The following is a 57,671-nucleotide window of genomic DNA, read 5'->3' as shown; positions in this document are numbered from 1 at the left end:
CTGTTGCCGGATTGCGGGTTGTTCCAGGTGATGGTCTGGTTGTTGGCGACCGCACGCTCCTCGGCGTCGGACGCCCGGTTCTGGTCGGCCGGGGTGAACTGGCGGGCCAGCTGCTGGCCGGCATAGGCGCCGAGCAGCGTGCCGATGGCCGTGGTCGCCAACTTGCCGGCTCCGCCGCCGAAGCGCGAACCGAGCAGGCCGCCGGCAACGGCGCCACCCAGCGTGCCGACGGTCTCCGTGGTGTTCATCCCGCCGATGCCGCCGCTGTTGCCGGTCTGGCAGGCGGCCAGGGACAAGGCCGCCGTGGCGGCGATGGCGGTTGCGCGCAGGCGGTTGGTGATGCGCCGCATGGTCGTTCCCCCATATCAACGTTGCATGGTCAAAGTCCGGTCAACGCTTGTGGGGTTAAGAGGTTCCCCCCGAAAGAGTCAGAACCAAAAGATCAGGAGGCGATGGAAGCAAAATGCCCTTCCGCGTGTTTAGACATCGAACAGTCAACACGAGGAGGGTTGCAAGATGTCCCGTTTGCGTCTGATCGGTGCGGTGTTCGCGCTTCTTTCCCTCTCCGCCTGCTCGACTGGCGGCGTGGTCGGCGGTGCGGCCGGCGCGGCCGGCGGTTACGCGGTGGACGGCACCCGCGGCGCCGTGATCGGCGGCCTGGGCGGTGCGGCGCTTGGCACGGCCATCGATCACTAAGACAGGCCGGTAGAGGCTGACCGGCTATCCGCGCACCGGCTCGCGTATCGATTTTCGCGGGCCGGTCGCGAAGGGGCGGGCGCGTCGTGCAGTTGCGGCAGGACGCGCTCCCCGCCCCATATCCCCGGATGCGGCAACCGGGCGGTTGTCGCAGAGCGGGCTCTTTCCGTTTGCAAAGCTCCAGTCCGGCCGCTTTCTGTCGCTTGGGATCTCCCTGGCGGCATGGGCATCCGCGATGCCGATAATCCGACACCCGCCACGACTGCTTTGAAGGGAGCTTGAAACCGCAGCCTGGGTTGCCGCGCCGACCGGTGGACAAAGCCGAAGCCCATGGGCTAAGCCATCCGCAACGGACAAGAGATCGGATGCGACCGTGACGAACAAGAGCGGCAAGCCCCTGCGCCTGGATGCGGCGACCGAACGGCTGGTGGCGCGGATGTGGCGCGAGTGGGTGCGGCCCTACCGCGGCAAGCTGATGCTGTCCTTCCTGCTGATGGCGGTGGTGGCGGCGACCACCGGCGCCTATCCGCTGCTGATCGACCAGTCCTATGCCATGTTCTCCGCCCAGGACCGCGGCATGCTGCTGGCGATCCCCCTGGCGATCGTCGCGGTGACGGTGATCAAGGGAACGTCGCTCTACTCCCAGACCGTGGTGACCAGCGACATCGTCCAGCGCGTCATCGCCGACGTCCGCCTGTCGATGTTCACGCATCTGCAGACCGCCGACATGGCCCAACTGCACGCCACCCCGACCGGGGCGCTGACCTCGCGCTTCATCAACGACGTCGACCTGATCCGGAATGCGCTGACCCGCACGCTGACCGGTTTGGTGCGCGACATCCTGACGGTGATCGCGCTGGTCGGATCGATGTTCTATCTCGACTGGTTCCTGTCGCTGATCGTCTTCATCATCTATCCCATCGCCGCGGTGCCGATCGTGCGCATCGGCAAGCGCCTGCGCCGCGTGTCGCGCGATACCCAGGCGCAGATGGGCGACATGACCTCGCTGCTGACCGAAAGCCTGTCGGGCGCGCGCATGGTCAAGACCTACAATCTGGAGGATTACGAACGCGCACGCGCCGGCCGCGCCTTTCACGAGAACTACCAGCTGACCATGAAGGCGGTGCGCGCCCGCTCGCGCATCGACCCGATGATGGAGGTGCTGGGCGGCGTCGCGGTGGCGGGCGTCATCGCGTTCGCCGGCTACCGCATGACGATGGGCGAGGGGTCCGTCGGCGCCTTTTCCGGCTTTGTCGGCGCGCTGCTGATGGCGGCCCAGCCGGTGCGCGCCATCGGCACGCTGAACGCCGCCCTGCAGGAGGGGCTGGCCGCCGCCCAGCGCATCTTCGAACTGCTGGACCAGCAGCCGACCATCCTGGAGCGGCCCGACGCCAAGCAGCTGGCGGTGACCGAGGGCGCGGTCGCCCTGCGCGGCGTCCGCTTCTCCTATGAGGCCGGGGCCGACACGCTGAAGGGCATCGACCTCGACGTGCCGGCCGGCAGCACGGTGGCGCTGGTCGGGCGCAGCGGCGCCGGCAAATCGACCGTCTTCAACCTGATCCCGCGCCTCTACGACGTGACGGGCGGCGAGGTGCTGGTCGACGGCCAAGACGTTCGCGGCGCCACCCTGCGCAGCCTGCGCGGTGCGGTGTCGATCGTCAGCCAGGACACCGTGCTGTTCAACGACACGGTACGGGCGAACATCGGCTTCGGCCGGCTGGATGCCGGAATGGAGGAGATCGTCGCCGCCGCCAAGGCCGCCGCCGCCCATGATTTCGTCTCGAAACTGCCGGAGGGCTACGACACGGTGATCGGCGACCGCGGCGTGAAGCTGTCGGGCGGCGAACGCCAGCGGCTGGCACTGGCCCGCGCCTTCCTGAAGGACGCGCCGATCCTGCTGCTGGACGAGGCGACCAGCGCGCTGGACAGCGAGTCCGAACGCTTGGTGCAGGCGGCGCTGGAGCGGTTGACGGAGGGGCGTACGACGCTGGTGATCGCCCACCGGCTGGCGACCGTGCGCAATGCCGACCGAATCGTGGTGATGGAAGGCGGTCGCATCATCGAACAGGGCACCCACGAGGCGCTGCTGGCCGCCGACGGCGCCTATGCGCGGCTGTGCCGGCTGCAGTTCGGCGAGGATGAGGTGCGTGCGGGGGCTTGAGGAGGGGCTTGCACCGATTGCCCCCACCCTAATCCTCCCCCGCTGGGCGGGGGAGGGGATCAAGTGCGTGTTTGATAAAGCAGCGGCAGTCCCCCCCCCGCCCAGCGGGGGAGGTTAGGTGGGGGTCTACCCTCGCCACCTCACTCCGCCGGAAACACCATCACCCGCTCGGCCGCCATCGCAGCCGACAACTCCTCGCCGGCCCGCACGTCCACATGCCCAGGCAGGCGGGCGTGGATTTCCGACACACCGCCCGGCAAATCCAGGCACACCCGCGTCGCCGGACCAAGGAAGCTGGAATGGCGGACGCGGACCGGCACCGCGTCCGGGCGGGCGCCCAACGGCACCAATTCCAGATCCTCGACGCGGCAGGCGACCTCCACCCTGGTCCCACCGGGCAGGTGCGGCGCCTGGATGCGGCCGAGCGGCGTGACGATCTGGCCGTCGCGCACCGTCGATTCGAAGCGGTTGACCTCGCCGAACAGGCGGGCGACGAAGCTGTTGGCCGGGCGCTGGTAGAGGTTCACCGGCGTGTCGGCCTGGACGATCCGCCCGGCTTCCATCACCACCACGCGGTTGCCCATCTCCATCGCCTCTTCCGGGTCGTGGGTGACGACGATGGTGGCGATGCCGCTGGCGCGGATGATCCGCACCACCTCTTCCCGAACCGAACGGCGAAGCTGCTCGTCGAGGGCGGAGAAGGGTTCGTCAAGCAGAAGCACCTTGGGGTCGCGCGCCATGGCACGGGCCAGCGCCACCCGCTGCTGCTGCCCGCCCGACAGGGTGTGCGGGTAGGCGTCGGCGTAGCGGGTCAGCGCCATGGTTTCGAGCAGTTCGGCCACCCGGCGCTTGCGCTCTGCGCGCGGGCGGTCGGTCTGGCCGAAGGCGATGTTGCCCGCGACGGTCAGGTGCGGGAACAGCGCGAAATCCTGGAACATCATGCCGACCGGCCGCTTTTCCGGCGGCAGGGAGCGGTCGGCGGTCGCGAGCGGCACCCCGTCCACCGTGATCGTGCCGGCCTGGACCGTCTCCAATCCGCTGATCAGGCGCAGCAGGGTCGATTTGCCGCAGCCCGACGGACCGACGATGCAGACCACCTCCCGCGGGGCGACCGACAGCGACACGTCGTCGACGGCGGTCAGCGGCCCGTAGCGGTGGGTGATGCCCGTCAGGACGACAGACGAAGGAGAGGGGGCGGACGAATTCGCGGTGAACGGGGCGTCGGTCATCTTACTTCCAGCCGGCACGGTCCATGATGCGCAGCGCCTGCGGGGTGTAGGCGGCGAACGCGGCGGCGTTGACGTCGGCGGCCTTGAAGCTGCCGAGCTTCACCAGTTCCGGATGCGGCTGGACCGCCGGGTTCACCGGATATTCCATGTTGCCGTCGGCAAACAGCCGCTGCGCCTCAGGGCTCAGCAGATATTCCAGCAGCTTGCGGGCGTTCTCCTGGTTCTTGGAGGTCTTCACCACGCCGGCGCCGCTGAGGTTCACATGGGTGCCGCGGTTGTCCTGGTTGGGGAAGATCACGCCGATTTTGGAGGCGACCTCGCGGTCCTCCTGCTTGGCCGAGGTGATCAGCTTGCCGACGTAATAGGTGTTGGCGATGGCGACGTCGCCCTCGCCCACGGCAACCGCCCGGATCTGGTCGGTATCGCCGCCCTGCGGCGGACGGGCGAGATTGGCGACCAGCCCTTTCACCCACTCCTCGGTCTTCTCCTCGCCCTGTGCTTCGATGATCGAGGCGGTCAGGGCCAGGCTGTAGGGATGGGTGCCGCTGCGGGTCAGGACGCGGCCCTTCCACTCCGGCTTGGCGAGGTCTTCGTAGTTCTTGACCTGCTCCGGCTTCACCCGGTCGCGGGCGTAGACGACGATGCGGGCGCGGCTGGACAGGCCCCACCAGGCGCCGTTCGGATCGCGCAGGTTGGCCGGGACCTTGATGGCGTCGAGCGTGGGCGAGGCGACCGGAGCCAGCAGCCCTTCCTTCGCCGCGGCGGCCAGACGGCCGGCGTCCACGGTGATGAACAGGTCGGCCGGGCTGCTGGCGCCCTCCGACTTCATCCGTTGGATCAATTCGTCGTGGTTGCCTTCGATGATATTGACCTTGATGCCGGTCGACTTCGTGAAGGTCTCATAGATGACGCGGTCGGTATTATAATGTCGCGAGTTGTAGATATTCACTTCCTGGGCCTGGACGGAGACGGCGGTCAAGGCACCGACGGCGAAAGCGATCCCGGCGAACTTATCGATGAACATTCCTCACTCCCGGACTGCGAATGACTCTCAAGGTCGTGAGAATGGATATCAGTTGCAGCTGATGCTGTCGAGGCGGGATTTACCCGAAGGAGGGGGCGGCCTGCATCGCCTGTGACCGCAGCATGTCGGCCAGCGCGTCCGGCGCCATCGGCCGACCGAAGAAATAGCCCTGCATCATGTCGCAGCCGACCGACACCAGGAAATCGCGCTGCTCCGCCGTCTCCACCCCCTCGGCGACGGTGGTCAGGCCCAGGCCGTGCGCCATGCCGACTGCGGCGCGGACCAGCGCGTTGTTCTTCGGGTTGTCCGGAACGTCGATGATGAAGGCGCGGTCGATCTTCAGCTTCGCCACCGGCAACTGCTGCACGTAGCTGAGCGAGGAATAGCCTGAGCCGAAATCGTCGATGGCCGCCTGGATGCCGAGGTCGGCAAGCTCCCCCAGCGTGCGCACCGCGACCTTCAGATCGCGCACCGCCGCCTGTTCGGTGATCTCCAGCCCCAGATGGCTGCGCAGCGACGGATGGCGGCCCAACAGTTCCTCCAGCCGTAGCGTCAGATTGCCGCGCAGGAACTGCTGACCGGAGATGTTGAGGAACACGCGGTCGGGCAGCACCCCCTCCTCCTCCCACCGCGACATCTGGGCGATGGCGGTGGACAGCACCCAGTCGGTGATGGGGACGATCAGCCCGCTTTCCTCCGCCACCGGGATGAACTCCGCCGGCGAGACCGGTCCCAGCGCATGGTGGGTCCAGCGCAGCAGCGCCTCCGCCGACCGGACGCCGCCATGGCAGTCCACGATGGGCTGATAGACCAGATGCAACTCGTTGCGTTCGATGGCGTGGGTCAGATGCATGGTCAGCATCATCCGCCGCGTCGCCGCCGCCGCCATTTCCGGCGTGTAGAAGCAGACCGCGTTGCCGCCATTGTGCTGCACCGCCTGCAGGGCCAGCTTCGCCTTGGCGTTCAGATCCTCCAATGTGCTGACCGAATCGTCCTGTACCGCCGCCCCAACCGACAGGCGCAGCCGCACCCAATGGCGGTCGGCATAGATGGAGGCGGTCAGCCGGTCGTGCAGAACCCCGGCCAGCGTCCGCGCATGCTCGCCGTCGGTCACCCGTGACAGCGCTGCAAATTCATCGGCGGCGATGCGGCAGACGATGGTGTTGGGCGGCAGAACCTCCATCACCCGGCTGACCATGGCCTTCAGCGCGGCGTCGCCGACATGGAAGCCGAAGGCCTCGTTCACGTCGCTGAACTGATCGACATCGAGGGAGAAGAGCGCGAACAGCCCCTCGCCCGCCGCTCCGCCGTCCGCGGTGCCGTGGCCGGCGAACAGCGCCTCGCAGTCCTCCAGGAAGGCGGTTCGGGTGAGGACGCCGGTCAGCGGGTCGTGCCGCGCCAGATATGTCGCGCGCTGTTCGGCGGCCAGACGTTCGGAGATGTCGCGGATGATGCCGACGAAGGTCGCCTCCTCCCCCAGCCGCGCCTGACCGACGCTGAGATGAATAGGGAAGACGGTGCCGTCCTTGCGCTGGCCCAGCGTGTCGCGGCCGATGCCGATGATCTTGGCCCGGTCCGTCTTCATATAGGTGTCGATGTAGCGGTTGTGGTCGCGCGAGAAGGGCGGCGGCATCAGGATGGTCATGTTCCGCCCGAGCAGCTCGCCCTCCTCGTACCCGAACAGCTGGCAGCAGGCGCGATTGATGGAGCGGATGATGCCGCTACGGTCGGACACGATGATGCCGTCCACCGCGGCGTCCAGCAGGGTCGCGATGAAGGTGTCGCGGCAGGTCACGAACTCCGCGATGCGGTCGGGATCGCCGGTCTGGTGGAAGGTGCCGAGATACCCCACCGTCTCGCCCGCGGCGTCGCGGTGGGCCAGCACGCTGCCGCTGAGAATCGAACGGCGGCCGTCGCAGCCGGCCGTCAGGCAATCGAGCGGCGCCGAAGACCGCGACGGCGACTGGCCGACCGTCGCAATGGCCGTCGTCAGCGCTGCGATCGTCGGATGATCGAAGTCGGCAAGCGGGTGGCCGACGAGATCCGCCGGATCGGCATCCAGCACGGCGGCGAACCGCGGATCGGCATGGCGGAGCACGCAGTCACGGTCGACATAAACCAGCACCGCCCCGCCACGGTCGAGCGGATTGGAGGCCAGCAGGCTCTCGGCCAACGAAGCCAGGAAGGCCGGATCGCGCGGCAGGGCGGTGGCACCGCCTTCCCGGGCGGAAGCATCGCCGCCGGGACCGCTGATTTCGGAGCCGTTCATCTGATCCGCCGGTTGTAGGTTCACGAAACGATCCGTCTTCTCTGCAGGTCTCTGACTGCCGGCCTGCCGAAACAGGATTGGGCAACCCATATTATCATTCGAATGCCCGACGGAGGTATTATGACCCCGATCGGCGACTTTTCCAACGTTCGGCCAAGCTGCGGCATACCGATCATTCGCGTGACCGCCGGACCGTGATGCATTCGCACTCTAACGGTTGAAGTCGGATGCGCGATTGACATGGTTCAATGCGCGGTACGGTTCCCGGGAATAATCGACCGCCGCGCGACGCACCACTACAGCTTTTGCGCGTGTGGTCTGCGACAATTCGGTGGCATTGCCCACTTGCACCTGGACCTGCGGCAGTGTTCCCCGCAGGATATTCGCGGATGGGAGCGTGTCGGCCGGAAAGGCTGCAAGGCGCCTCTCCCCAATGGCTTTCGACCCGCGTGCATTCGATGCCCGCGTTCATTCGATGGAGGAATAAACCGGACCTTCCAGGCGTTCGTGCGATATCGGCATCGGCAATGGCTGCCGCCGTGACGCATCGGGAAAGCCGGCGGTCCGCCGCTCAAGAATATGGATTGGGAGCACCGTGACATGACCAACGCATTCAGCCAGATCCGCCATGCCGACGGCCGTGCATACTACCAGGGCACCCCGCTGTCCCTGGCCGAAGCGCAGATCATGCTCAACGACGACATCCTGCGCGGCAGGGTGCGCGTCGGGGCGTATCTGCAGGTGGATGGGGGTCGTCTGGTCCTGGTGAACGGCCCTGCCCTGCGGCGGTCGGTCAACCGGCCGGTCCCGCCCGCCCTCAGCCCGCGCGGGGACCAGCGAGGATAATCGCCGCCCCGACCAGACAGAGCAGAGCGCCGCCCGCGTCCCAGCGGTCCGGCCGCGCTCCCTCGACCAGCCAGAGCCACAGCAGCGACGCGGCGATGTAGACGCCACCGTAGGCCGCATAGGCGCGGCCGGCGAAATCCGCATCCGCCCACGTCAGCAGCCAGGCGAACAGGCACAGGCTGGCCACGCCCGGCAGCGTCCACCACGGGCTGCGATCCAGACGCGCCCAGGCCCAGAAGGCGAAACAGCCGGCGATTTCCGCCAGCGCCGCCGCTCCGTACAAGGCCAGCGTCGGCCACACCGCCCGCTCCATCCATCCTCCGCATCGCCGCCGTCAATCGATCGATCGGTCGCGGCGATGCTGCGGCGCGCCCGGACCCTCGTCAATGGCTTGTGCCGATCCCGAAACACCGAATCGTTGCGTCGCGGCGAAATGCGCCACAGCTCGTTTCAATTTGCACCGCTAATATTACAGGCTGTTCATGGACTTGTCCGTGGGCGCGGCATAGATTTTTCGGGAGTGGAGGCATAGCGAAATGTTCATAGACGCATCCAATCCCATGCAGGACGCTTTGGAGACCATCCGGGCCACCGATGTGATCTCGGACGCGAAGAAGCATGCGTTGCGCCAGGGATTGGAGGCGCTGCGCCGCAAGCACTGCCCGCAGCATCTCCAGGCGACCGGCTGCTGTGACGACTGCGTAACCCGTCGCCGGTGCTTGGCGGCGGTTCTCGACCTGCTCGGTTCCTGAGCATCGTGACGAAGGCATGCCGATGAGCCTCCCGCCCGGCAATCGCCCGCCCGACGCCAACATGCTTGATGACGAAGCCGCGCTCTGCTCCATCGAAATACTGGCGGAAGCGGTGGAAATGGCCTTCGTACCGGGTATCCTGGAACTGCGCACCCTGCGTGACTCATTGCAGGATGCGCGACGGACCCGGTCCGCGGCAGCCGGGCAACTGGCCTACAGCGCCTTCAGCCGTGTGGACCCGGAGTTCCGCAACCGCATCAGCCATCACGCGCTGACACTGGCCACGCTGCGGCGCCGCAACGGCGGCCCGATGCCTGTCGCAGCCCCGGCGCCGGACCGGTCGGCCGGCCGCGGTATCGACGGGCCGCGCCGGGCCTGAGGGACGGCCACGCCCGGGCTCGCCTTTCGTGTACTAATTTTAATGGAGCCTTTCTCCTTCCGGTCTGTTGTCCAGGCATAACCAATTCACAGGAGGTTGCCACCATGGACAAGGATCGCATCGAGGGCGCCGCCCGCTCCGCCAAAGGCTCGATCAAGGAAGCCGCCGGCAAGCTGACCGGCGACAAGAAGACCGAGACCGAGGGCCAAGCCGACAAGGCCGCCGGCAAGGTTCAGAACACGATCGGCGGCGCCAAGGATGCCGCCCGCGACGCTCTGAAGTAAGCTTCGGGCCTGAACGGCCGAAAGCCCCGGCGCCGCATCCGATGCGGCGCCGGGGCTTTGCCGTGCGAAAAGGCCGCCCGCAAGTCCACTTCGCGGAAATCGACCGCGCGGAAAAGGGCTGTTGCCGCCCCACCCTACCCTATCTATGATGCGCCGCCCCGGCCGGATGGCCGAACGACGCGCTTAGATTCGGGTCCCATGCTCCAGTTCATCCGCAATTTCGCCGGCTCCTGGGTCGTCAAGATCCTGTTCGTGCTGTTGATCCTCAGCTTCGGCGTTTGGGGCATCGGCGACGTGTTCCGTGCCTCCACGCCCACCACCGTCGCCGAAGTCGGCAAGGTGGAGATCGGGCAGCAGACGCTGGACCAGGAATTCCGCCGGCAGATGGAACGGCTGCGCCCGATGCTGGGCGGCACCCTGACCACCGAGCAGGCCAAGCGCTTCGGCCTTCTGGACCAGTCGCTGCAGTCGCTGATCCAGCGCACGCTGTTCGACCTCGCCGCGACCGATATGGGAATTTCCGTCGGTCCGGAGGTGGTCCGGCTGCGCATCGCCGACGAGCCGGCCTTCCGCAACCAGCAGGGCCAGTTCGATCCCAACATCTTCCGTTCAGCGCTGCGCAACGCCCAACTGACCGAGGATGCCTATGTCGCGATGATCCAGCGCGAGACGGCGCGGCAGCTGGTCGCCGGCGCCGTCGCCGCCGGCCTGACGCCGCCGCAGCCGCTGGTGCAGGATCTCTACCGCTTCCGCGGCGAAAAGCGCGTGGCGGAGGTCGTGACTCTGCCCAACGCCGCAATCGGCGATGTCGGGGTGCCCGACGACGCGGCGATCAAGCAGGCCTATGAAGACCATCAGGTCCGCTTCACCGCCCCGGAATACCGGTCGCTGACCGTCGCCCGCCTGTCGCCCGACGTGCTGGCCAAGGACATCAAGATCGACGATGCCCAGCTGCGCAAGGCGTATGAGGAGCGGGCGAGCGAGTTCGGCGCGCCGGAAAAGCGCACCGTCCAGATGCTGGTCGTCGATGACGAGGCGAAGGCGAAGCAGATCGCCGAAGCCGCCAAGGCCAAGGGGTTGGCCGAAGCCGCCAAGGACGCCGGCCAGGAGCCGGTGACGCTCGACAACATCGCCAGCGCCGACCTGCCGGAAATCGGCGACGCCGCTTTCGCGCTGGAACCCGGCAAGACCTCCGACGCGGTGAAAAGCTCGCTCGGCTGGCACATCATGGCCGTCACCGGCGTGACCCCGGCGACCACCCGCAGCTTCGAGGATGTGCGCGACCAGCTGGCGAGCGATCTGAAGAAGGAGCAGGCGCTCGATTCCGTCTTCTCCATCGCCAACCGCGTCGAAGACCAGCTGGCCAGCGGCGCGTCGCTGGACGAGGTGGCGCAGGCTCAGGGGCTGGCTCTGACCAAGGTCGCCGCCATCGACAGCACGGGCAAGGCGCCGGACGGCAGGGACGCCGCCCCGGACCTGCCCAGCCTGAAGGCACTGCTGCCCGGCGCCTTCCAACTGAAGACCGGCGCCACCTCCAACCTGACCGAGGGTGAGGGCAGCGTCTTCACCGCCGTCCGCGTCGACAGCGTGATCCCCGCTGCGGTCCGTCCGCTGGCCGACGTGCGCGATCAGGTCATCGCCGACTGGCAGCAGGAACAACGCGCCGAGCGCGCCGCCAAGAAGGCGGAGGAGATCGCCGCCCGCCTGAAGCAGGGTGCTGAGGCGGCGGCGCAGGACGTCGCCACCCAGGCCGGCGCCAGCTTCGCCATGACGGCGCCCTTCACCCGCGATGCCCAGTCGGTCCAGGGCCTGCCGGGCGACATGGTCGCCAAGCTGTTCGCCGCCAAGCCGAACGAGGTGATCAGCGGCAACACCGCCGACGCCCAGGTCGTCGCCCGCCTGAAAGAGGTGATTCCCGCCGATCCCAAGGCTGCCGACGCCGATCTGGCACCGGTCCGCGCCTCGGTCGAACAGGGGCTGGAAAGCGATCTGGTGGCCGAGTTCACCAACGCGCTGCGCGACAAGTACCCAGTGAAGATCTACCGCCAGCGCATCGACCAGTTCTTCGCCAGCAACTGAGGCTCCGGCTTAGCCGACAGCCAAGCAAGAGGTCTCGTGCCGTGAAGGTCCAGCCCGATATCGCCAGCTTCGACGCCGCATACGCCGCCGGTCGGCCGCAGGTGGTGTGGACCACGCTGGTCAGCGACTTGGAGACGCCGGTCTCCGCCTATATGAAGCTGGCCGACGGGCGTCCCTTCGGCTTCCTGCTGGAATCGGCGGAGCGCGGGGCCGGCTCGCGGCGCGACCGCTATTCGGTGATCGGCTTCAAGCCGGACGTGGTGTGGCGGTCGCGGGGCAACAGGGCGGAGATCAATCGCGACGCCCTGCATGACCGCGACGCCTTCCAGCCGCTAGGCGCCGCACCGCTCGACGCCCTGCGCGCGCTGATCAACGAGAGCCGGATTCCACTGCCGGAGGAACTGCCGCCGATGGCCGCAGGGCTGTTCGGCTACATGACCTACGACATGGTGCGGCTGATGGAACGGCTGCCGGACAACAATCCGGACGAGCTGAACATCCCCGACGCCATCCTGACGCGGCCCAGCATCGTCGCCATCTTCGACAGCCACACCGATTCGATCACGCTGGTGACGCCGGTCTGGCCGAAGGCCGGCAAGGACGCCGCCACGGCCTATGCCGACGCGCGGGAACGGCTGACCGATGCGCTGGCCGACCTGGAACGCCCCCTGCCCTACCGGCGCGAACCGCGGACCGAGAACGGCCTGCCGCTGGCCTGGACCTCCAACACGACGCGCGAGGAGTATCACGCCATCGTGGAGAGGGCGAAGGAGTACATCCGCGCCGGCGACATCTTCCAGGTCGTGCCGTCGCAGCGCATCCGCTTCCCCTTCAAGCCGTCGCCGCTGTCGCTGTACCGCACGCTGCGCCGCCTGAACCCGTCGCCCTTCCTGTTCCACTGCGACTTCGGCGACCTCACCATCGTCGGCTCCAGCCCGGAAATCCTGGTGCGCGTGCGCGACGGCAAGGTCACCGTCCGCCCCATCGCCGGCACCCGCAAGCGCGGCGCCACCACGGCGGAGGACGAGGCGCTGGCCGCCGATCTGCTGAGCGATCCCAAGGAACTGGCCGAGCATCTGATGCTGCTCGACCTCGGCCGCAACGATGTCGGCCGGGTGGCGAAGGTCGGCACCGTCAAGGTGACGGCCAAGATGATCGTGGAACTCTACAGCCACGTGATGCACATCGTCTCCAACGTCGAGGGCGAACTGGATCCGAAGTTCGACGCGCTCGACGCGCTGGTCGCCGGCTTCCCGGCCGGCACGGTGTCCGGCGCGCCGAAGGTACGCGCCATGGAGATCATCGACGAGTTGGAGAAGGCGCGCCGCGGCGTCTATGCCGGCTGCATCGGCTATTTCGGCGCGTCCGGAGCCATGGACACCTGCATCGCGCTGCGCACCGCCGTGCTGAAGGACGGCATGATGTATGTCCAGGCCGGAGGCGGTGTGGTCGCCGACAGCGATCCCGAGGCCGAATATCAGGAGACCGTCAACAAGTCGATGGCCCTGATCCGCGCCGCGGAAGAGACGCTGCGCATGACCGCGCGCGGGTAAGCGTTTCTCACATGACAATCAAAAAGGCCGCTTCGTCAGCGGCCTTTTTCATGCGCGGATGGCGGCATACGGCACGCCCTCGTCCCAGCACGCGATTATCCACAGGATTTTGCGCGCCGAAAACGCAAGCCAGCGCACACATCTGCAACCATGTGGTTATAGTGGCCGGGTGCGGACGGGGTGGCGGATGGGCCGCCACCGCCGCACACCAAGGGAGAGAAGAGGATGGAGAAAATCCTCACACTCCTGATCCTGCTGTTGCAGATCATCAAGGCGTGCCTTGATCTTCTGAACCGCTGATCGGATGGGCGTATCGGGGTCTGGACACCCCGGTACGCCTGTCCCTAAAGATAAGCCATTTCCCGCGTCCCGCAAGATGCTTCTGCACGTGGGACGATCATGACGTGGGACGATCATGCGCTCAGTCGTCGCCGCCGGCCGGCATCGGGCCGTGCGGCAGTTCGGCCCTGCCGCCGCGGTGGAACAGGTTGCCGACGAAGCGGCCGAAATCTTCCATGTAGAGGTAGAGCGAGGGCGTGATGTAGAGCGTCAGCACCTGGGACACGCACAGCCCGCCGACGACGGCGAGGCCCAGCGGCTGGCGCAATTCGGCTGCGGCACCATGGGCGATGGCGATGGGCAGCGTGCCCATGATGGCAGCCATGGTGGTCATCATGATCGGGCGGAAGCGCAGGATGCAGGCCTGCTCGATGGCGTCATGCGCGGACATGCCGTTGCGGCGCGCCTCCACCGCGAAGTCGATCATCATGATCGCATTCTTCTTCACGATGCCGATCAGCATCAGGATGCCGATGATGGCGATCATGCTCAGTTCGGTATCAAACAGCATGAGCGTGCCCAGCGCGCCGATCACCGCCGACGGCAGGCCGGACAGGATGGTCAACGGGTGGACGAAGCTCTCGTAGAGCACGCCCAGCACGATGTAGATCACCAGCACCGCCGCCGACAGCAGCAGCGCCTGACCGGCCTGGGCATCCTGGAACACCTGGGCGGTTCCGGCGAAGCCGGTGGTGATGGTGGGCGGCAGGCCCAACTCGCGCTCCGACGCGCGGATCATGTCCACCGCCTGTCCCAACGAGGCGCCGGGCGCAAGGTTGAAGGAGAGGGTCACCGCCGGAAGCTGGCCCTGATGCGCCACCGCCAGCGGGCCGGCCGTACGCTCCACCCGCGCGAAGGCGTCGAGCGGCACCAGCTTGCCCGATGTGGTGGAGCGGACATAGATGCGTGACAGCGAACTGTCGTCGCCCTGGTATTTCGGCTCCAGCTCGATCAACACCTGATAGTCGTTGCTGGGGGTGTAGATGGTCGAGACCTGCCGCTGGCCGAAGGCGCTGTAGAGAGTCGAGCGCACCTGATCGACACCGATGCCCAGAGTCGCGGCCTTCTCGCGGTCGATGTGGACATAGGCCTGCGGATTGTTCAGCTGAAGGTCACTGGTGACATCCTGCAGGATGGGAATGCCGTGCAGGGTCTGCTCCAGCCGGCCCGACCACTGGTACAGCTCGTCCAGGTCGAGGCCCTGGATGGTGTACTGATACAGGCTCTTGGACGCCCGGCCGCCGATGCGCAGGTTCTGCACCGGCTGCATGTAGACGGCCATACCGGGAATGCCGTTGACCTGCCGGCGCAGCTGCTGGATCACCTCGGTCGCCGAAGGCCGTTCCTCGCGCGGCTTCAGCGTGAGGAACATGCGGCCCTGGTTGCCGGTGCTGCCGCCGACGCCGACGGAGGAAATCACGTCCACCACCGCCGGATTGGCCTTCATGATGGCGGCGACCTGCTGCTGCCGCTCGGCCATCGACGGGAAGGCGATGTCGGCCCGCGCCTCGGTCGTCACCTGGATCTGGCCGATGTCCTCGGTCGGGAAGAAGCCCTTGGGGATCGCCTGATAGAGAACCGCCGTGCCAACGACGGTGGCGATCATCACCAACCCCATCAGCGGCCGATGACGCAGCGTCCAGCGCAGCGTGCGGGCATAGCCGTTGAGCAGGGCCGAGAACCCACCCTCCAGCACGCGTCCGAACCAACCCTCCTTCTCGCCATGGGCATTGTGGACGAGAAAGCGGGAGCACATCATCGGCGTCAGCGTCAGCGACACGAAGGCGGACGCGGCGATGGCCATGGTGACGACCAGCGCGAATTCATGGAACAGCCGACCGACCACGCCGCCCATCAGCAGGATCGGGATGAACACCGCGACCAGCGACAGGGTTATCGACAGAATTGTGAAGCCGATCTCGCGCGAGCCCTTGATGGCGGCCTCGAACGGCTTCATCCCTTCCTCGACGTAGCGGACGATGTTCTCCATCATCACGATGGCGTCGTCCACCACGAGGCCGACGGCCAAGGTCAGCGCCATCAGCGAGATGTTGTCGACCGAAAACCCCATCAGGTGCATGCCGCCCGCCGTCGCGATCAGCGAAATCGGCACGGCTAGCGCCGGGATCAAGGTGGCGGACAGCCGGCGCAGGAACAGGAAGATCACCAGCACGACCAGCACGATGGTCAGGGCAAGGGTGAACTGCACGTCCTCCACCGCCTGACGGATCGATTGCGAGCGGTCGTTGACGATCTGGATCGCGGCGGAGGCCGGAAGCTGGGCCTGGAAGACCGGCACCAGTTCGCGCACCCGGTCCACCACGTCGACCGTGTTGGCGTCGGGCTGGCGCTGGACCGCCAGCATGATGCTGCGCGTGCCGTTCAGCCAGCTGGCGGTGCGGTTGTTCTCCACGCTGTCCAGCACCTGCGCCACGTCGCCCAGCCGCACCGGCGCGTTGTTGCGGTAGGCGACGATCAGCTCGCGGAAGGCGGCGGCGTCGGGAAGCTGCGGGTTGGCCGCGATCACCAGCTGCTGCTGTTGACCGGTCAGGGTGCCGACGGGGGTGTTGGCGTTGGCGGCGGCCAGCGCCTTCTGCAATTCGTCGATGCCGATGCCGCGGAGCGACAGCGCGTTGGGGTCGACCTGCACCCGCACGGCGTATTTCTGCGAGCCGTAGATCTGCACCTGGGCCACACCCGGCAGGGTCGCGACCTTCGGCTGGATCAGCGTTTCGGCGATGTCGTTCAGCCTCGCCAGCGGCAGGGTCGGTGAGTTCAGCGACAGGAACAGGATCGGCTGGTCGGCCGGGTTCACCTTGCGGTAGCTGGGCGGCGTGGTCATCTCCGACGGCAGCCGGCGCTGGGTGCGGGCGATCGCCGCCTGCACGTCGGCCGCCGCCGCGTCGATGTCGCGCTCCAGCACGAACTGGATGGTGATGTTGGTGTTGCCGAGCGTGCTGTTGGAGGTCAGCGTGTCGATGCCGGCGATGGTGGAGAATTCCCGCTCCAGCGGGCTGGCGACGGAGGCCGCCATCGTCTCCGGCGAGGCGCCGGGCAAAGTGGCAGTGACGCTGACCACCGGGAAATCCACCCGCGGCAGCGCCGCGGTGGGCAGCTGGCGATAGGCGGCCAGACCGCCCAGAACCAGCGCCGCCGTCAGGAGAATGGTCATCACCGGACGGCGGATGCAGAGTTCGGAGAGGTTCATGTCGCACCCCCGCCTGACTTGTCCTGGGTCAGGACGCTGCGGCCGGCCGCATCCTGTGCGGCGGAACCCTGCTGGCGGTCACCTTCGGCGGTTTCGCCGGAAGTTGCGCCGGCGGGCTTGCCGCCAGGACGCTCGGTCACCTTGGCGCCGGGGGAGAGGCGCGATTGGCCATCGACCACCACCCGCTCGCCGGCCTGCAGACCGGACGCGATGATGCTGAGGCCGCCATGGGTGCGCTCGACCGTGACCGGGCGGACCTCCACCGTCTCGTCGGCCTTGACGACATAGACGTAGCGGCCTCGCTGGCCGGTCTGCACCGCAAGATCGGGGATGGTAAGGGCATTCGGCTCCACCCGTAGGGTCAGCACGGTGTCGACGAACTGGCCCGGCCACAGTCGGGTGTCGGCGTTCGGGAATTCGCCCTTCACCAGGATGGTGCCGGTCTGCTGGTCGACCTGGCTGTCGACGAAGGACAGCCTGCCCTCCGCCGTTTCGCCGCGGCTGCCGGCGATGGAGGCGGTGACCGGCAGCGTACCCGTCGCGATCGCGCCGCGGATTGCCGGCAGGTGCCTTTCCGGAACGTTGAAGGCGACGTTGATCGGCCGCAGCTGGGTCAGGGTGACCAGCGGATTGGTATCGGCGGCGCGGACCATGGTGCCGACCTTGGCATTCACCGTGCCGGTGCGTCCATCCATCGGCGCGGTGATGCGGGTGAAGCTCAGCGACACCTTCGCCGCCTCGATTGCCGCGAGATCGGCCTTCACCGTGCCTTCCAGCGCATCGGCGGTGGCGACGGCGGCGTCATAGGTGGTGCGGGAGATGGCGCTGGTGCGCACCAGCTCCGCATAGCGCTTCACGTCCCCCTTGGCTTTTTCCAGATTGGCGCGGTCGCGTTCGAGATTGGCCTGGGCCTGACGCAACTGGGCCTCCAGCGCCCGGCTGTCGAGGGTAAACAGCGTGTCGCCCGTCTTCACCTCCTGCCCTTCGGTGAAGTTCACCGTCTCGACGACGCTGTCGACGCGGGCCTTGATGGCGATGGCGGCAATGGGCTGGACGCTACCGATGGTGACGATCTGCTCCGGCACGGCCTGGACCGCCACCTTCTGGGTCACCACCGGAACCGCACGAGTTCCCGCCGGCGCCGCGTCGGCCTTGGCGGTCTGGGACTGGCCCCCGGCATGGCGGGTCTCATACCAGTAGTACCCGCCGCCGCCGAGCAGTGCCGCGAACAGCAGGGCCAGGAAAAGCCGTCTCATCCGTTGGGACTCCAAACGCCGGTGGCCGGCTTGCGCTTATATGAAAGGAGGAAGATTGGTCAGGCCGGACATCAGGAAGTCGATGACGGAGCGCTCCAGCGCCTCGCGCGGGCGTTCATCCATCTGCATGATTCCGCCGCGCACCATGCCGATCACCAGAAGAGGGACGATTTCCAGATCGATCTTGCGGAACTCGCCCGACGCCATGCCGTCGGCCATGACCTGCTGCAGGGCGGTCGCGGTGCGCTCGCTTCGGCGGCCGATGATCCGACGCGTGCGGTCGGCAAGGTCCGACTGGTCGCCCCCCAGTCGCTTCAGCGTTTGCAATTGTTCGCTCAGCGTGCCGACCAGAGCGGAGACCATCGCCGTCAGGCGGACGGAGGCCGGGACCGGCTGAGGGGCGATTTCGGCGTTCAGCTTCTGCTCAAGCCCGCCGAGCGCCCGTTCAAGAGATTCCAGATAAAGCTCTTCCTTGGAGGGGAAGTAGCGATACAGCGTGGCCTTGCCGACGCCGGCCCGCTTCGCCACCTCCTCCACCTGGACGGAGGCATAATCGCGGCCGGCAAAAAGCTCCGCCGCAGCGTTGAGGATCACCTCGCGCCGCCGAGCCCGCCAGTCAGGTATCTCTTCCGCATCGAGAGGCATGAATGGAACCCACGGGTTTCAAAAAATGACGATAGTGGAGTTCCTTAGAGTGTCAAGGAACCGCTCTCTAGTAAAAATGAAATCGGCGTCATCGTTGGAAGTCTATCCCGGCCAAGGGTTTGACCTCTCCGCGGGTCCACAACCATTCATTGTACCAATGACGAAACCGGAGCATTCAAGCGCGAAGGGCGCGGGCTCCGGAGTCCCGAGGCGGCGCTGCCTGGGAAGCCGGAACCCGCGCCCATATAGGAGCTTTGCCGCTGAAGGATACGCACCCTTGCGGCCGTGGCAGATCAGCTCCGCGTGGTGGAGGATCGGCTGGAGCCGGTGACGCCGGTGGTGGAGCCGGTCATCGACCCGGTTCCGGCGGAGGCGCCGGCAGGGCCGCCGCTGGCCCCGGCCCCGGTGCCGGTGGAGGACGGCGCCGCGGACCCGGTGCCGCTGCCGGTGGAGGCGCCGATGCCGACATTGGTGCCGACCGTGGTGTCGGCCCCCTGCAGTCCGCCCGTCGTCCCGCCCATGGCGGAGGCCGTGGTGCCGGAACTGATGCCGGTGGAAGCACCGGAAGCCGAACCGGTCCCGGTGTCGCTCCCCGCATTCGCCATTGCGGATGCGCCGGCCCCGGTGGAACTGCCCCAGCCGGAGCTGCCCTGGTTGCCGGTCTGGCTGCGGACGCGCAGGTTGTTCTGCACATGGGTCACGCCGGACACGGCCTCGGCGACATCCTCGGCACGGCGCTTGGTCTGGCGGTCGGGGACCATTCCGGTCAGCGTCACCTCACCGCCGCTGACCGCCACCTCGATGTCGGACGCGTCGACATAGGCGTCGTCGGTCAGTCGGTCGCTGACGTCCTCGCGCACCCGCTCGTCGGAGCGGCTGTAGCCGCGCGGACCACGGCCTCGATGCTGGGAAGCGCGGCGTTCATCCTCATGCCGGCGGCGCTCGGCATCGTCGTCGCCGAACCAGGACGCGATCTCGTCGCCGGCCTGCTCCCAGAAGCCGCGCTGCTGCGTGCGGCCACGGTCTTCACCCCAGCGCTCGGCCCGGCCCCCGCCGTAGCCACCCCGAGCCTCCTGCGCGCGGTACATCCCGCCGCGGTCCTCGCCCCAGGAGCGGTCGCGCCCCTCGTCGCGCTGATAGCTGCCGCCGTAACTGGTGGATGAACTGCCGCCGAAGTCACGCCGGCTCGAACCGCCGCGTTCCCACTCGCCGCGGTCGCGGCCGGATTCGTAACCGCCGCCATAGCCGCTCCCGTAACCACCCTGCGACCCGTAATCGCGGTTGCGGTAGTCGCGGCTGGCATAGTTGCGGTCGCCGGTCTCGCGCTCGCCATACTCGCGGCCACCATAGCCGAGGGAGCCGCGGCCGCGGACGACCTGCTCGCCTTCGCCATAGGGGCGGACGCCGTAATCGCGGTCGCGATACTCGCTGCTGCCGACATCGCGGCTGGTGTAGTTGCCTTCGGTTCCGGCATTGCCGGCGCCGGCATATCCGCCATAGCCGCTCGACCCGGACCGTCCGCCATAGCCGGCGCCATAGCCGCCGCGGCTCATGTCGCGCCCGCCGCCGAAGCTGCGATCATAGACCCGCTCCATCTCGCGGGCATTGTCGCGTCGGCTGTCGCCACGGTCCATATTGGGATCGCGGCCGTAGCCACCTGATTCGTTGCCGACCTGCCCTCTGTATCCGGGATCGCGGTAGAGATGTCCGCGCTCGTCCTGGTGAAGATGCGCCTGCGGTCGATACATGTTTTCACGGTCGTTGGACCGGTAATCGTCCGGATCGTAGACGCCGGCATGGCGGGCCTCGCCCCAATCCCGGTGACGGTTCGGTTCGCGGTCGTCGTCGCGCCAGTCGCGGCCCTCACCGCGCCACCGATTCTCGTTCTGCGCCATCGTGGTCGGCTCCCTCTTGCTGGATTCTTGGAACCGCGGTCGGCACGGCGCGATTGGCATCGGCCACCGGCGCCTATGCGCCCGCGTTTCCCGAACAACAGAGGGGACCAAATCGCGTTCCGGATTTTTCCCGGCCGCTGCCGGTGTATCCAGAGATTTCTGGCACAGAGTTTGCGAGGTGGAGAGCGGTTGGTTCCACGCATCACTTGCGGCTTCGGCGCTTCATGCACCGAAGCCGCTTTCTTTTGCGCCCTATTATTGGGCAAAGACTTTAAACTGCTTAATTTGCGAGCGGCCGGTCGAGCAGACGGGCAACCGCGGCCCCCAACTCTTCGTTGAGAAAGGGTTTGTAGATGATCTCATCCGCATTGAACATGCGCGTCATCTTCAGCAGATAGCCTGCCGGCATGTTGGGAGCGCCGCCGGACATGGCGAGGATCTTCACGTCGGGCTGGGCGGTGCGCGCCGCCTTGATCAGTTCGATCCCGTCCACCTCCGGCATCAGCACGTCGGTGACGATCAGGTCGAAACTGCGGCGGTCCAGCGCGCGGATTGCAGCACGGCCGTTCTCCGCCTCGGTAACGTCGAAACCGCGACCCTCCAGATAGCCGGCCACGGACAACCGCACGGCCGGCGAGTCTTCAACAACCAGAATGTTTGGCCGAATGGCACTTCCCATCACACACCCGGCTCCCCTTCGGGAACCGCCTTATCGCAAGGCCGGCCGAAGCCGGCGGAATACGCCCCCGACGCCTTACCCCCGCCGTCATCCGCCCAACGCCGCGACGGCGGCAGCCGCGTCGGCATGGATTTCGAACAGCGACGAGAAGCCGCTGACGTCGAACACCTCGCGAATATGCGGCGCCATGGCCGACAGGGCGATGGCTCCGCGCTTCGCCCGGGCCGCCTTGGCGGCGACCAGCAGACAGCGAAGCCCGGCGGAACTGATGTAGGAAAGCTGCTCCATGTCGACAACAAGCCGTGTGCCCTCGGCGCCGATGACCGACAGCAGCGCCGCTTCGAACTGGGCGGCATTGCCGCTGTCGATGCGGCCGTCCGCGCGCAGCACGGTGACGCCGTTGACCGACTGTTCGGTAATATTCATCCCCTGCCCTCGCCTTGCCTTAGCTGGATCTTTCCTACCCTGTGCTTATAGCACGCCCTCGCCGGTCAGACGATGCATTCGCAGTACGACGGGGCGGTTACCGCCATCGATTTTCCAGTGTCAGGCGACGGGATCGGACAGCTGCGCCACGGTGGCGACCGGCGCATCCGCCGCTCCACGCCAGCGTAGGACCAGACAGGTGATGTCGTCGGACTGCGGCGCACCGGCGGTGAAATGGGCGACATCGGCCAGCACCCCATCCAGCCCGTCGCGCGCCGAGGCGTTGGTCTGCCCGGCGACTGCGGCAACAAGCCGCGGGTCGCCATACATCACGTCTTCACCGTTGAAGGCCTCCGTCACGCCGTCGGTGAACAAAACGACCATGTCGCCGGTGTTCAGCGTCATAGTCTTCTCGCCGAAGGGCATGTCGGGCATGGCGGCCAGTGCGATGCCGGGGGTGCGCTCCAATTCCTTCACCGCGCCCGACGCGGTCATGCGCAGCGGCGGGTTGTGGCCGCCGTTGGAGAAGGCCAGCACACCGGTGCGCAGGTCCAGCTCGCCATAAAAGACGGTGACGAACATCATCTGTTCGTTTTCCGCGGCAAGTAGGTTGTTGACCCGGCGCATGGTCTCCGCCGGGCCGACGCCGGATTCGGCGATGGCGCGCAGCATGGTGCGGGTGATCAGCATGAAGAAGGCGGCGGGGATGCCCTTGCCCGACACGTCGGCGATGACAAGTGCCACCTTGTGTTCGGAAATCGGGAAGAAATCGTAGAAATCGCCGCCGACCTCCTTCGCCGGAATCATCCGCGCGGCGATGTCCAGCTCCGGCAGGTCGGGGAAGACCTGCGGCAAGATGGTCAGCTGCATGGTGCGGGCGATCTCCAGCTCCTGTTGCAGGCTGATCAGGCGCCGCTTGTCGTCCAGCGCCTCGCGCAGGTCGCGCACCATCTGGGTCAGCTGCACCTGTTGGGTGCTGACCCGCGTCGCCAGCCGCGAGAAGCCCAGCGCCAGCAGCCCCAGCTCGTCGCCGACGCCCTTGGACTGGGCGGACTGGGCGTCGTGGGTCTCCGCCTCGATCTGGCGCAGTTCCTCCAGCAGGTTCTGGCGGGCATCCTCCTCCAGGGTGACCGCCAGCGCCTCCATCTGGCGGCGGATGAAGCGCTGCTGGCGGCGCAGGCGGCGCTCGCGCTGGCCGGCGCTGCGCTCTATCTCGCGCATTACGCCGCGGAAGACCTCCACCGCACCGGCGATGCGGCCGATCTCGTCATTGCCGGCCGGCAGCTCGACATAGCCCATGGCGCGCCCGCGGGAAAGATCCTGCAACGCCTTCACCGCCCCGTCGAGCGTGGAGAAGTTCCGCCGCAGAAAACCGTAGAGCAGTCCCAGCGCGCCCAGCAGCACCAGCCCGACCGCCGCGACATAGGCGACCGACCACAGTGCCTGCTCCTCCACCGCCTGGGTGACGTCGGTGGCGATCAGAACGGTGGCGACACGCCCGCCGGCAAGGTCGGCGACCGGCAGACTGGCCAGGGCGTAACGACGCCCGCCGCCGGCGATGGTGGTGATGCTGCGCTCCGCCGGGCGGATCAGCGGCTTGACCGCCGGCCACAGTGGATCGCTCTGCCCGTCGAAGGCGGTGCCGTTGCGGGTCACGGCGAAGACGCGCCCGCCGGTGGTCCGCCGCAGCACGTCCAGCGCGGCGACGAAATCCAGCCCGGCGACGGCGGCACCGGTGACGCCGGCCCCGCTGCCCGCCCCGCCGCCGGCCCCGGTCCCGGCATAGATCGGCACACCGGCCACCACGACCAGCCGTTCGCCGTCGACCAGACGGACGCCGCGCGCCAGCTTCTGGCCCGACAGGATGGCATCCAGCGCGCCGCGGTTCAGCAGCGGCTCCGGCTCCAGCGCCGGGTCGGTGCTGTAGAGCAGTTCCCCCGATTTCGACAGCAGGTTGACGTCGGTGATCCCGCCGGTGGCGGGCGCGGCGATGATGCCGAGCGCCGCGACGCGCCGGTCCAGGGCGCCGCGGTCCTCCGCCTCCACCGCGCGGGCGATCTCGGCATCGCCTGCCAGCCGGCCCAGCCCCTGGTCGATGCGTCCGACGGCACCCGACACGGCAAGCTGCCAGGAGGTTTCGAGACGGGCCAGTTCCAACTCGCGCGCACGACGGTCGAGGGCATCCTCGCGCAGCGCGGCAAAGCCGAGGAGAAGGCCGGCCACAACGGTGACGGTGGCGAGAACGAACAGGATGATGCGGGTCTGAAGCAGCATAGGGGCCTCTCAGCTCCGCAGAACGACGATGGGACGGGCCAGCAGCGCTGCCAGGGCGGCCGGCAAAAGCGACGATGCCGCGAGCATCCCGCCGTCCCAGCCGACCGCCGCCGCCCACAGCAGGGCCGCGACGATCCCGGAGGCCAGCGCCCGCAGCAGCGAGAACTGCCCGCCGTCCGCGGCCTGACGGCGCACATAGGACAGCGCCAGCCCGGCCGCGAAACCGCCGGCCAACCCACCGGCCAATCCGGCCGGCAACGCGGTACCGCCGAGCAGCAGCACGGCCGCCGCCGACAACAGCGCCAGTGCGCTCAGCACCGCCGCGACACGGCGCCAGCCGGGCGGGACGACATAGCCGGCAATGGCACCGACCAATGCAGCGACAAGCGCCGGACCGGCCAGGGAAAAGCTGCCGGCGAGAACCAGCAGGGGCGCCGCGGCGGCCGACAGCAGGGCGAAGGCAAGGACATCGTCGGATCGTGAATCGATCTCGCGCCGCGGTGCCGCCTCCAGTCCGGGGCCGAGAGCGGTCAGCGCCGACAGCCGGGTATTCTCGACGGCGGAGGCCACCTCCGGATCGAAGACGGCGGCGCGCACCTCGTCGGCATGGGCGGCGAAGCGCTGGCGGCGATCGTGCAGGCCGAAGACGACGGCGTTGAAGGCGAAGAGCAGCCGGCCGACCTGATCGCGCGGACGGCGGCCCAGCAGGGTGGCGAAACGCCCGTCCACCGCCTCCGCCATCGCCCGGGCAAGGCGGCGCAACGGCGCGCGGAAGCTGGCGCGGGCCAGAACCCCCGCCAGTTCGGCCAGCAGCAGCAGAACCGCCAGCCCCCCCAGCGTCACCGTCGCCAACTCCCCGGCGATCTGGCCGCGCACTTGCAGCGGCTGGACCCCGACCAGCACATGTCCGGCCGGCGGCTGAGCCGCACCGCCCCCGCCGCCTTCCGACGACAGGCGCCCGATCCGCACCGGCACCCGCAGGATCAGCAGGCCGTCGCGCTCGATCGGCTGGAGGGTGGCGGCACGGGTCTCCGGCGTCGGCAGGCCGCGCAGTCCGGCGGTCAACGCCTGCAGTCCGGCAGCGTCGATGCCGCCGCCGGCATTGACCGCGCCTTGCAGCAGCACCCCGTCGCCACCGGTCAGCGCCAGGAAGCCCAGGTCGGGGTTGCGTCCGGCAACACCCTGGAGATAGGCCCCCACCCCTTCGATGCGCGGCAGGGGAATGCCGTAGGCGATGGCGCGTTCCAGGTCGTGCTGAACCGCCTCCGCCACCGCGGCGGCCTTGGCGGCGCGTGCCTCCCCCAGCTGGTCCTGCGCCAGCCAGGTGCCGAGCAGCCCGACGCCGGCCATCGCCAGGGCGGCGGCCAGCAGGATGACGGCGGGGATGCCGGCCATGAACAGGCGATGGCTCCGGGTATGGCTGCGGGTCGTCATGCGAGTTCATCCAGGCGTGCGACTTCGCGCTCCGCCTCGTCCAGGATGGTCAGGCGCCGCCGCACCGCCTCGGTGAACGCCGCGGCCGGCAGCCCCAACGTCTGCTGCGACGATTGCGCGGAGAGTTCGGCACGGATGCGCCCGCCTTCCCCCAGCCCTTCGAGCGTCGTCGCGATGTCGGCCAGTGAACGGCGCGGTCCGGCGGCAAGCCGCAGACCGGCCAGCCAGCCCAGCAGGGCCAGCGGAAGCGCGATCAGCACCGCGCCGATGGAGAGGGTCAGGGCGTAATGGCGCATCGGCTCGGCCATCGCGCCGGCCGGCATGCGGACCAGCAGGCTGCCGGCCGCCGTATCGAAACTGGTGGCGAGCCCGACGCCGTAGACCCGCTCGTCCCCGCGCTCCTCCGACCAGAAGCCGCTGACGCCACCATTTTGCTCGGCTGAAGTCCGGATGGGCAGCAGCTCGCCCACCTCCACCGCGTTGGTGGAGAACAGGACGGTGCCGGTCTCGTCCAGGACGGTGACCGACTGGATGCCGGGAAGGGCGACGCGGGCGCGGGCCAGCAGCCCGTCGACCTGCGGCAGGTCACCCAGCGCAAGGCCGAGGTTCAGCTGGGTTTCGAGCGACGCCTTGGCCTCGCTCAGCACGAAGCCGACCTGGGAGGTCACCGCCTCGTCCAGGCGGCGCGCCTGTTCGCGCGTCCACAGCACGACGGCGGACAGCGCGGAGACGAACACCGCCACCGCCACGAACGCCGCCAGCCGTGCCCCGAAACTGCCCGATCCCATTCCGGTCATCCCCCTTCAGCCGGTCATGCGCGTCAGCGCCCGCCCGGCCCCGTCCCGTCATGCTCCAGCGAAGTCTTTTCCCGTCCGCACAACGCGTACCAGCGCCGCGCCGCGCCGTCGCCCGCGGCGACGCGACCCCAGACATGGCCGCGCTCGAACACGTCCCAGCGGCCGGCCAGCTCCTCCACCGCCACCAGTTCGGCGCTGGCGGTGTCGAAGATCGGATCGGCGGTGAAGTCGCGGTGGACCAGCAGCCGGACCAGATCGCCGCCGACGCGGACCAGCCGCTTCGGATAGATGCCGTGGCCGGCCAGATGGCCCCAGCTGCGGTGGTTGCGGGTGCTGACGGTGGTGATCAGGTGCCGGCGGCCCAGCGCCTCCGCCACCTCGATCCGCCAGTCGATCAGCCGGTGATGCAGGCCGCGCCCGCGCTCGGACGGATCGACCATCGCCGACGACATGTGTGCGACCCAGGGCAGTTCCGCTTCCGGCAGGTCGAGGTCGCGGCCCCGGTTGGGATCGTCGCCGGACGGCAGGCCCAGCGCGCCGTAGGCGACCAGACGGCCGCCGGATTTCTCGTTCCCACGCCCGTCGTGACGGAAGATGCCGGCGGTCAGCCCCTTCTCGCCCAGATGGTCGGCGACGAAGTTCCCGACCTCGCCGGCCATGCGGTAATGGTCGGGATCCTCCAGTGTCGCCACCACGCGGACGCGGAAGTCGGCCAGCAGGTTGGAATCGTCCAGGTCCATCATGCGGGCGGTCAGCCCGTCCGGCAGGTCGGCGGCCAGTGCCCGCAGTCGGACCGCGGCCACCGCGCGGGCAGCCTCGCCGCGCAGAGGGGCTGCATCGAATGGCAGCGTCATCGGGATATGGGCGCTCATGATTCGATGATTTCCGCGAAATTCAGGAGGCCGATGGGCGGGTAGTACTCCAGCGCCCGGACCGTGGCCATGTTGATGATGACGGAAAAGCGCTTCAGCGTTTCCACGGGAATTTCAGCCGGACTGACGCCGTCCACCAGGATCTGCGCCGCCTTGAAGGCGGTGAAGCGGCCGATGCCGTAGGCGCTGCTCGCCAGCGCCAGCATCGCCTTGTCGGTGCGCACGATCAGCTCGGTCACCGAGAAGGTCGGCAGGCCCAGGCGCAGCGCCTCCGCTGCAACGACGGTGCGGTTGTGGAAGGCGATGAAGGTGTCGGGGCCGATATAGAGAACCTCGCCCCCGCGCCTCGCCACCCGGGCCAGCGCGTCGGGCACCGCGGCGGAGATCGGCTCGCCGCGGTCGTTCAGGGGGACCGGCTCTTCGATCAGCTCCAGCCCGCGCAGCGCCGTCTCGGCCCGCAGCCCTTCGATGGTGAGGACGGAGTTGCGTTCCTGCGGGTTGTAGACCACGCCCAGCCGCTTGATCGGGCGGTAGGCCTGGATGGTGTTCAGCTGCACCGCGATCGGCGCGATGTGGATGGTGCCGGTCACGTTGCGCCCCGACCGCGCGAGGTCGGGCACGATCTTCGCGTCTACGGGCGCGGCGACGAAGGTGAAGACCACGGGGATGTCGGTGACGTGCTTGCGCGGGTCCGCCTCGTCATGGGGGCCGACCAACGCGCGGGTCTGCGGCGTGCCCCAGCTGTAGACGAGGTCGGGGCGCGTGTCCTTGATCTCCTGGATGATGCCCGGCAGCTTGGCGGTGTCGCCGCCGGTGTTGCGGATGGTATAGTCCACCTTCAGGCCGCGCCGGGCCAGATAGTCCTTGAAGCCGAACTCGTTGTCGCTCTCGCCGCGGCCCAGCACCATGGTGATGCGGAAGGTCTTGTCGGGCACCGTGGCGGCCAGCGCCGACCCTACCAGCATGTTGCCGGCCAGCGGCAGTCCGGGCAGTGCCAGCCCGCCGGCGGCGGCGAGGCGCAGCAGCGAGCGGCGGCGGATGCGGAGGAGATCGCTTTCGTCGATTCTCATCGCGGTCAAGCCTCCTGTGGCCGGGCGGCGGGGGATGCCGGGCGCCCGGTGCGGAAAAGGATCCAGAAGAGAAGCGCGCTCGCCCCGCACAGCAGGCCGATGCTCAGCATCGCCTCGCGGTAGGAGGTGGCGACCGCCACCGCCATCGCGGTGACGGGGCCGAGCGCGCCGCCCAGCCGTTCGATCAGCCGGTACCAGCCGATGGCCGCGGTCTCCGGCAGGCCACCGTCGCGGGCGATCTGTGAGACCAGGGTCAGCTGCGGGGCACCGACCAGCGCCTGCGACAGGCCGAACAGGGCTATGGCAAGCGGCGGCCCCCACAGTGACTGGGTGGCGATGATGGGCAGGCAGCTCGCCAGCGTGCCAATCCCACCGGCGGCGATGAAGCCGCGCCGCGCCTGCCAGCGGTCGGACAGGCTGGCGGCCAGCGGCGACACAAGGATGAAGGCGACGAAATACATCATCTGCACCCGCCCGATCTCCGCCTTCGACGCGCCGTCGGCGGTCAGCAGCAGCGGCACGAGGCAGAAGAGGAAGGCGGTCGACGCGATCTTCGTCGGAATGGCGCTCAGCACCATCAGGGCGGAGAAGCGGAAGTCGCGGAACAGCGGCAGGGCGCTGCCCATCGCCGGACGGGCCGCCGCGCTGGCTGCAGATTGTGCCGCACCGCGGCCGCGCAGCAGAAGCAAGCTGACCGACAGGCCGGAGCCCAGCGCCAGAAGCGCACCCAGCAGGAAGGTGGCGCGGAAGCCGATCTGGTCGGCGATGATGCCGCCGCTGACCGGACCGCAGACACCGGCGGCCAGCAGCGCGCCGATGAACATCGCCATGCCGGCCGCGCGGTTGCGCGGGCTGGTGTGGTCGATGACGATGCCCTGCGCGGTGATCAGCACCAGCCCATAGCCGAGCGCCGTCAGGCAGCGCCACAGCATCAGCTCCGCCAGCGACCCGGCGAAGGCGGTCAGCGCAAGGCTGACGGAACCAAGCAGAGCGCCGATGGTGAAGGCGCGCGACCGGCCCCAGCGTTCGGAGAAGCGGGCGCCGCCCGGCTGCGACAGCGCCCAGATCAGCATGAACAGCGTGATCGGCAGGCTGACCACCATATCCGGCGTCAACCACGGCACCTCGCCGGCGAAGGACTTGGCGTAAGCCGGCAGGAAGGGGCGCGACAGCTCTTCCGACAGGCAGAACAGAAAGACCGGCAGCCGCAGGAAGACTAGGTTCAGCGGCGTCGGCGGCGGACGCGCGGAGTCCGGATCGCGGAAGCGGAAGCGACGGACAAGCGCCGACAGCCCGGCTTCCGCCCGGCCGACCCGCGGATCGTCGGCGCCCAGCCGGCGGCGAAGCTCCGCCACCCGCCCGGCGAGGCCGGCATAGCGGGCGTTGACGCCGTCGAGCGCGGCGCGCACGCCGCCTTCGAGCGCCCGGTCGTCCTTCGCCGCCAGCGGCCCCGGGATTTCGGGCAGGGTGGCGCGGAAATCCCCCTCCTCCGACCGGTCGGCCAGCAGCCGCAGGGTCAGCACCCGCCGCATGGCGAGATTCACCACCAACTGCAGCACTTCGAAGATCAGCAAGACGGAAACGATGACCACCGACAGCACGTCCAGCGCCAGATCGGTCGAAGCCTTGGCCAGGAAGGCGCTGTCGACGCCGACATGCAGCGCACCGGCCGGACTGGTGGTGTCGCCCAGCGGGCGCTGGACGTCGACGAAGCCGCGGGCCAGCCGGCCGTCGGCGGGGCCGGTCAGCCGGTCCGGCGACAGCGCCGTGATGCCGGCCAGCGGTCCGCCGGCCGCGGCGACGATGCGCCCGTCCGGGCCGGTCACCGCGATGTAGGCGATGTCGTCGTGGCGCTCGACCTCCGCCGCCAGCAAGGCATCGAGGCCGGCCATGCGGTCCAGCGGAATGCGGACGCCAAGCCCGCGGTCGATCTGCGCGCCCATCAGGCCGCCGACCGTCTGCGCCTTGCGCGCGAGTTCCGGCTGGAACAGCGGATCGAAGCTGCGCAGCGACAGCCAAGAGGCCGCGCCAGCCGCCAGCAGCAGGACCGCCACCGTGACGATGGTCAGCCGCAGCACCAGCGCGCTGATCGGGTCGCGCCGTCTGGCCGGATTGGTAGCCGGCTTGGAGGAGGTGATGCGGGCCGGATCGCTCATGTCACCGCGCCCTTCGCTGGGAGTGGTCCGGGGGCATTCGGCGCCATGGCATCCAATTCGCGTTCCAGATCTTCCATGGCGTGATCGGCGTCGGCGATGCCGTGGTTCAGGCGGTCGCACACCAAGCCCAGCGGCGCGGTGCCGTCCGCCAATCCACCGCGTCCGCCGCGCTGCCGCACAACGGCGAAGACAGCGGCCAGTGTCATCAGTGCGGCGATACCCACCAGCGCCAGGATGTTGCCGCGCAATCCCTCCTCGACCGCCGTGACCCGCGACTTCAGCCCGGTCAGGGAGGAGCGCAGGATCACCTGCCCCACCGTCTGCCCAAAGCTGTTGCGCACGTCGGAACCGAGGATCAGGACATCGCCGGCAATCTGCTGGCGCAGGATTCCCGCCGAAGCGTCATCATTCCAGCGAACCGGCGTAGGCTGTCCGACTGCGTTGCGGTCGGCGGCGAACAGGATGATGCCGCGGTCGTCCACCACCTCCACGCCGAGGATTTCCTCGCCGGACGCGGCGCGTTCGGCCTGGGCCTGCAGATCGACCAGTTCCGACAGGTCGAGGCCCAGAGTCAGGCCGTATTCGACCCGGCGCCTCATCTCGTCCGCCACCACGGCGAGGCGGGAGCCGGTGACCTCGCGCAGTTTCTGTTCGAACTTCAGTCCGGACAGCGCGACCGACAACAGCACGGCGGTCGCAACCGTCGCCGCGATCACGGCGCCGGTGCGCAGGGCCAGCACCCCGCCCAGCCTCATGGTGTCCCTACGACAGGAATAGGTGATGCATCAGCCACGGATCGCCCAAAGCTCCATCGCCACCTGGGGGAAATCACCCGCTAGATGAACCGCGATTCCGCCCGAAGTTGCAAGCTGTTTCCAAATAGGGCTACCGCGTTCGAGTTCGAAATACACGGCACCTGCATGGTAGGGCAGTTGGCGCGGAGCGACGGGCAGCGGCCTTACTCGGATTCCAGGCAACTGTACATTGACAAGCTCGCGGATTTGCTCCACCGGGCCGATCTTGACCAGCGCGGGGAAATTGCGGCGCAGCGCCTCGCCCGGCATGTCCGCCCGCACCGCCAGCACGAAGGTCGCCGTGGTGATCAGCGAACGGTCGGCAATGGTGCCGACGCGGATGCCGTATTTGCGTTCCTGCAGATCGATCGGAATCGCGGTCTGTTCCAGCACCGCGCTCAGCGAGCGGCGGATCTCCGCCATCACCGGTTCGAGCGTGCCCTGCAAATCCTCGTGCCGGTAGGGCGGGAAGCTGGGTGGACGCTTGTTGACGGCGGTGAAGGTCGCCAGTTCGCCGGCCAGCCCCAGCATCATGCCGTGCAGCCGTTCCGGATGGATGTCGGGCATGCGGGCGATGTTGGCGAACAGCGGTTCCGACCGGTTGGCGACCTGCAGCATCAGGAAGTCGGCCATCTCGCCGGCGCCGCGCCCGTTGGAACCGCCGACGCGGGCGGCCAGCGCCTCCGACCGGCTGTTCAGTAGGCCCTGGATTTCAGTGACGAAGCCGGCCAGCGGAGCCAGCGCCTGGACGTTCAGGGCCGGCGGGATGTAGCGCTCGTCCAGCGAGGCGTGGCGGTCGGACCGCACCTCCTGGATGCGGGCGAGGCCCAGGCAGTGGTATCCGGCCCGCTCCTGCCGCTCCAGCCGATAACGCAGGCGCAGGCGCCCGGTGCGGATGCGCGACACGCTGGCCGACCCGGCGATGGCGTCGACCGTCTCCGTCTCCTCGCCGACATAGCGGGTGGCGGCGTCGGCGCTCTCGCCCACCTCGAACTCCACGCCGCCGCGCTGGCGCACCGGCAGAGCCAGATAGACGATGCTGTTCGCCAGCGTTTCCGGCAGGTCCAGCGGCGGCGGCGGATCGTCGTCGTCGGGGATGTTGATCGGCGTCCCGTCCTCCAGGATGCCCTTGCAGCGCAGGACGGCGAACTTGCCGACGGCCAGAAGCTCGCGGTTGATCGTCAGTTCGCTGATGCCCCAGGCGAAGGGACGGATGCCGGCGACGCGCCCGCGCACCAGCCTCTCGACATAGCGGTCCTGCTGCTGGAAATGCTGCGCCCGCAGGAACATGCCTTCGGACCAGATGACCTTGTCGTCCCAACTCATGGGCGCTTTCCCTCTTGCAGGCTGATGGTCGTTGCCATGGGTTCCCTCCCCCTCCCGTCAGCCGCCCAGCGCGTGGCGGTGGATCGGCAGGAGCCGGCGGTACAGCGCGGCCAGCCGGGTACCGCCGTCGGCGGTCTCACCCGTCAGTTCGCGCACCGCCGCCAGCAGGGCCGACTGGTGGGCCGCGCCGTCGGACACCGCCGCCTGCAGCAGCGCCTCCGCCTCGGCGGGAGGCAGGGCACGCAGGCGGGCGAGTGCGTCATCGGCATCCACGGCGCGGCGCAGGATCGACTCCCCCTGCGCCATCGTCTCGTCCGGGTCGAGGCCGAGCAGGGCCTCCAGCGCCGCCTGCCGCCGCACCAGCGACAGCACGACATCGACCAGCGCACGGCTGAGCGCGTCGGAGGCCAGATCGGCCGAATGGGCGGCGAAGGGCGACGGACGCGCACCGAAGGCCGGCGGGACCAGCGGCTCGTCGGCCCAATCGTCGGGGGGCATGGCGGACGGGGTGGCCGGCTGCGCCCCGAAGGGCTGGGGAGCAGGCGGGTTGGACGGTTGGGAGGCCGGCGTCAGGTCGATAGGATCATCCAGCCAATCGTCGGGGATCGACGTGCCGCTGTCACCATTGCCGGCGCCGAAGCCGGTGCTGCCGAATCCCGCCTGCTCGGTCGACACCCGGATGGTGCCGAGGCTGTCCGGCGAGAAGTCGGTCTGGGTGGAGCCCGGCCAATCGGGATCGCCACTGGACGCGTTCCCCGCCGCTGTCTGCTGCCAGCCGCCACCAGGCTTCCCGCTCCAGCGTTCGTCCGGCTGTTGAAGGTCGCCGAACAGGTCGTCGTCCTCGGGAATCGGCATCACCGACACCGGTCCGCGGCCGAAAGCCGGCAGGGCGAAGGGATCGTCCTCGGAGGCCGCCGGTGACTGCGCCGGTTCGTCGGAGCCGCGCAGCACCGCCAGGAAGGGATCGTTGGCGGGCGGCGCCTCCTCCGCGGCGAAGCCGGCGCGCATGACGAAGCCGCCCATCCGCAGCCGGTCGCCCTCGCCCACCACGGCGGAGTTGCCGCGGCCGATGGGGGTCGGCGCATCGTTCAGGAAGACGCCGTTGGTGGAACTGTCGATGACGATGTAGACGCCGCCCTTGAACTCCACCATGCAGTGGATCTTGGACAGCATCCGCTCCGGATCGTTCAGCACCCAGTCACAGTCGGGACCGCGGCCGATCACCAGCCGTCCGGTGCCGAGATCGCGGGCGATGTCGTTGCCCTGCGCGGGCGGGCATTGGATCAGGGTCAGGCGCAGCTTCATCGGATCACGCCGCCCCCACCTTGCCGCTGCCGCCGTTGGCGATGTCCAGCGCCTGGGCCAGCGCCGCCCTGTGGCGTGGCTTGATCTCCTTGGGCACCGCCGCGGTGGCGAGCAGTACCGCGGCGGCGGCGGCCGTCCCGGTCAGCCCGTCGCCCGGCGGCACAACCACCGCTGCGTCGGGCGGGGCGAGGCTTCCGCCCGACCAGAAGGCGGCCATGGCGGCATAGGCGCAGGCGGTCTCGAAATTCATCGCCTCGGCCGGCGCGAAGCAGGCGCGGCGGTTCTCCTCCGTCGGGCGGTAGACCCAGGCCTCCGCCGCCTCCAGCGCCGCGACATCGGCCGGCGCCGGTTCGGGCGGCAATGCGCCGCGGGCCGACAGGCAGCCCCACCACACGGCCTCGCGCCGCGGCAGAGCCATGCCCAGCAGCCGGATAGCGTCCGCATGTAATTCGGCGTCGATCAGCGCCTTCAGGAATACCGCCGTCGGGGCGTTCGGCGCGTACAGCGCCTTCGCTTCCGGCGACAGGTCCAGCCCCGCGACCGCTTCGGCCGCGCGGGCAAAGCGCAACTTCGGCAAAAGCCCGATGTCCACCGTCCCAACCCCGCTTGAAATTCCGTCCCAGTGTGGACGGCGGTTCGTCAATTGATGGTTACCACGCCGCCCTTGACCTGGACCATCGCATCACCGTTCACCTGGGTAATCTTGCCCGCGATCTGCACCTGCATGTCGCCGGTGACCTTGACCATGCTGCCCTTGATGGTGACGCCCATCTGGTCGATCTTGATGCTGTTGCCGCCGACCTTCAGTTCGATGCCGGTCGCAGCCTGCATGGTGATCTGCCCGGCGGAAGCCTTCACCGACACGTCGCCCAGGCCGAGCTTCAGGGCGTAGTCGCCCTGCTTGACGTCGACCGCCATGTCGCCCTGCTTGACGGTCAGGCTGTCGTTGCCCTGGCCGACCTCGACCGTGCGGTTGCCCTCGCCGACTGTGTGGGTGTCGTTGCCCTTGCTGACGGTGACGGTCCGGTTGCCCTTCCCCACCGTCAAGGTCTGGTTGCCCTCGGTCACCTCGTGGGTGTCGTTGCCTTTCGACACGGTGATGGTGCGGTTGCCCTTGGCGATGGTAACCGCCTCGTTGCCTTCCGACACCGTTTCGGTGCGGTCGTTCTTGATGGTGATGGTCTGGTCGTGATCTACGGTCAGTTTGTCGTCGTTCTCCACCATACGGGTGAAGTCTTTCTGTGCGTGGAAATAGATCTCCTCCGCGTCCTTCTTGTCCTCGAAGCGCAGCTCGTTGAAGGTCGCCGCGTCGCCACCCTTGCTGGAGCGGGTCTTGATGCCGCTCTGCGTCTTGTTGTCGGGCAGCGTGTAGGGCGGCATGTTCTCGGCGTTGTAGACGCAGCCGACGATCAGCGGCCGGTCGGGATCGCCGCCGATGTAGTCGACCAGAACCTCCATGCCAACGCGCGGGGTGAAGATGGTGCCCCAGTTCTTGCCGGCCATGGTCTGGGCGACGCGCAGCCAGACGAAGCTCTTCTCGTCGTTGGCGCCCTTGCGGTCCCAATGGAACTGCACCCGCACCCGGCCATACTTGTCGCAGTAGATCTCTTCGCCGCTGGGACCGACGACGGTCGCGGTGTCGGGACCATGGGTGCGCGGGCGCGGCACCGGCGGCGGGCGGAACACGGTGGCCTCGGGGATCGCGGCGAAGCGGCAGGAGAACTGCGGAGGCAGGCCGCTGTTGCCGATATGGCTCTCGTCCTGGGCGCTCAGCGCCAGATCGGTGACGACATAGCCCTTGCCGACCTCGGCCGACACCGCATGGCCGGCCATGGAGATCTTGCCGCCGGCCGACAGGCCGCGATAGGTCGCCGTGCCCTCCACCCGCTCGTAGCCGGTCTCCGTCTCCTCCATGCGCAGGCGGGACAGGTCGGTGCCGTCGGCCTTGACCATGTGGCCGCCGGGATAGTCGAACATCTCGTGCGACTTGAAGGCGGAAACGCCGAGCACCGTGGTGGTGCTGGCGGTCAGGTCGGTGCTGGGCGTTTCGAAATTATAGTCCTTCAACGTCCATTTGCCGGACACGTAGGACTGGGAATGCGACCAGCCGTCGATGGCGAGCGTGTTGCCCTGCGACGCGGCGGAGTGGTTGACGTCCTTGTCCAGGCAGTCGGTGTAGCCCGACGCGCTGTCGCTCAGCACCAGCGTGTGCTTGCCGGCCTCGTGCTGGAAATAGAAATAGATGCCCTCGTCCTGCAGCAGGCGGGCGATGAAGTCGTAATGGGTCTCGCGGTACTGCACGCAGACCGGGCGGGCATTGTGGGTGCCGGACAAACCCTGCTTCTTCACCTCGGTCACGCCGCAGTCGGACAGCATCGCGTCGACGATCTGGACGACGCTCTTGTCCTGGAACACCTGGCAATCGGAGCGCAGGGTCGCCAGCCACAGGGACGGCACGATCTCCGCCGTGTAGCGGCGGTAGCCGCGCAGAGCCAGCGGGCCGGCGGAAAAGCTCTTCACGATGCCGTTGATGACGCGCGGACTGCCGCCCTGGCGCGCGACGGACAGCGTCAGCGACTTTCCCAGGATGTCGGCCGGCGCGATGGTCATCCGCGGCGAGATCATCGAAATGGTGTAGCGGAACAGGCGCGACAGCCCTTCCTCTCCCTCGACGGCAACCGGGATCAGCACGTCCGCGCCGAGCGGCGAGGTCAGCGACAGAAGCCGGCCGGTCTGCGAGATGGTGGGCGCATCCGACATGCGGGCTTGGTCCTATGTGTTGGGAAGAGATTGATAATTGAGTAGGGTCTTGCCCCCACCCCGACCCTCCCCCGCTTGGCGGGGGAGGGGGACATTCCCTCCCCCGCCCAGCTCTCGCACAAAGCTCCGCTTTGTGCTGACGCGGCAGGCGGACCGTAGGTCCGCTGAGAGCGGGGGAGGGTTAGGGTGGGGGCAAGACCCGCACTGAGCTTTAGGCGCTCTTGGTCGTCGACAGGTCGTAGGAGACCGAGATCGGCGTGCCGGCCTTGTTCTTGTCGTCGTACGGAATGAACTTGTACTCCATCTTGGTGAAGCTGATGGAGATCGATTCCGACGGACGGTCACCGCCCGACGACATCGAGTAGGCCGAGACCAGGGCGTTGGTCAGGGTGTATTCGGCATAGGTGTTGCCCGGGCTGCCGGTGGTGACGAGATGGATCTGCACCTTCTTGCCGATGGCGCCGGTGCAGGATTCGACGAAGAACTTCGGCGAGGAGCTGTCCATCAGCTTGGTGATGGTCACTTCCGAAACCGACGGCTCCGACGCTTCGCGGTTGGCGGTCGAGCCCGACGGGGTGCTGATGGCGCGGCCGACGCCCCACTGCAGCGAACCGACGTCCAGCCACTTCTTGTGGGTCTCGTGCGTGGCCTCGCCGTCGATGCCGTCGTACTTGATATAGATCGCCATGGTTGTCTCCTCGCTCTCTTGAAGTCGGTCTTAACGGGTGAAGCTTGGTCTGTGCTGTATGGTTACGAAAGAATTGAGGCGGGTGCTGTGACGGTCGTCACCGCCCGTCGCTTTTCTGCGCGCCCGCCCCGGCCCTCCCGCTCCCCCGGTCTCAGGCGATGTCGTAGACGAAGCGGTCTTCGCCATCGACCGAGACGTGGACGCGGGTGATCGGTTCGCCGTCGCCCATGCGGGCGAGGATGCGGGACGAGATCTCCGGCAGCAGGGTGCGGCTCAGGATCGTCTCGATGTTGCGGGCGCCGCTGGAGACCTCCTGGCACCGGTTGACGATGCTCTGGACCAGATCGTCGGAGTAGGAGAAGGCGGCCTTGTAGTTCTGCACCACCCGCTTGGAGATGCGGTTCAACTGCAGGACCACGATCTTCGCCAGATTCTCGTCCGAAAGCTGGAAGTACGGGATGACCGTGCAGCGGCCGAGGAAGGCCGGCTTGAAGCTCTTCTGCAACTCCGGATGCAGGGCCTCCAGCAAGCCCTCGGCGTCCGGCGCAGTCTCCGGATCGGCGCACAGCTTGTGGATCAGGTCCGTGCCGGCGTTCGACGTCATGATGATGACGGTGTTCTTGAAGTCGATGTCGCGGCCTTCGCCGTCCTTGATCGTGCCCTTGTCGAACACCTGGAAGAAGATGTCCTGCACGCCGGGATGGGCCTTCTCCAGCTCGTCCAGCAGGACGACGCTGTAGGGCCGGCGGCGCACCGCCTCGGTCAGAACGCCGCCCTCGCCGAAGCCGACATAGCCCGGAGGAGAACCCAGCAGCAGGGAGACCTTATGCTCCTCCTTGTACTCGGTCATGTTGATGGTGGTGACGTTCTGCTCGCCGCCATAGATCAGGTCGGCCAGGGTCAGCGCCGTCTCGGTCTTGCCGACGCCGGACGTGCCGACCATCAGGAAGACGCCGATCGGCTTGCGCGGGTCGGTCAGCTTGGCCCGGCTGGTCCACATCGCCTGGGCGATGGCGTCCAGCGCGTGGTCCTGGCCGATGATGCGCTCCTTCATGCGATCGGCCAGCGACAGGATGGTCTTGATCTCGTTGGAGACCATGCGGCCGACCGGAACGCCGGTCCAGTTGGCGACCACCTCGGCCACCGCCTGCCCGTCCACCGCGACCTTGACCAGCGGATCCTCGCCCTGCAGCGCGGTCAGCTCGGCGGTCAGCGCCGACAGCTTGGCGTTCAGCGCTTCGGCATCCAGCGGCTCGGCAGGCGTCGCGCCTTCGGCGGCCGGAGCCTTGGACTGCTCATGCGCGGCGACCAGCTGGTCGCGGGTCTCGTTGATGGCCTTGACCAGTTCCAGTTCCTTGGTCCAGCGGGCCTCCAGCGCCTCCAGGTCGGCCTGGGTGGCGGCGATCTTGTCCTTCAGCGCGGCGAGCAGTTCGGCATGGTCGATGCCGATGGCCTCCTCGCGCTCCAGGATCGCGACCTCGGTCTCGGTCAGCTGGATGGTGCGGCGGCGGTCCTCGATGGTAGGCGGGGTCGCGGTCTGGCTCATCGCCACGCGGGCGCAGGCGGTATCCAGCAGGCTGACCGCCTTGTCGGGAAGCTGGCGCGCCGGGATGTAGCGGCTGGACAGGCGGACCGATTCGATCAGCCCCTCCGTCACGATGCGGACCTTGTGGTGCTTCTCCAGCGTGGCGGTGAGGCCGCGCATCATGTCGACGGCGACCGGCTCCGCCGGCTCCTCCACCTTCACCACCTGGAAGCGGCGGGTCAGCGCCGGGTCCTTCTCGAAATACTTCTTGTATTCGGCCCAGGTGGTGGCGGCGATGGTGCGCATCTCGCCGCGCGCCAGGGCCGGCTTCAGCAGGTTGGCGGCGTCGTTCTGCCCGGCCTGCCCACCGGCGCCGATCAGGGTGTGCGCCTCGTCGATGAACATGATGATGGGCTGGCTGGAGCCCTTCACCTCGTCGATCACGCCCTTCAGCCGGTTCTCGAACTCGCCCTTCATGCCGGCGCCGGCCTGCAGCAGGCCGAGGTCGAGCGACAGCAGGCGGACGTTGCGCAGGTCAGGCGGCACGTCGCCGGCGGCGATGCGCAGCGCGAAGCCTTCGACCACCGCCGTCTTGCCGACGCCGGCCTCGCCGGTCAGGATCGGGTTGTTCTGACGGCGGCGGGTCAGCACGTCGATGATTTGGCGGATCTCGGCGTCGCGGCCCAGCACCGGATCGATCTTGCCGTTCTTGGCGCGGTCGGTCAGGTCGATGGTGTACTGGTCGAGGTTGGGGGTCGCCCCGCCGACCTTCGGCGCGCCGCCCGCGGCGGCCCCGCCGGCAGCACCACCCGCCGCGGCGACCGGAGCGCTGGTGCGCGCCTCCGTCGTGTCGGCGACGATCTTGGGCAGATCGCGGCGCAGCACATCCGCGGTGATCTTCGCGAACTGGCCGGACATGTCGCGCGCCTGGGCCGACAGCGATTCGTCGGACAGCAGGGCCGCCAGCAGATGGCCGGAGCGCACCGCCCCCTCGCCATACTGCAGGGAGGCCAGAACCCACGCCTCGCGCATCAGCTGCACCAGATTGGGCGACAGGGCCGGCGCCCGGCTGTTGCCGGTCTTCAGCTTGTCCAGCACCCGCGTCAGGTCGGCCGACAGCCGGCCGGCGTCGATCTCGTAGACACGCAGAATGGCGGAGATGTCGCCGTCGGCGGCACCGATCAGCTGGAGAAGCCAATGCTCGATCTCGCAATTGTAATGCGTGCGCGACAGCGTCTGTCCGGCCGCAGCCTCCAGCGCCCGCCGGCACAGCGGATTCAGCCGCGAAATCATGCTCTGCAGATCGACCGCCACCATGGCTCCACCCCCTTCGTGTGACTTGCGTGTCTTCAACCCATGCGGGCAGAGCGCCTGCGGCGCTCGCACCAACTTAACCGACCGGCCGGTTCGTCCTGTGGCTGTGCCGCGGACTTTGACCAAGCCATTTCGAAAAATCCACTGCTATGCTTCGCAAACTAACTGAAACTTGTTCACTTCATTCGCGAATCATGCACGCAACATCATCAAATGCGTTTTATATTGCATGATAGCGCGGTCATGCATCCGAACCGTCCAAGGAATATCGACCGGTTCTCCCAAAAGCTGCAGGCGCTCGACCGACTGCGGGTGGGCGCCCGGCGTCAGGAGCCGCGCCAGCACGGCCTCGCAACGACCGGCATCGTCTCCACGCTGCGAATGGCCGCCCAGCCAGGCCTCGACCGGCGTCGCCTGTGTCGACCAGTCGAAGGGCGTCGCCAGCACCGCGCCGCCGCCCTCCGCCACCATGCCGTCGATGGCGCGCAGCAGGGTCGGCGGCGAGGCGACGCAGTCCAGAACATTCATCGCCGCGACGAGCGCGAAGCCTCGCGGGGCGAAGGGCGGGAACAGCGCGTCGCCGATCCAGAAATCCACCCGCTCCGCCCCGGCGAACCGCGCCTCGATCCGCTGCCGGTCATAGGCGATGCCGGACCGGCGCAGCGGAAACACCGCCTCCCCCCGCTCCATCACCCGCCGCGCCAGCATCAGCAGCGGCCAGTGCAGATCGAGGCCGAGCACCAGATCCTCCCCCCGTGCCGCCAGTTCGAAACTGGTCCGTCCGGCACCGCAGCCGAGGTCCAGCGCCGGCCCCGCCGGCAACGGCCCCAGCCGGTCCAGCCCGGCGGCGAGGCAGCGGACGACCGACCCAGCCTGCCCGTCCGGCGTGGCGGGATCGAGGTCGCCGTAATGGTCCCAGCCATAGCTGGACAGATGCTGGCGGGTGGCGTTGAAGGCGCTGTCGGGGCCGAATCCGTCGCCCAGCACCCCTTCCATCGCCGCCGGAATGTCGGCGCGCGTGATCAGCAGATGCCCGTTCGCTGCCATCCAGCCGCGCAGGTCCGGCACCAGGATCGGAGCGCCGTCGACGATGGGATATTCCATCGCGCAAGTCTGGTCGCCGCAGACCAGCGTTCCCCAATGGACGGAATCGGCGTCCGCGGCCTCCACGATGCCGAGCGCCAGCGGCACCGCCACGCCGCGGGTGGCGAGGCAGCGCGGGCAGACCGGGCGCAGACGCTCGAAATGGGAAAGGCGCATGCGCTCAGCCGCCGATGATGACGGTGGGACAGCCGGGCGGCAGCACCTTGCCCACCGGGGCGGGGATCGGCGCGACGCAGCTCACATGGGCGGTCATGTCGTTGATGCGCGCAGCTGGCAGGTTGTTGATCAGCACAGTCGTCGATCCTTGGGAGATCATGCCCGGCCCGGCCGGAATGCAGCCCGGCAGCACGCAGGGGGCGGAGATGTCGGTCAGCCGTGCCGCCGGCATTTTTCCGATCAGCACCGTCGGGCTGCCCAGCACGATCGCCAGCGGCAAGCCGGGATGCGGCGCCGGCGCCGGCACGGGGGCCGGCGGGTGGATCGGTGCGTGGCAGTGCGGCGTGTCCTGCTTGATCAGGTCGCCGAGGCGGGCGGCGGGCGGCATCTGGTGTCTCCGACCGGTCAGAACGACGATTCGACCGACGCCACCGGGGCGCCGAGCAGCGAGGACGCGGAATCATCTCCGGGCGGCGGCAGGACCTGTTTGCCGGCGCGGAACAGCGTCCGCGCGGCCACCGTCTCACCATCCTCAGCAAAGAAGAGGCAGGGCCCCTCCAGCATCCCGTCGGCGATGCCGACCCGCGCGACCAAGCGGCCGGCCGGATCGCGCCTCTCAATCACAACGGGAGAAATGCCACCAGGACTTTCCACTGGAACGGCAGCGATGCCCGAGGTTGCAGGTGGAATGGCGTCAGGAGTCATCGCAAAAGGGGTCCCGGGAAGGGTTCATTCCGACGTCAGGCGAACAGCATTCATCCGCAATTGCGTTTCGTCAAGCTCATAGGGGTAGCCCGGGCGCTGATTTGTTACGCAACTGCAATATTCTATTCGGCAGCCCCCGAAATGACGAATAGCCTTGTCGAACCGTCGGAAGTAACGCTATCAATTTCCTGACACGTACGCTTACCCCCAAATCGGCGGGTTCCGCGACCTGCGGCTCTGACCTTCTTCATATGAATGTGGAAAGGGTGCTTTCCTTCATGCCGACACCGCAGATTTTCGATGTCGAAGAGCTTTTGCAGCCGATCGAGGGCGATTCCGAATGTGGGATCGACCTGCGCGAGAATGCCTCCGCCGACTACTATACCGTAAAGGACGCCCGCAGCGCCGCCCGCGCCGCCGAACGGTCCATGGATGTGGAGGACGACGCCGGCGGCCTTCTGCCGGAATGGCGCACCATCCTGGAGGTCAGCCCGCGGATCCTGCGCACCCAGGCGAAGGACCTGGAGGTCACGGCCTGGTTCATCGAGGCGCTGCTGCGGGCGGAGGGTTACGCCGGACTGCGCGACGGCTTCGCGCTGGCCCGCGGACTGGTGGAGCGGTTCTGGGACAACCTGTACCCGGCCCCGGACGAGGACGGCATCGCCACCCGCGTCGGCCCGCTGACCGGCCTGAACGGCGAGTCAGCCGACGGCACGCTGATCCAGCCGGTCCGCAAGGTGCCACTGACCCTGGGTGACATTCCCTATTCGCTCTGGCAGTACGAGCAGGCCATCGAGCTGGCGAAGATCACCGACGAGGCGCGCCGTCAGGCGCGCATCGACAATGGCGCCGTCACCTGGGAACAGTTCGAGCAGAGCGTCCGCGAGACGCCGGCCTCCGAATTCAAGACCCTGCTGGAGGACATCCAGGGCGCCATCGACGAGTTCGAGGCACTGGGCAAGGTGCTCTACGACAAGGCCGGCTACGATTCGCCGCCTGCGGGCAACATCCGCAACGTCCTGACGGCGGCGCTCGACGCGGTGAACTACGCCGCGCGCGACCGTCTGGCGACGCTGGGCGGCGACGAGCCCGCCGCGGCGGAAGCCCCCGCCACGTCCACCGAACTGGTGGCGACCGGCGGCGCGATCGTGGCGGCCGGCGCCAAGGCGCAGGCGAGCGGGGCTGTGACAACGCGCGAGGAGGCCTTCAAGGTCCTCTTGCAGGTCGCCGATTTCTTCCGCAAGACGGAACCCCATTCCCCCATCTCCTACACGCTGGAGGAGGTGGTCCGCCGCGGCCGCATGTCGTTGCAGGAACTCCTGATGGAGCTCATCACCGACGAGGAGACGCGGCGGCAGTTCTTCATCGCGTCCGGCGCCAAGGCGCCGCCGCCGGCAGAGCAATCAGGGTATTGACGATCACCGCCTATCCTACGGCGTGAGCAGGGAGGTCCGATAACATGGCGAGTATCCACCAGAAGCTGGATCGCGTGCGCAAGCCCCGCGTCCACATCACCTACGACGTCGAGACCGAAGGCGCGACCGTCGTCAAGGAGCTGCCCTTCGTCGTGGGCGTGCTCGGCGACTTCTCGGGCGACCCGACGGAGCCGCTGAAGCCCCTGAAGGACCGCAAGTTCATTCAGATCGACCGCGACAACTTCAACGACGTCATGGCCCGCATGACGCCGGGCCTGAAGATGAAGGTCGACAACACGCTCGCCGACGACGGCACCCAGCTGTCGGTCGATCTCGCCTTCAAGTCGATGGAGGATTTCGAGCCGGGCCGCGTCGTCCAGCAGGTCGAGCCGCTGCGCAAGCTGCTGGAGACCCGCAACCAGCTGCGCGATCTGCTGAGCAAGGCCGACCGTTCGGAAGAGCTGGAAGGCCTGCTGGAGCGCGTGCTGCAGAACACCGACGAGCTGGCCGCGCTGAGCGGCGAGCTCGGCACCGAGAAGAAGGAGGGTTGATCCGATGAGCGACGCTCAGACCCAGGGCGCAGGCGCCGCCGGCGCCGTTGCCGAAGGTACCGGCCTCTCGATTCTCGACCAGGCCATTGCCGCGACCAAGCAGACCGAGCCGGACCGTGCGCAGGAGCTGCTGCGCACCCTGACTCAGGAAGCGCTGGCCGGCACGGTCACCTTCAACAAGAACCTGGGCCAGACGATCAACAAGGCGATCGCCGCGATCGACGCCAAGATCAGCAAGCAGCTCAACGCGATCATGCACCACGAGAAGTTCCAGAAGCTGGAAGGCTCGTGGCGCGGCCTGAACTATCTGGTCATGAACTCGGAGACGGGCTCCACGCTCAAGATCCGCGTCATGAACTGCCCGAAGAAGGACCTGTACAAGGACATCTCGAAGGCGGTCGAGTTCGACCAGAGCAACCTGTTCAAGAAGATCTACGAGAACGAGTTCGGCATCGCCGGCGGCGAACCCTACGGCGCCCTGATCGGCGACTACGAGTTCACCAACCACCCCGACGACATGGAGCTGCTGACCGGCGTCTCCAACGTGGCGGCGGCCGCCTTCGCGCCCTTCATCTCGGCCGCCAGCCCGAAGCTGTTCGGCTTCGAGGACATGACCGAGCTGTCGAAGCCGCGCGACCTCGAGAAGATTTTCGACAGCGTCGAGTATACCAAGTGGCGCAGCTTCCGTGAGAGCGACGACAGCCGCTTCGTCACGCTGACCATGCCGCGCGTGCTCGCCCGCATGCCCTACGGCGCGAACACCAAGCCGATCGAAGAGTTCGAGTACGAGGAGGCTCCGTACGAAGGTGGCATCGCCCGACCGATGGCCCACAACGATTACTGCTGGATGAACGCCTCCTACGCGATGGGCCAGCGCCTGACCAACGCCTTCTCGCAGTATGGCTGGTGCACGGCTATCCGCGGCGCCGAGGGCGGCGGCAAGGTCGAGAACCTGCCTTTCCACACCTTCACCTCGGACGACGGCGACAGCGACGCCAAGTGCCCGACCGAGATCGGCATCACCGATCGCCGTGAGGCCGAACTGTCGAAGCTGGGCTTCCTGCCGCTCTGCCACTACAAGAACCAGGACTACGCCGTCTTCTTCGGCGCCCAGACCACGCAGAAGCCCAAGAAGTACGATCGGCCGGAGGCGACCGCGAACGCCGCGATCTCCGCCCGCCTGCCCTACATCATGGCGACCTCGCGTTTCGCCCATTACCTGAAGATCATGGCGCGCGACAAGATCGGCTCCTTCATGGAGGCGAGCGACTGCGAGGCGTGGCTGAACCGCTGGATCCTGAACTACGTCAACGGCAACGAAGCCGCGGGCCAGGAGATGAAGGCGAAGTACCCGCTGGCCGAGGCCAAGGTGCAGGTGAAGGAGATTCCGGGCAAGCCCGGCTCCTACAACGCCGTCGCCTGGATGCGCCCGTGGCTGCAGATGGAGGAACTGACCACCTCCATGCGCATGGTCGCCCGCATCCCGCAGGCCGGCTGATAGCCGCATGACCGGGCACGCGGCCGAAATTCATGCCGACGACGCGGAGGCGACGGTCCTTGAACGGCCGTTGCGTCTGCGGGCGGTCGACATGGCGCTCGGCCGCGACGATGCCGGCCCGCTCGACGCCTTCCTGGCGGCCGGTTCGCCGGGCGAGGCGTTGCGGCTGTGGTTCGGCATCACGCTTCCCGTTCATGACAGCCTGGACAAGCTGCGCGCCGCGCTCGACCGCGACATCGCGGCCATCGACGCGCTGCTGTCCGAACAGGTCAACGCCATCCTGCACCACAAGCGCTTCCAGTCGCTGGAAGGCTCGTGGCGCGGGGTGCGCACGCTGGTGAAGCAGGGGCAGAACGCCGAGACGGTGGTGCTGCGCCTGCTCAACCTGACCTGGCCCGAACTGTGCCGCGACCAGGAACGCGCCATCGAGTTCGACCAGAGCCAGCTGTTCAACAAGGTCTACAGCGACGAATTCGGCATGCCCGGCGGCCGCCCGTTCGGCGTGCTGCTGTGCGACTATGCCGTCCAGCATCGCCCGACCAAGGAGCGGCCGACCGACGACGTGTCCGGCCTCAAGGGGCTGGCCCAGGTCGCCGCCGCCGCCTTCGCCCCGGCAATCGTCGGCGCGGCGCCCGAGCTGTTCGGTTTGGAGACCTTCCACGAGCTCGGCCTGCCGCTCGACCTCAAGTCGGTGCTGCGGCAGACGGAATACCAGCGCTGGCAGCGCTTCCAGGAGACCGAGGATTCACGCTTCGTCGGCGTGGCCCTGCCGCGCGTCCTGATGCGCGAACCCTATGGCGACGATCCGCAGGCCCGCCACGGCTTCCGCTTCCGCGAGGAATCGGTCGGCGGTGAGGGCGGCATGCGGCTGGAGGACCATTGCTGGGGCAATGCCGTCTATGCCTTCGGCACCGTGCTGATCCGCTCCTTCCTGCAGCATGGCTGGTTCGCCGATATCCGCGGCGCCCAGCGCGACGTGGTGGGCGGCGGGCTGGTGACCGAGCTGGTGGTGCCGGATTTCGCCACCGACAGCATCAAGGTGGCGCAGAAATTTTCCGTCGAGGTCTCGATCTCCGACCAGCTGGAACGCGATCTCGACGACCTCGGCTTCATTCCGGTCAGCCGCTGCAAGGACACGCCCTATCTGGTCTTCTACGGCAACCAGTCAGTTCAGCGGGTCGGCCAGTTCACCACCACGACGGCGACGGCCAACGCCCGGCTTTCGGCGATGCTGCGCTACATGTTCTGCGTCGCCCGCTTCGCCCATTTCCTGAAGGTGATGGTGCGCGACCGCGTCGGCTCCTTCGTCACGCCGGAGGAATGCGAGCGCGACTTGCAGAGCTGGCTGCACGGCTATTGCCTGGGCAACGACGACGCCAGCCTGGACCAGAAGGCCCGCTATCCCTTGCGCGAGGGCAGCATCCAGGTCCGCGCCATTCCGGGCAAGCCCGGCAACTATCAATGCGTCATCCATCTTCGGCCGCACTTCCAGCTGGATCAGGTCTTCTCGACCTTCAAGCTGGTGACCGAGCTGGCACAAACCGGCGGCGCGGCCTGACCCGACCGTCAACCGAAGTCAGGCGCTCCATCCAGGGAGAGATACAGACCATGAGCGAAACCGCAGCCCAGCTGTTCCAGGCGGGCCGCCTCGACGAGGCGATCACCACGCTGAACGGCGAGATCAAGAAGAAGCCGACCGATCTCGACCGCCGCGTCTTCCTGGCCGAGCTGCTGAGCTTCGCCGGCAATCTGGAGCGCGCCGACCTGCAACTCGACACCATCGGCACGCAGGAGCCGCAGGTCGCCGTCACCATGGCGCTGTTCCGCCAGCTGGTGCGGGCCGAACAGGCGCGGCGCCAGCTGTTCGCCGACGGCCGCGTGCCGGAATTCATCGACCAGCCCGCCGACCATCTGCGCCTGCATCTGGAGGCGCTGGTGGCGCTCCGCGCCGGCGACACCGCCGACGCGGTGACGAAGCTTGCCCAGGCGGAGGAGATGCGCCCGCCGGTGTCCGGCAGCCATGACGGCACGCCCTTCGATGATTTCCGCGACTTGGACGACCTGACCGGCGGCTTCTTCGAGGTCTACACCAGCACCGGCAAGTATTTCTGGATCGCCACCGAGACGGTGGAGCTGGTCGAGTTCCGCACGCCCGAACGGCCGCGCGATCTGCTGTGGCGTCCGGCTCACATGGTGGTGCGCGGCGGCCCGGACGGCGAGGTCTATCTGCCCACGCTGTACGGCGGCGCTCCGGCCGATGCCGAGGATGCGCTGAAGCTTGGCCGCGTGACCGACTGGTCGGAGGACGCGCCGGTGCGCGGGACCGGCCAGCGCTGCTTCCTCGTCGGCGAGGAGAGCGTTCCGATGCTGCAGCTGGGCACGCTGGAGTTTTCGGGGGCGGTGTGAGGAAGCACTTGCACATGCCCCCACCTAACCTCCCCCGCTGGGCGGGGGAGGGACTGCCGCAACTCTCCCGCTTCAGCACTGGTCCCCTCCCCCGCCCAGCGGGGGAGGGTTAGGGTGGGGGCCAAGCGACAAAGCACCTCCGAAGGCCATCATGGATCGCAACCAGTCCATCACCCTGTCCGTCCTGGACCGTCTGCTCGACGACACGCCGGAGCATGTGGCGCCACGGCCGCACACCGTGGCGGATCTGCGGGCGGCGATCCGGCGCGACCTGGAGAACCTGCTGAACACCCGGCGGCGGGTGCTGGGCTGGCCGGATGACCTGACGGAGCTGGCGGATTCGATCCTCGGCTATGGCTGCCACGACCTGCTGGTGGAGAATGTCGCCACCGACTCCCGCCGGCGCGAGGTGGTGGCGCAGATCGAGGCGGCGATCCGGCGGTGGGAGCCGCGCTTCGCCCATCTGGCGGTGACCATGGTCGACAACAGCGATCCGGCCGACCGCACGCTGCGCTTCCGGATCGAGGCGCTGATCCATGCCGACCCGGCGCCCGAGCCGATGGTCTTCGATTCGGTGGTCGATCCCACTTCCAACATGGTCACCGTGACGAGTAAGGCCCGTGGCTGACGAACTCCTCCCATACTACAACCGCGAGCTGACCTATCTGCGCCGCATGGCGGCGGAGTTCTCGGAGGCGCATCCGAAGATCGCCGGCCGGCTGCGGCTCAGCGCCGACGCGGTGGAGGATCCGCATGTCGCCCGGCTGCTGGAGGGCGTCGCCTTCCTCAACGCCCGCATCAGCCGCAAGCTGGACGACGAGTATCCGGAGCTGGTCGACACGCTGCTCGACGTGCTCTACCCGCATTATCTGGCGCCGATCCCGTCGATGGCGGTGGTGCAGATGAAAAGCAGCGCGGACCTGACCGGCTCGCACACCGTACCCAAGGGAACGGAGTTGGAGACGGAGGCGCTGCGCGGGGAAACCTGCCGCTTCCGCACCGTCTATCCCGCCACCCTGTGGCCGATCGAGCTGGATCAGGCGGTGCTCGCCGGCCGGCCGCTGGTGGCGCCGCCCAACCCGCGGGCGGGCGACGCGGTGGCCTCGCTGCGCCTGACCCTGCGCTGCCGCGTGCCGGAGATGACCTTCACGGAACTGGCGCCGGACACCCTGCGCTTCTTCCTGCGCGGCCAGCCGCAGCAGGTCTATGCCCTGCACGAGCTGATCTTCAACAACGCCGTCTCGGTGGCGCTGGCCGACGACCCGCAGGACCCGAACGCGGTGATCCTTGGCCCCGACGCCATCCGCCCGGTGGGGTTCCGCGACGAGGAGGGCATGCTGCCCTACCCCGCCCGCTCCCATGGCGGCTACCGGCTGCTGACCGAGTATTTTGCCTTCCCGGAGAAGTTCCTGTTCTTCGACCTGCATGTGTCGCCGAAGGTGCTGCGCCGCGCCGGCAACACGCTGGAGATCTTCATCTACCTGAACAACACCGACGGCGACCTGGAGCGCGCGGTGTCGAAGGACAATTTCGCGCTGGGCTGCACTCCGGTGGTCAACCTGTTCCGCCAGCGGGCGGAGCCGGTCGCCCTGACCCAGACCCAGCACGAACACCGCGTGGTTCCCGATGCCCGCCGCCCCGGCGCGCTGGAGGTCTATTCGGTCGACAGCGTGCTGGCCACCGATCCCGACGGCAAGCAGCGGCGCTTCCTGCCATTCTACGGCCTGCGCCATGGCGGTGTCGAGGCGGTCAGCCGCACCTACTACACCGCCAGCCGCCGCCCGGCCGGCGGGCGCGATCCCGGCACCGAGGTGCATCTGGCGCTGGTCGATCTCGACTTCGACCCGTCGAGCCCGGCGGAGTCGGTGCTGTCGGTGGAGACGACCTGCCTCAACCGCGACCTGCCGGGACAGCTGCCCTATGGCGGCGGCCACCCGCACCTGAAGCTGACGGAGGGGATGGCGGCGGTGGCCGGCCTGTCCTGCCTGACGCCGCCGACGCCGACCCTGCGCATCGCCGAGCGCAAGGGCCATCGCTGGCGCCTCGTCTCCCACCTGCTGCTGAACCACCTGTCGATCTCCGGCGGGGCGGAGGGGACGGAGGCGCTGCGCGAGATCCTGCGGCTCTACGATTTCCGCGATTCCGCCGAAACCCGCGGCATCGCCGACGGCATCGTCAAGGTGACGACCAAGCGCGGCACAGCGCGGGCGCCGTCCCGGCCGGGCGATGTCGCCTGGGGCGACGCCATGTGCCGCGGCATCGACGTCGGCATCGAATTCGACCCGCAGCGCTTCAGCGGCAGCGGCATGTTCCTGCTGGCGATGATCCTCGACCATTTCCTGGGGCTGTACTGCTCGATCAATTCCTTCACGCGGCTGACCGCAACGGTCAAGGGCCGCACCGGAGTGCTCCGCACATGGCCCGCCCGCGCCGGCAACCGCCCGCTTCTGTAATCGACCGGCTGTTCCGCGCACCCCACCGCTTCGACTTCTTCCAGGCGGTGCGGGTGCTGGAATGGCAGGCCCGGCGCGATCCGCGCAACACGCGCCGCCATGCCGTGGGCCACGACCATGACCCGCGCGAGGAGGTGGTGCGCCTGCGCGCCGAGACCTCGCTGACCTTCCCCGGCAACCAGGTGGCCGGGGCGGAGCCGGGGGTGGATGGCCGGCCGCCGATGGTGGTGGGCGCCTTCCTCGGGCTGGTCGGTCCGCTGGGCGTTCTGCCCCAGCATTATACCGAACTGATGATCCGGTCTTTGCGCGAGCGGAACCGAGCGCTGCGCGACTTCTTCGACGTCTTCCACCACCGCAGCTTTTCGCTGTTCTACCGCGCCTGGGCCAAATACCGGCTGCCGGTGTCCTTCGAGCGCGGCCAGGGCCAGCGCGAACCGGACCCGGTCAGCACCACGCTGTCCAGCTTCGTCGGCATCGGCCAGCCGTCGCTGACCAAGCGTCTGTTGGTGGAGGACGAGACCCTTCTGCATTATTCCGGCCTGATGTCGCGCGGCACGCGCTCGGCCAACGATCTGCAGGAGATGCTGTCGGATTTCCTCGGCCGCCCGGTGACGGTGGAGAGCTTCGTCGGCAGTTGGCTACCGATCGCGCCGGACGGGCAGACGCGCCTTCCCAGCCTGTCGGATCCCGAGGGCCAGCATTGCCGGCTGGGGATCGACGCGCTGGCCGGCGACCGCGCCTGGGATGTCCAGGGCAAGTTCCGCCTGCGCATCGGCCCGCTGAACCACGACCAGTTCCGCGACTTCATGCCGGAAGGCCGCGAGTTCCGGAAGCTGCAGGATCTGGTCCGCATGTATGTCGGGCCTGAACTGGATTTCGAGCTTCAGGTGAGCTTGCTGGCCGCCGAGGTGCCGGCCGCCCGTCTGGGCGCCGGCGAGGACGATGCCGACGGCACGCGGCTGGGCTGGAACGGCTGGGTGCTGCACGCGCCGAGCCCGGTCGAGCGCAAGGACGCGGTTTTTCCGATGCAGGATTTGTGAGTGATGCGGGCGCGGTGCCCCCTCCCCAACCCTCCCCCGCTTCGCGGGAGAGGGGGCAAGTCTTCCCTCTCCCGCAAAGCGGGGGAGGGAGGGACCCGCTCGCAAGAGCGGGAGGGAGGGGGCGCCGCGCGCTCAGCACACCGTAGAACGACGAGGACGCTATGAGCGACTGGAGCGCCGGCTATGTGTCGGACATCGAATATCTGCCGGGCTTCTACCGCGAGCAGGGCCCCGCGCATCTGACGCTGAGCTGCCTGATCAACGGCATCGCCCCGCCCTCGACGGCGAACGGCTTCGACTATTGCGAGCTCGGCTGCGGCCACGGCACGACAGTGGCGCTGTTCGCGGCGGCCAACCCGCAGGGGCGGTTCCATGCGGTGGACTTCCACCCCGCCCACATCGCCCGCGCCCGCGATGCCGCCGAGGCGGCCGGCCTGACCAACATCAGTTTCCATGAGGCGAGCTTCGCCGAGATGGCGGAGGGCGAGGGGCCGGACCTGCCGGAATTCGACTTCGTCACGCTGCATGGCGTCTACAGCTGGGTCAGCCCGATGAACCGGGGCGCCATCGCGCGCTTCCTGGCGAAGAAGCTGAAGCCCGGCGGGCTGGTCTATGTCAGCTACAACGCCATGCCCGGCTGGGCGCCGATGATGCCGCTGCAGCGGCTGCTGTACGAGTATTCAGGTCTGGTCCACCAGCGCAGCGACGTGCAGGTGAAGGCCGGTCTGGACTTCGCCGAGCAACTCTACAAGGCCGGGGCCAAGATCCTCGGCGACGAGGCGATGTTCGGCAAGCTGCGCGGCGAGACCAAGGCCAAGAACAGCACCGAGCAGTCGGTCTATCTCGCGCACGAGTACCTGAACGGCAGCTGGCAGCCGCTCTACCATGTCGATGTCGCGCGCGAATTGGGCGAGGCGAAGCTGACCTATGCCGGCTCCGCCACCCTGTTCGAGAACTATCCCGACCTGTCGCTGACGCCCGATCAGCGCGCAGCTCTGGACAGCATCGGCGTGCCCAGCCTGCGCGAGACCTTCAAGGACTATTGCGTCGGCCGTCCCTTCCGCCGCGACGTGTTCGTCCGCGGTGCCCGGCGCATCAGCGTCGCCAAGCGCGACGCGATGCTGAGGGACATGGCGATGGCGATGATCATCCCGCGCGCCGATGCCCGCACCACCATCCAGGTGCCGCTGGGCGAGGCGACGCTGGAGGCCAAGCATTACGAGCCGATCTTCGACGCGCTGGCCGAGGGGCCCCGCCGCATCGGCGACCTGATGGAGTTGCCGGAAATCCGGCGGGCAGGCGGCAACCTTTCGGCGGTGGAGATTGCCGGCATGCTGACCGGCTCCAGCCAAGCCATTCCTGTTCCGAACCCGCCGGAAACGGTGACGCCGCTGCCCGGCGTGCTGGCCCACAACCGCGCCGCCGCCAACGAACTCGCCACCAGCGAGGGACGCAAGAGCACCGCGCTGGCCGCATCGATCGGCGGCGCCGGCCTGCATGTCAGCACCATGGAGGCGCTGCTCTACGACGGCCTCGGCGAAGGCGTCCCGGAGACGCTGGACGCGCTGGTCGCCCACGCGATGCGCCGCCTGGACGCGCCGGAGAACGCCGACGATGCCAGCCGCAAGGCCATCGCCGACAGCATGGGCTGGTGCATGGCCAACAGCCTGCCGGTCTGGCGCAAGCTGGGCATGATCGGATGAGGCGTCCCGCATACGCCGGGCGTCAGCCCGGCGGCATCGCTCCGGCATGGGCGCCCTGCATGGGGCGCCGTTCCGCGTGATGCTGCCAGCCGATCGCCTCCTCCTCCCAGCCCTCGCCGTCCTCGGCGGCCGGATCGGATGCCGCGCGCAGGTCGGCGAGCGCCGCCAGCGCATCGCGGTCGCCGGCGGCTGCGGCGGCCTGCATCCACAGGGCGGCTTCGGCCGGATCGCGCCCGGTGCCGACACCCTCACGCAGGCACAGGGCAAGGCGGTACTGGGCGGCGGGATGGCCCTGCCCGGCGGCGGCGCGCAGCCAATGGACGGCCTCCGCTTCGTCCCGATCGACCCCGCGGCCATCGAGCAGCAGAAGGGCGAGGTTGACCTGGGCGGCGGCCGACTGCTGCAGGGCAGCCAGCCGGTACCACAGCGCCGCCTTGGCCGGGTTGCACGGCACGCCGGCGCCATGTTCATGCATGTAGCCGAGGTTGTTCTGCGCCCCGACATCGCCCTTCGCAGCAGCGCGGCGGTACCAGGACACCGCCCGGCCCGGATCGGGCGGCACGCCGATGCCGTTGGCGAGCAGGAAGGCCAGCATGGTCTGGGCCGCGACATGGCCCTGGCGGGCCGCGCGCCGATACCAGGGAATCGCGGCGGCGACATCGCCCGACCGCAGCGATTCGGCGAGCTGGTACTGCGCCTCGCTGTCGCCCAGTTCGGCTTTCATCCGGGTCCAGAGCGTGGGCATGGCAAGCTTGGACATGGCGCTGGCACCTTCGACAATTGTCCCCCGAGCTCTCGCCCCACGAACAGCGCGCGAACGGGTTTCATTCCATTCGCCGCACAGTTGCGGAACAGCCCCTGCGCCCGAGTCTGTCCCCCCGGCGCGCGACGTTCAACCTCCCCAGCCGGCGGTCGAGGAATTGTCACGCAGGCGCCTTTGGTTAAGGATGACCATCCATTCGTGCCCTGCTATACCCGTTCGTATAAGGGGAAAGGTGTGGTGATGCTGAGGATTGCTGGCTGGATGCGGATCCGGAAGACGATTTGGTCCGCTGCCGTCCTGGCCGCAGTGCCGGCGCTTGCCGCCTGCTCCTCCGCTCCACCGCCTCCCCCGCCGCCAACCACGATCCAATTGACGGTCGTGGGGGCAAAGGCGCTGAACCCCGATCCCAATGGACGGCCGTCGCCGGTGATGCTGCGGCTCTACCAGCTTGGCCCAAGCGACGCCTTTGCCAACGCCGATTTCTTCCAGGTCATCGACCAGGACAAGGCAACGCTCGGCCCCACCCTGCTCGACCGGCAGGAACTGGCTGTGCCGCCCGACAGCCGGCAGACCGTGACCGTCCAGCCCAAGCCGGACGTGAAGACGCTGGCCGTCGCCGCCGCCTTCCGCGCCTACGAAGAAGCGGGCTGGCGCGCCATGCAGCCGATCCAGCCGAACAAGGCGAATAATTACGTTCTGACCGCCACGGGCAGCACCATCACGCTCGTCCCCGGCGACGGCGCGGCGGACGGCAGCGACACGCCGGCCGACAAATCGGACGCTGCCAAGGAGGATAGCGCCAAACCCGATGCCGAGAAGCCGGCCGGCGACAAGCCGAGCACCGACAAGCCCGCCACCGAAAAGCCGGAACCCGCGCCGAAGCCGGCCGCCGACGGACCGCCCGCGGCGACGCACAACCTGATCCTGAAGGGGGCGTCATGAGCGTCCGGCCGCCGCCCGACAAGAACCCGTTCGACGAGCCGGACGACATCGACGCCACGGTGATGCAGCCGATGGCGTTCCAGCGTCCGTCCGCGCCGGCCGCCACTCCCGCGCCGGCCGCACCGCCGCCCTTCTCCGGCGGGTCGGCCGGGCTGGTGCCGCCGGCCTTCGGCCAGAGCGCGCAGCCCTTCTCCGCCCCGTCCGCCTTCTCGCCCGCCGCCTTCACCACCCCGAAGCCGGCCGCCCCGCAAGCCCCGGCACCCGCCCCCGCGATGTCGGCGCCGCTCTCGCCCGGCTTCCGCCCGCTCGACGATGCGGCGCTGACGGCGTTGACGGCGGTCAGCGACAACCCGCTGGTCACCGCCGCCGCCCCCATCCTGGCGATGGTGGTGCGGGTGCGCGACCTGACGCAGCACCGCGACGTGGAGTCCCTGCGCGAGCGCGTCATCGCCGAGATGCAGCGGTTCGAGGCGGCGACCGTCCGCGCCGGACTGTCCGCCACCCAGATCCGCAATGCCGGCTACGCGCTGTGCGCGACGGTGGACGACGTGGTGCTGGCGACCCCCTGGGGCAGCCAGAGCCTGTGGGCGCACAAGAGCCTCGTCTCCACCATCCAGAAGGAGACCTGGGGCGGCGAACGCTTCTTCGACCTGCTCGACCAGATGGCGGAGGTGCCGGACCGCCACCTGATGGAGCTGGAGCTGTTCTACCTCTGCCTGTCGCTGGGGTTCGAGGGCAAGTTCCGGGTCTCGCAACGCGGCTACAGCGAACTGGCGAAGCTGCGCGACCGGCTCTACCGCGTCATCCGCAAGCAGCGCGGCGAGGCCGAACGCGACCTGTCGCCCCACTGGCGCGGACAGGCCGACGGCTTCCGGCCGCTGGCGGCGACGGTGCCGCTGTGGCTGCCCGCCGTCATGATCGCGGCGCTGCTGGCCGCCCTCTATGCCTGGTTCGTCTTCGCGCTGGCCGACCAGTCCGATGCCGCCTATCGCCGGCTGGCCGCGGTGATCCCCGACCAGCCGGTTCAGATCGCCCGCATCGCGCCGCCGGTCACCCTTCCCACCCCGCCGCCCCGCCAGACCGTGGCGGAGCGCGTCGCCCTGGCGCTCGCCGCCGACATCAGGGCCGGGCTGGTCGAGGTCAGCGGCGGCACCGACGGCCGCGTGCTGGTCCGCACCCGCCTGAACGTCTTCGCTTCGGGCAGCGACCGGATCGAGCCCCGCTATGTCGAGGTGTTCCGGCGTGTCGCCGAGGCGATGCGCAAGGAGCCGGGCCGCATCTCCGTGATCGGCAACACCGACAACGTCGCCATCCGCTCGCTGCGCTACCCCTCCAACCAGGAATTGTCGGAGGCGCGGGCCTTCCGGGTGCAACAGCTGATGACGGAAATCCTGGCAGGCGACGCCGCCAACCGTTTGAGCGCCGAAGGGCGCGGCGACACCGACCCGATCGCCCCCAACACGACGGCGGAGGGCCGGCAGGCCAACCGGCGCGTCGACATCGTGCTGGCGCCCTGACCGATGCTGAAAACGATCCTGTCCGCCTTAACTTCCCGCTGGTTCCTGACGCTGGTCGCGGCGCTGTGCCTGGGCGCCATCGTCTGGTTCCTGGGGCCGCTCGTCTCCGTGTCGGGCGCCTTCCCGCTGGAGGACGCGACCATCCGGCTGGCAGTGGCGTTCGGCATCCTGCTGGTCTGGGCGCTGGCGATGCAATGGTCGCTCTACCGCCACCGCAGCGCCAACGACCGCATGGTGCAGGCTCTCGCCAAGGCGACGCCGGCCGCCAAGGGCGATCCGGATTCGGAAGCCGTCGGCCAGGAGACCGACCTGCTGCGCGGCCGCCTGCGCGAGGCGCTGGACCAGCTGCGCAAGGCGCGCTTCGGCGGCACCTGGGGGCAGCGCTACCTCTACCAGCTTCCCTGGTATCTGCTGATCGGCGCGCCTGGGGCCGGCAAGACGACGGCGCTGGCCAATTCCGGCCTGCGCTTCCCGCTCGCCGCCGAGATGGGCCGGGCGGCGCTGCGTGACGTCGGCGGCACCCGCAACTGCGACTGGTGGTTCACCGACGAGGCGGTGCTGATCGACACCGCCGGCCGCTACATCACCCAGGACAGCCAGCCCGCCATCGACGGCAAGGTGTGGAAGAACTTCATCGCCCTGCTGAAGCGCCACCGTCCGCGCCAGCCGGTCAACGGCATCCTGCTGGCCGTCAGCCTCGCCGACCTCGCGGTGTGGAGCGAGCCCGAGCGCAAGGGCCATGCCGAACAGCTGAAGCTGCGGCTGAAGGAGCTGCGCGGACAGGTCGGGTCGCGCGTGCCGGTCTATGTGCTGCTGACCAAGGCCGACCTGATCGCCGGCTTCGCCGAGTTCTTCGACGATCTCAGCCGGGAGGAGCGCGAACAGGTCTGGGGCGTCACCTTCCCGCTGGACGACGGCAAGAGCGGCGACGACGCCCCGGTCTACCGCTTCGGCACGGAGTTCGACGCGATGACCGGGCGCATCGCCCGCCGGGTGCTCGACCGCGTGCATGGCGAATCCGACATCCAGCGCCGCTCGCTCGACACCCTGTTCCCGGCGCAGATCGCCGCGCTCAAGCCGGCCATCACCGACCTGCTGATGGTGATCTTCGAGCCCAACCGCTACGAGGAACGGGCGCTGCTGCGCGGCGTCTACCTGACCAGCGGCACCCAGGACGGCGCGCCGGTCGACCGTTTGTCGGAAATGGTTGCGGGGTCCTTCGGGCTCGACCGGCCGGTCCTGCCGGCGGCCAGCGGCGGGCGCAGCTTCTTCCTGACCCGCACCCTGCGCGAGGTGGTCTTCGCCGAGGCCGGGCTGGTCGGCACCAATTCCGGGCTGGAGCGGCGGCGGCGCCTGCTGCGCGGCGGGGCGATGGTGGCGATG

48 protein-coding genes (2 of these 48 only partly in view) are annotated in these 57,671 nt (G+C 68.3%); 20 read left to right on the top strand and 28 right to left on the bottom strand.

Going from position 1 to position 57,671, the window contains the following annotated elements; translation table 11 throughout:
• On the bottom strand, positions 1-350 hold the 5' portion of the coding sequence (locus tag FZ983_RS09795; RefSeq protein WP_149223369.1) for an RT0821/Lpp0805 family surface protein. It extends 151 nt beyond the left edge of the window; the window shows 350 of its 501 coding nt (coding positions 1-350); the start codon lies at positions 348-350; its stop codon lies off the left edge, out of view.
• A gap of 166 nt (positions 351-516) precedes the next feature.
• Between FZ983_RS09795 and FZ983_RS09790 the strand changes: the two genes are divergently transcribed.
• Together FZ983_RS09790 and FZ983_RS09785 are read left to right on the top strand one after the other, a co-directional pair.
• Entirely contained in the window at positions 517-696 is a 180-nt protein-coding gene (locus tag FZ983_RS09790; RefSeq protein WP_149223368.1) for a hypothetical protein, read from the top strand.
• A gap of 373 nt (positions 697-1,069) precedes the next feature.
• Positions 1,070-2,857, top strand: coding sequence for an ABC transporter transmembrane domain-containing protein (locus FZ983_RS09785; protein WP_149223367.1), 1,788 nt, complete (start codon positions 1,070-1,072; stop codon positions 2,855-2,857).
• 140 nt (positions 2,858-2,997) lie between these two features.
• On the opposite strand, the gene FZ983_RS09780 is transcribed toward FZ983_RS09785, so the two are convergent.
• The 3 genes from FZ983_RS09780 to FZ983_RS09770 all read right to left on the bottom strand — a co-directional run bounded on the left by FZ983_RS09780 (position 2,998) and on the right by FZ983_RS09770 (position 7,379).
• Positions 2,998-4,086 (bottom strand): ABC transporter ATP-binding protein, encoded by a 1,089-nt coding sequence (locus FZ983_RS09780; protein ID WP_149223366.1) that lies wholly within the window; start codon positions 4,084-4,086, stop codon positions 2,998-3,000.
• Position 4,087: 1 nt separating this feature from the next.
• Entirely contained in the window at positions 4,088-5,110 is a 1,023-nt protein-coding gene (locus FZ983_RS09775; RefSeq protein WP_149223365.1) for a Fe(3+) ABC transporter substrate-binding protein, read from the bottom strand.
• Between the two features lie 79 nt (positions 5,111-5,189).
• Positions 5,190-7,379, bottom strand: coding sequence for a bifunctional diguanylate cyclase/phosphodiesterase (locus tag FZ983_RS09770; RefSeq protein WP_149223364.1), 2,190 nt, complete (start codon positions 7,377-7,379; stop codon positions 5,190-5,192).
• A gap of 600 nt (positions 7,380-7,979) precedes the next feature.
• Here FZ983_RS09770 and FZ983_RS09765 point away from each other — a divergent pair.
• Positions 7,980-8,225, top strand: a complete 246-nt coding sequence (locus FZ983_RS09765; RefSeq protein WP_149223363.1) for a hypothetical protein — start codon at positions 7,980-7,982, stop codon at positions 8,223-8,225.
• Here FZ983_RS09765 and FZ983_RS09760 read toward each other — a convergent pair.
• The gene (locus FZ983_RS09760; protein ID WP_149223362.1) at positions 8,197-8,538 is read right to left on the bottom strand and encodes a YnfA family protein; all 342 of its coding nucleotides are present in this window, start codon (positions 8,536-8,538) and stop codon (positions 8,197-8,199) included. The two genes, FZ983_RS09765 and FZ983_RS09760, sit on opposite strands and share 29 nt — an antisense overlap.
• A 223-nt stretch (positions 8,539-8,761) precedes the next feature.
• On the opposite strand from FZ983_RS09760, the gene FZ983_RS09755 reads away from it, so the two are divergent.
• The 5 genes from FZ983_RS09755 (at position 8,762) to trpE (ending at position 13,272) form a co-directional block, all read left to right on the top strand.
• Complete coding sequence (locus FZ983_RS09755; RefSeq protein ID WP_149223361.1) at positions 8,762-8,977, top strand: hypothetical protein; 216 nt, start codon at positions 8,762-8,764, stop codon at positions 8,975-8,977.
• Between the two features lie 22 nt (positions 8,978-8,999).
• Complete coding sequence (locus FZ983_RS09750; protein ID WP_149223360.1) at positions 9,000-9,356, top strand: hypothetical protein; 357 nt, start codon at positions 9,000-9,002, stop codon at positions 9,354-9,356.
• Positions 9,357-9,460: 104 nt separating this feature from the next.
• Positions 9,461-9,640: a CsbD family protein gene (locus FZ983_RS09745; protein ID WP_149223359.1), complete on the top strand. Its 180-nt coding sequence runs from the start codon at positions 9,461-9,463 to the stop codon at positions 9,638-9,640.
• A gap of 198 nt (positions 9,641-9,838) precedes the next feature.
• Positions 9,839-11,719 (top strand): peptidylprolyl isomerase, encoded by a 1,881-nt coding sequence (locus FZ983_RS09740; RefSeq protein WP_149223358.1) that lies wholly within the window; start codon positions 9,839-9,841, stop codon positions 11,717-11,719.
• A gap of 41 nt (positions 11,720-11,760) precedes the next feature.
• A complete protein-coding gene (gene trpE, locus FZ983_RS09735) occupies positions 11,761-13,272 on the top strand; it encodes an anthranilate synthase component I (RefSeq protein ID WP_149223357.1) in 1,512 nt (503 codons plus the stop codon).
• A gap of 421 nt (positions 13,273-13,693) precedes the next feature.
• Here the strand turns inward: trpE and FZ983_RS09730 are convergent, their stop codons facing one another.
• The 22 genes from FZ983_RS09730 to FZ983_RS09625 all read right to left on the bottom strand — a co-directional run bounded on the left by FZ983_RS09730 (position 13,694) and on the right by FZ983_RS09625 (position 42,000).
• A complete protein-coding gene (locus FZ983_RS09730) occupies positions 13,694-16,819 on the bottom strand; it encodes an efflux RND transporter permease subunit (protein WP_149223356.1) in 3,126 nt (1,041 codons plus the stop codon).
• Positions 16,816-18,075 carry an efflux RND transporter periplasmic adaptor subunit gene (locus tag FZ983_RS09725; RefSeq protein ID WP_149223355.1) on the bottom strand — a complete coding sequence of 420 codons (1,260 nt, stop codon included), beginning with the start codon at positions 18,073-18,075 and terminating at the stop codon, positions 16,816-16,818. The genes FZ983_RS09730 and FZ983_RS09725 overlap by 4 nt, the downstream gene beginning before the upstream one ends.
• A gap of 36 nt (positions 18,076-18,111) precedes the next feature.
• Positions 18,112-18,720: a TetR/AcrR family transcriptional regulator gene (locus FZ983_RS09720; RefSeq protein ID WP_149223354.1), complete on the bottom strand. Its 609-nt coding sequence runs from the start codon at positions 18,718-18,720 to the stop codon at positions 18,112-18,114.
• 293 nt (positions 18,721-19,013) lie between these two features.
• Positions 19,014-20,615 carry a BON domain-containing protein gene (locus FZ983_RS09715; protein WP_149223353.1) on the bottom strand — a complete coding sequence of 534 codons (1,602 nt, stop codon included), beginning with the start codon at positions 20,613-20,615 and terminating at the stop codon, positions 19,014-19,016.
• Between the two features lie 280 nt (positions 20,616-20,895).
• Positions 20,896-21,294, bottom strand: coding sequence for a response regulator (locus tag FZ983_RS09710; RefSeq protein ID WP_149223352.1), 399 nt, complete (start codon positions 21,292-21,294; stop codon positions 20,896-20,898).
• 87 nt (positions 21,295-21,381) lie between these two features.
• Complete coding sequence (locus FZ983_RS09705) at positions 21,382-21,720, bottom strand: STAS domain-containing protein (RefSeq protein ID WP_149223351.1); 339 nt, start codon at positions 21,718-21,720, stop codon at positions 21,382-21,384.
• Between the two features lie 120 nt (positions 21,721-21,840).
• Entirely contained in the window at positions 21,841-23,994 is a 2,154-nt protein-coding gene (locus FZ983_RS09700; protein ID WP_149223350.1) for a PP2C family protein-serine/threonine phosphatase, read from the bottom strand.
• Positions 23,995-24,003: 9 nt separating this feature from the next.
• Positions 24,004-25,428, bottom strand: coding sequence for a HAMP domain-containing protein (locus FZ983_RS09695; protein ID WP_149223349.1), 1,425 nt, complete (start codon positions 25,426-25,428; stop codon positions 24,004-24,006).
• The gene (locus FZ983_RS09690; RefSeq protein WP_149223348.1) at positions 25,425-26,216 is read right to left on the bottom strand and encodes a hypothetical protein; all 792 of its coding nucleotides are present in this window, start codon (positions 26,214-26,216) and stop codon (positions 25,425-25,427) included. The genes FZ983_RS09695 and FZ983_RS09690 overlap by 4 nt, the downstream gene beginning before the upstream one ends.
• A 32-nt stretch (positions 26,217-26,248) precedes the next feature.
• Positions 26,249-27,097, bottom strand: a complete 849-nt coding sequence (locus FZ983_RS09685; RefSeq protein ID WP_149223347.1) for a GNAT family N-acetyltransferase — start codon at positions 27,095-27,097, stop codon at positions 26,249-26,251.
• Entirely contained in the window at positions 27,094-28,167 is a 1,074-nt protein-coding gene (locus tag FZ983_RS09680) for an ABC transporter substrate-binding protein (protein WP_247883690.1), read from the bottom strand. Before FZ983_RS09680 ends, FZ983_RS09685 begins: the two co-directional genes overlap by 4 nt.
• A 5-nt stretch (positions 28,168-28,172) precedes the next feature.
• A complete protein-coding gene (locus tag FZ983_RS09675; protein WP_149223345.1) occupies positions 28,173-30,323 on the bottom strand; it encodes an MFS transporter in 2,151 nt (716 codons plus the stop codon).
• Entirely contained in the window at positions 30,320-31,078 is a 759-nt protein-coding gene (locus FZ983_RS09670) for a hypothetical protein (RefSeq protein WP_149223344.1), read from the bottom strand. The genes FZ983_RS09675 and FZ983_RS09670 overlap by 4 nt, the downstream gene beginning before the upstream one ends.
• A gap of 30 nt (positions 31,079-31,108) precedes the next feature.
• Entirely contained in the window at positions 31,109-32,443 is a 1,335-nt protein-coding gene (gene tssK / locus FZ983_RS09665; RefSeq protein WP_149223343.1) for a type VI secretion system baseplate subunit TssK, read from the bottom strand.
• Between the two features lie 57 nt (positions 32,444-32,500).
• Entirely contained in the window at positions 32,501-33,748 is a 1,248-nt protein-coding gene (locus FZ983_RS09660; RefSeq protein ID WP_149223342.1) for an FHA domain-containing protein, read from the bottom strand.
• 4 nt (positions 33,749-33,752) lie between these two features.
• Entirely contained in the window at positions 33,753-34,340 is a 588-nt protein-coding gene (locus FZ983_RS09655; protein WP_149223341.1) for a hypothetical protein, read from the bottom strand.
• Positions 34,341-34,387: 47 nt separating this feature from the next.
• Positions 34,388-36,508: a type VI secretion system tip protein TssI/VgrG gene (gene tssI, locus FZ983_RS09650; RefSeq protein WP_149223340.1), complete on the bottom strand. Its 2,121-nt coding sequence runs from the start codon at positions 36,506-36,508 to the stop codon at positions 34,388-34,390.
• A 211-nt stretch (positions 36,509-36,719) separates the two neighbouring features.
• Positions 36,720-37,196, bottom strand: coding sequence for a type VI secretion system tube protein Hcp (locus FZ983_RS09645; protein ID WP_149223339.1), 477 nt, complete (start codon positions 37,194-37,196; stop codon positions 36,720-36,722).
• A 151-nt stretch (positions 37,197-37,347) separates the two neighbouring features.
• Complete coding sequence (gene tssH / locus FZ983_RS09640; RefSeq protein ID WP_149223338.1) at positions 37,348-40,038, bottom strand: type VI secretion system ATPase TssH; 2,691 nt, start codon at positions 40,036-40,038, stop codon at positions 37,348-37,350.
• Between the two features lie 189 nt (positions 40,039-40,227).
• Entirely contained in the window at positions 40,228-41,295 is a 1,068-nt protein-coding gene (locus tag FZ983_RS09635; protein ID WP_149223337.1) for a methyltransferase domain-containing protein, read from the bottom strand.
• 4 nt (positions 41,296-41,299) lie between these two features.
• Positions 41,300-41,683 carry a PAAR domain-containing protein gene (locus tag FZ983_RS09630; RefSeq protein ID WP_149223336.1) on the bottom strand — a complete coding sequence of 128 codons (384 nt, stop codon included), beginning with the start codon at positions 41,681-41,683 and terminating at the stop codon, positions 41,300-41,302.
• A gap of 17 nt (positions 41,684-41,700) precedes the next feature.
• Positions 41,701-42,000 (bottom strand): hypothetical protein, encoded by a 300-nt coding sequence (locus tag FZ983_RS09625; protein WP_149223335.1) that lies wholly within the window; start codon positions 41,998-42,000, stop codon positions 41,701-41,703.
• Between the two features lie 278 nt (positions 42,001-42,278).
• On the opposite strand from FZ983_RS09625, the gene tssA reads away from it, so the two are divergent.
• The 9 genes from tssA (at position 42,279) to FZ983_RS09580 (ending at position 53,066) form a co-directional block, all read left to right on the top strand.
• Positions 42,279-43,415, top strand: coding sequence for a type VI secretion system protein TssA (tssA, locus tag FZ983_RS09620; protein WP_149223334.1), 1,137 nt, complete (start codon positions 42,279-42,281; stop codon positions 43,413-43,415).
• 44 nt (positions 43,416-43,459) lie between these two features.
• The gene (tssB, locus tag FZ983_RS09615) at positions 43,460-43,966 is read left to right on the top strand and encodes a type VI secretion system contractile sheath small subunit (protein WP_111065970.1); all 507 of its coding nucleotides are present in this window, start codon (positions 43,460-43,462) and stop codon (positions 43,964-43,966) included.
• Between the two features lie 4 nt (positions 43,967-43,970).
• Entirely contained in the window at positions 43,971-45,464 is a 1,494-nt protein-coding gene (gene tssC, locus FZ983_RS09610; protein ID WP_149223333.1) for a type VI secretion system contractile sheath large subunit, read from the top strand.
• Between the two features lie 7 nt (positions 45,465-45,471).
• Positions 45,472-47,022, top strand: a complete 1,551-nt coding sequence (gene tssC / locus FZ983_RS09605; RefSeq protein ID WP_149223332.1) for a type VI secretion system contractile sheath large subunit — start codon at positions 45,472-45,474, stop codon at positions 47,020-47,022.
• A 50-nt stretch (positions 47,023-47,072) separates the two neighbouring features.
• Positions 47,073-47,870: a type VI secretion system accessory protein TagJ gene (locus FZ983_RS09600; protein WP_149223331.1), complete on the top strand. Its 798-nt coding sequence runs from the start codon at positions 47,073-47,075 to the stop codon at positions 47,868-47,870.
• Between the two features lie 151 nt (positions 47,871-48,021).
• A complete protein-coding gene (gene tssE / locus FZ983_RS09595; RefSeq protein ID WP_149223330.1) occupies positions 48,022-48,498 on the top strand; it encodes a type VI secretion system baseplate subunit TssE in 477 nt (158 codons plus the stop codon).
• The gene (gene tssF / locus FZ983_RS09590; protein ID WP_149223329.1) at positions 48,491-50,323 is read left to right on the top strand and encodes a type VI secretion system baseplate subunit TssF; all 1,833 of its coding nucleotides are present in this window, start codon (positions 48,491-48,493) and stop codon (positions 50,321-50,323) included. Before tssE ends, tssF begins: the two co-directional genes overlap by 8 nt.
• On the top strand, positions 50,287-51,363 hold the full coding sequence (gene tssG, locus FZ983_RS09585; RefSeq protein WP_149223328.1) for a type VI secretion system baseplate subunit TssG: 1,077 nt from the start codon (positions 50,287-50,289) through the stop codon (positions 51,361-51,363). Before tssF ends, tssG begins: the two co-directional genes overlap by 37 nt.
• Before the next feature lie 161 nt (positions 51,364-51,524).
• Complete coding sequence (locus FZ983_RS09580; RefSeq protein WP_149223327.1) at positions 51,525-53,066, top strand: class I SAM-dependent methyltransferase; 1,542 nt, start codon at positions 51,525-51,527, stop codon at positions 53,064-53,066.
• A 22-nt stretch (positions 53,067-53,088) separates the two neighbouring features.
• Here the strand turns inward: FZ983_RS09580 and FZ983_RS09575 are convergent, their stop codons facing one another.
• Entirely contained in the window at positions 53,089-53,826 is a 738-nt protein-coding gene (locus tag FZ983_RS09575; RefSeq protein ID WP_149223326.1) for a tetratricopeptide repeat protein, read from the bottom strand.
• Positions 53,827-54,090: 264 nt separating this feature from the next.
• On the opposite strand from FZ983_RS09575, the gene tssJ reads away from it, so the two are divergent.
• The 3 genes in view from tssJ to tssM are tightly spaced (at most 3 nt apart) and all read left to right on the top strand, a layout consistent with a single transcriptional unit that may run on beyond the window.
• Positions 54,091-54,771: a type VI secretion system lipoprotein TssJ gene (tssJ, locus tag FZ983_RS09570; RefSeq protein ID WP_247883689.1), complete on the top strand. Its 681-nt coding sequence runs from the start codon at positions 54,091-54,093 to the stop codon at positions 54,769-54,771.
• On the top strand, positions 54,768-56,288 hold the full coding sequence (icmH, locus tag FZ983_RS09565; protein WP_149223324.1) for a type IVB secretion system protein IcmH/DotU: 1,521 nt from the start codon (positions 54,768-54,770) through the stop codon (positions 56,286-56,288). Before tssJ ends, icmH begins: the two co-directional genes overlap by 4 nt.
• A 3-nt stretch (positions 56,289-56,291) precedes the next feature.
• Positions 56,292-57,671, top strand: the start of a protein-coding gene (tssM, locus tag FZ983_RS09560) for a type VI secretion system membrane subunit TssM (RefSeq protein WP_149223323.1). Its footprint extends 2,262 nt past the window's final position; only the first 1,380 of its 3,642 coding nucleotides appear in the window; its start codon is at positions 56,292-56,294; its stop codon lies beyond the right edge, outside the window.

This window comes from Azospirillum sp. B21 (assembly GCF_008364825.1).
Taxonomy (GTDB): domain Bacteria; phylum Pseudomonadota; class Alphaproteobacteria; order Azospirillales; family Azospirillaceae; genus Azospirillum.
Note: the sequence above shows the minus strand (reverse complement) of the source record. Positions and strands in the feature narration are given on the sequence as shown.

Excerpts from the sequence above, each read along its gene's own strand:
- FZ983_RS09790 (WP_149223368.1), top strand. The coding sequence starts at position 517 with ATGTCCCGTTTGCGTCTGATCGGTGCGGTGTTCGCGCTTCTTTCCCTC.
- FZ983_RS09780 (WP_149223366.1), bottom strand. The coding sequence starts at position 4,086 with ATGACCGACGCCCCGTTCACCGCGAATTCGTCCGCCCCCTCTCCTTCG.
- FZ983_RS09775 (WP_149223365.1), bottom strand. The coding sequence starts at position 5,110 with ATGTTCATCGATAAGTTCGCCGGGATCGCTTTCGCCGTCGGTGCCTTG.
- FZ983_RS09770 (WP_149223364.1), bottom strand. The coding sequence starts at position 7,379 with ATGAACGGCTCCGAAATCAGCGGTCCCGGCGGCGATGCTTCCGCCCGG.
- FZ983_RS09765 (WP_149223363.1), top strand. The coding sequence starts at position 7,980 with ATGACCAACGCATTCAGCCAGATCCGCCATGCCGACGGCCGTGCATAC.
- FZ983_RS09760 (WP_149223362.1), bottom strand. The coding sequence starts at position 8,538 with ATGGAGCGGGCGGTGTGGCCGACGCTGGCCTTGTACGGAGCGGCGGCG.
- FZ983_RS09755 (WP_149223361.1), top strand. The coding sequence starts at position 8,762 with ATGTTCATAGACGCATCCAATCCCATGCAGGACGCTTTGGAGACCATC.
- FZ983_RS09750 (WP_149223360.1), top strand. The coding sequence starts at position 9,000 with ATGAGCCTCCCGCCCGGCAATCGCCCGCCCGACGCCAACATGCTTGAT.
- FZ983_RS09745 (WP_149223359.1), top strand. The coding sequence starts at position 9,461 with ATGGACAAGGATCGCATCGAGGGCGCCGCCCGCTCCGCCAAAGGCTCG.
- FZ983_RS09740 (WP_149223358.1), top strand. The coding sequence starts at position 9,839 with ATGCTCCAGTTCATCCGCAATTTCGCCGGCTCCTGGGTCGTCAAGATC.
- FZ983_RS09730 (WP_149223356.1), bottom strand. The coding sequence starts at position 16,819 with ATGAACCTCTCCGAACTCTGCATCCGCCGTCCGGTGATGACCATTCTC.
- FZ983_RS09725 (WP_149223355.1), bottom strand. The coding sequence starts at position 18,075 with ATGAGACGGCTTTTCCTGGCCCTGCTGTTCGCGGCACTGCTCGGCGGC.
- FZ983_RS09720 (WP_149223354.1), bottom strand. The coding sequence starts at position 18,720 with ATGCCTCTCGATGCGGAAGAGATACCTGACTGGCGGGCTCGGCGGCGC.
- FZ983_RS09715 (WP_149223353.1), bottom strand. The coding sequence starts at position 20,615 with ATGGCGCAGAACGAGAATCGGTGGCGCGGTGAGGGCCGCGACTGGCGC.
- FZ983_RS09710 (WP_149223352.1), bottom strand. The coding sequence starts at position 21,294 with ATGGGAAGTGCCATTCGGCCAAACATTCTGGTTGTTGAAGACTCGCCG.
- FZ983_RS09705 (WP_149223351.1), bottom strand. The coding sequence starts at position 21,720 with ATGAATATTACCGAACAGTCGGTCAACGGCGTCACCGTGCTGCGCGCG.
- FZ983_RS09700 (WP_149223350.1), bottom strand. The coding sequence starts at position 23,994 with ATGCTGCTTCAGACCCGCATCATCCTGTTCGTTCTCGCCACCGTCACC.
- FZ983_RS09695 (WP_149223349.1), bottom strand. The coding sequence starts at position 25,428 with ATGACGACCCGCAGCCATACCCGGAGCCATCGCCTGTTCATGGCCGGC.
- FZ983_RS09690 (WP_149223348.1), bottom strand. The coding sequence starts at position 26,216 with ATGGGATCGGGCAGTTTCGGGGCACGGCTGGCGGCGTTCGTGGCGGTG.
- FZ983_RS09685 (WP_149223347.1), bottom strand. The coding sequence starts at position 27,097 with ATGAGCGCCCATATCCCGATGACGCTGCCATTCGATGCAGCCCCTCTG.
- FZ983_RS09680 (WP_247883690.1), bottom strand. The coding sequence starts at position 28,167 with ATGAGAATCGACGAAAGCGATCTCCTCCGCATCCGCCGCCGCTCGCTG.
- FZ983_RS09675 (WP_149223345.1), bottom strand. The coding sequence starts at position 30,323 with ATGAGCGATCCGGCCCGCATCACCTCCTCCAAGCCGGCTACCAATCCG.
- FZ983_RS09670 (WP_149223344.1), bottom strand. The coding sequence starts at position 31,078 with ATGAGGCTGGGCGGGGTGCTGGCCCTGCGCACCGGCGCCGTGATCGCG.
- tssK (WP_149223343.1), bottom strand. The coding sequence starts at position 32,443 with ATGAGTTGGGACGACAAGGTCATCTGGTCCGAAGGCATGTTCCTGCGG.
- FZ983_RS09660 (WP_149223342.1), bottom strand. The coding sequence starts at position 33,748 with ATGAAGCTGCGCCTGACCCTGATCCAATGCCCGCCCGCGCAGGGCAAC.
- tssI (WP_149223340.1), bottom strand. The coding sequence starts at position 36,508 with ATGTCGGATGCGCCCACCATCTCGCAGACCGGCCGGCTTCTGTCGCTG.
- FZ983_RS09645 (WP_149223339.1), bottom strand. The coding sequence starts at position 37,196 with ATGGCGATCTATATCAAGTACGACGGCATCGACGGCGAGGCCACGCAC.
- tssH (WP_149223338.1), bottom strand. The coding sequence starts at position 40,038 with ATGGTGGCGGTCGATCTGCAGAGCATGATTTCGCGGCTGAATCCGCTG.
- FZ983_RS09635 (WP_149223337.1), bottom strand. The coding sequence starts at position 41,295 with ATGCGCCTTTCCCATTTCGAGCGTCTGCGCCCGGTCTGCCCGCGCTGC.
- FZ983_RS09630 (WP_149223336.1), bottom strand. The coding sequence starts at position 41,683 with ATGCCGCCCGCCGCCCGCCTCGGCGACCTGATCAAGCAGGACACGCCG.
- FZ983_RS09625 (WP_149223335.1), bottom strand. The coding sequence starts at position 42,000 with ATGACTCCTGACGCCATTCCACCTGCAACCTCGGGCATCGCTGCCGTT.
- tssA (WP_149223334.1), top strand. The coding sequence starts at position 42,279 with ATGCCGACACCGCAGATTTTCGATGTCGAAGAGCTTTTGCAGCCGATC.
- tssB (WP_111065970.1), top strand. The coding sequence starts at position 43,460 with ATGGCGAGTATCCACCAGAAGCTGGATCGCGTGCGCAAGCCCCGCGTC.
- tssC (WP_149223333.1), top strand. The coding sequence starts at position 43,971 with ATGAGCGACGCTCAGACCCAGGGCGCAGGCGCCGCCGGCGCCGTTGCC.
- tssC (WP_149223332.1), top strand. The coding sequence starts at position 45,472 with ATGACCGGGCACGCGGCCGAAATTCATGCCGACGACGCGGAGGCGACG.
- FZ983_RS09600 (WP_149223331.1), top strand. The coding sequence starts at position 47,073 with ATGAGCGAAACCGCAGCCCAGCTGTTCCAGGCGGGCCGCCTCGACGAG.
- tssE (WP_149223330.1), top strand. The coding sequence starts at position 48,022 with ATGGATCGCAACCAGTCCATCACCCTGTCCGTCCTGGACCGTCTGCTC.
- tssG (WP_149223328.1), top strand. The coding sequence starts at position 50,287 with ATGGCCCGCCCGCGCCGGCAACCGCCCGCTTCTGTAATCGACCGGCTG.
- FZ983_RS09580 (WP_149223327.1), top strand. The coding sequence starts at position 51,525 with ATGAGCGACTGGAGCGCCGGCTATGTGTCGGACATCGAATATCTGCCG.
- FZ983_RS09575 (WP_149223326.1), bottom strand. The coding sequence starts at position 53,826 with ATGTCCAAGCTTGCCATGCCCACGCTCTGGACCCGGATGAAAGCCGAA.
- tssJ (WP_247883689.1), top strand. The coding sequence starts at position 54,091 with ATGCGGATCCGGAAGACGATTTGGTCCGCTGCCGTCCTGGCCGCAGTG.
- icmH (WP_149223324.1), top strand. The coding sequence starts at position 54,768 with ATGAGCGTCCGGCCGCCGCCCGACAAGAACCCGTTCGACGAGCCGGAC.